General features: G+C 70.5%; 52 protein-coding genes, 1 tRNA gene, 1 pseudogene and 1 riboswitch (2 of these 55 only partly in view). Of the genes and pseudogenes, 23 read left to right on the top strand and 31 right to left on the bottom strand.

The window, feature by feature from the left end; all coding sequences use genetic code 11:
• The 13 genes and pseudogenes from ACFFJB_RS13415 to mtgA form a co-directional block, all read right to left on the bottom strand.
• Positions 1–136, bottom strand: the 5' portion of a protein-coding gene (locus tag ACFFJB_RS13415) for an urease accessory protein UreF (protein ID WP_376832013.1). It extends 581 nt beyond the left edge of the window; only the first 136 of its 717 coding nucleotides appear in the window; it begins with the start codon at positions 134–136; its stop codon lies beyond the left edge, outside the window.
• A 21-nt stretch (positions 137–157) separates the two neighbouring features.
• On the bottom strand, positions 158–823 hold the full coding sequence (locus tag ACFFJB_RS13410) for an urease accessory protein UreE (protein ID WP_376832011.1): 666 nt from the start codon (positions 821–823) through the stop codon (positions 158–160).
• Between the two features lie 105 nt (positions 824–928).
• Positions 929–2,647 (bottom strand): urease subunit alpha, encoded by a 1,719-nt coding sequence (locus tag ACFFJB_RS13405; protein ID WP_376832009.1) that lies wholly within the window; start codon positions 2,645–2,647, stop codon positions 929–931.
• Positions 2,648–2,742: 95 nt separating this feature from the next.
• The gene (locus ACFFJB_RS13400; RefSeq protein WP_376832007.1) at positions 2,743–3,153 is read right to left on the bottom strand and encodes an urease subunit beta; all 411 of its coding nucleotides are present in this window, start codon (positions 3,151–3,153) and stop codon (positions 2,743–2,745) included.
• Between the two features lie 18 nt (positions 3,154–3,171).
• Positions 3,172–3,474, bottom strand: a complete 303-nt coding sequence (locus ACFFJB_RS13395; RefSeq protein ID WP_376832005.1) for an urease subunit gamma — start codon at positions 3,472–3,474, stop codon at positions 3,172–3,174.
• 382 nt (positions 3,475–3,856) lie between these two features.
• Positions 3,857–4,459 carry a recombinase family protein gene (locus ACFFJB_RS13390; RefSeq protein WP_376832003.1) on the bottom strand — a complete coding sequence of 201 codons (603 nt, stop codon included), beginning with the start codon at positions 4,457–4,459 and terminating at the stop codon, positions 3,857–3,859.
• Between the two features lie 1,079 nt (positions 4,460–5,538).
• Complete coding sequence (locus ACFFJB_RS13385; RefSeq protein WP_376832001.1) at positions 5,539–8,730, bottom strand: error-prone DNA polymerase; 3,192 nt, start codon at positions 8,728–8,730, stop codon at positions 5,539–5,541.
• Positions 8,727–10,251 (bottom strand): annotated as a pseudogene (locus tag ACFFJB_RS13380) (Y-family DNA polymerase). The gene ACFFJB_RS13385 and the pseudogene ACFFJB_RS13380 overlap by 4 nt, the downstream one beginning before the upstream one ends.
• Positions 10,166–10,927 carry an ImuA family protein gene (locus ACFFJB_RS13375; RefSeq protein WP_376831998.1) on the bottom strand — a complete coding sequence of 254 codons (762 nt, stop codon included), beginning with the start codon at positions 10,925–10,927 and terminating at the stop codon, positions 10,166–10,168. Before ACFFJB_RS13375 ends, ACFFJB_RS13380 begins: the two are co-directional and overlap by 86 nt.
• Positions 10,928–11,331: 404 nt before the next feature.
• Positions 11,332–11,421, bottom strand: a tRNA-Ser gene (locus ACFFJB_RS13370).
• A 148-nt stretch (positions 11,422–11,569) separates the two neighbouring features.
• Complete coding sequence (locus ACFFJB_RS13365) at positions 11,570–13,273, bottom strand: EAL domain-containing protein (protein WP_376831996.1); 1,704 nt, start codon at positions 13,271–13,273, stop codon at positions 11,570–11,572.
• Between the two features lie 298 nt (positions 13,274–13,571).
• The gene (rpmF, locus tag ACFFJB_RS13360; protein ID WP_376831993.1) at positions 13,572–13,757 is read right to left on the bottom strand and encodes a 50S ribosomal protein L32; all 186 of its coding nucleotides are present in this window, start codon (positions 13,755–13,757) and stop codon (positions 13,572–13,574) included.
• 196 nt (positions 13,758–13,953) lie between these two features.
• On the bottom strand, positions 13,954–14,640 hold the full coding sequence (gene mtgA, locus ACFFJB_RS13355; protein ID WP_376831989.1) for a monofunctional biosynthetic peptidoglycan transglycosylase: 687 nt from the start codon (positions 14,638–14,640) through the stop codon (positions 13,954–13,956).
• A 259-nt stretch (positions 14,641–14,899) separates the two neighbouring features.
• Between mtgA and ACFFJB_RS13350 the strand changes: the two genes are divergently transcribed.
• Entirely contained in the window at positions 14,900–15,826 is a 927-nt protein-coding gene (locus tag ACFFJB_RS13350) for a polyprenyl synthetase family protein (protein WP_376831988.1), read from the top strand.
• Positions 15,827–15,914: 88 nt separating this feature from the next.
• On the opposite strand, the gene ACFFJB_RS13345 is transcribed toward ACFFJB_RS13350, so the two are convergent.
• From ACFFJB_RS13345 to ACFFJB_RS13310, 8 genes are all read right to left on the bottom strand, one after another.
• On the bottom strand, positions 15,915–16,538 hold the full coding sequence (locus ACFFJB_RS13345) for a 2,3-bisphosphoglycerate-dependent phosphoglycerate mutase (protein ID WP_376831986.1): 624 nt from the start codon (positions 16,536–16,538) through the stop codon (positions 15,915–15,917).
• 65 nt (positions 16,539–16,603) lie between these two features.
• Positions 16,604–17,404 (bottom strand): 4-hydroxy-tetrahydrodipicolinate reductase, encoded by an 801-nt coding sequence (gene dapB / locus ACFFJB_RS13340; protein ID WP_376832708.1) that lies wholly within the window; start codon positions 17,402–17,404, stop codon positions 16,604–16,606.
• 75 nt (positions 17,405–17,479) lie between these two features.
• Complete coding sequence (locus ACFFJB_RS13335; RefSeq protein WP_376831984.1) at positions 17,480–17,791, bottom strand: DUF1330 domain-containing protein; 312 nt, start codon at positions 17,789–17,791, stop codon at positions 17,480–17,482.
• A gap of 90 nt (positions 17,792–17,881) precedes the next feature.
• Positions 17,882–18,625: an orotidine-5'-phosphate decarboxylase gene (pyrF, locus tag ACFFJB_RS13330; RefSeq protein ID WP_376832706.1), complete on the bottom strand. Its 744-nt coding sequence runs from the start codon at positions 18,623–18,625 to the stop codon at positions 17,882–17,884.
• A gap of 128 nt (positions 18,626–18,753) precedes the next feature.
• Positions 18,754–19,416, bottom strand: coding sequence for a class I SAM-dependent methyltransferase (locus ACFFJB_RS13325; RefSeq protein ID WP_376831981.1), 663 nt, complete (start codon positions 19,414–19,416; stop codon positions 18,754–18,756).
• 356 nt (positions 19,417–19,772) lie between these two features.
• Positions 19,773–20,900 carry a molecular chaperone DnaJ gene (gene dnaJ / locus ACFFJB_RS13320; protein ID WP_376831979.1) on the bottom strand — a complete coding sequence of 376 codons (1,128 nt, stop codon included), beginning with the start codon at positions 20,898–20,900 and terminating at the stop codon, positions 19,773–19,775.
• A gap of 214 nt (positions 20,901–21,114) precedes the next feature.
• A complete protein-coding gene (dnaK, locus tag ACFFJB_RS13315; RefSeq protein ID WP_376831977.1) occupies positions 21,115–23,013 on the bottom strand; it encodes a molecular chaperone DnaK in 1,899 nt (632 codons plus the stop codon).
• A gap of 429 nt (positions 23,014–23,442) precedes the next feature.
• Entirely contained in the window at positions 23,443–24,114 is a 672-nt protein-coding gene (locus tag ACFFJB_RS13310; RefSeq protein WP_376831975.1) for a DUF2244 domain-containing protein, read from the bottom strand.
• A gap of 24 nt (positions 24,115–24,138) precedes the next feature.
• Between ACFFJB_RS13310 and nth the strand changes: the two genes are divergently transcribed.
• Positions 24,139–24,924, top strand: a complete 786-nt coding sequence (gene nth, locus ACFFJB_RS13305; RefSeq protein ID WP_376831973.1) for an endonuclease III — start codon at positions 24,139–24,141, stop codon at positions 24,922–24,924.
• A 17-nt stretch (positions 24,925–24,941) separates the two neighbouring features.
• Here the strand turns inward: nth and ACFFJB_RS13300 are convergent, their stop codons facing one another.
• Positions 24,942–25,745 (bottom strand): undecaprenyl-diphosphate phosphatase, encoded by an 804-nt coding sequence (locus tag ACFFJB_RS13300; RefSeq protein ID WP_376831971.1) that lies wholly within the window; start codon positions 25,743–25,745, stop codon positions 24,942–24,944.
• Between the two features lie 312 nt (positions 25,746–26,057).
• Between ACFFJB_RS13300 and ACFFJB_RS13295 the strand changes: the two genes are divergently transcribed.
• Genes ACFFJB_RS13295 through ACFFJB_RS13285 form a run of 3 tightly spaced genes read left to right on the top strand, consistent with a single transcriptional unit; the run spans position 26,058 to position 28,917 of the window.
• Entirely contained in the window at positions 26,058–26,786 is a 729-nt protein-coding gene (locus ACFFJB_RS13295) for a glutathione S-transferase family protein (RefSeq protein ID WP_376831969.1), read from the top strand.
• Positions 26,787–26,831: 45 nt separating this feature from the next.
• Complete coding sequence (gene queG / locus ACFFJB_RS13290) at positions 26,832–27,998, top strand: tRNA epoxyqueuosine(34) reductase QueG (RefSeq protein WP_376831967.1); 1,167 nt, start codon at positions 26,832–26,834, stop codon at positions 27,996–27,998.
• Positions 27,999–28,035: 37 nt separating this feature from the next.
• Positions 28,036–28,917 (top strand): NAD-dependent epimerase/dehydratase family protein, encoded by an 882-nt coding sequence (locus ACFFJB_RS13285; protein ID WP_376831965.1) that lies wholly within the window; start codon positions 28,036–28,038, stop codon positions 28,915–28,917.
• Between the two features lie 39 nt (positions 28,918–28,956).
• Here ACFFJB_RS13285 and olsB read toward each other — a convergent pair whose 3' ends face one another.
• Complete coding sequence (gene olsB / locus ACFFJB_RS13280) at positions 28,957–29,940, bottom strand: l-ornithine N(alpha)-acyltransferase (RefSeq protein WP_376831963.1); 984 nt, start codon at positions 29,938–29,940, stop codon at positions 28,957–28,959.
• Positions 29,941–30,187: 247 nt separating this feature from the next.
• Here olsB and ACFFJB_RS13275 point away from each other — a divergent pair, with 247 nt between their 5' ends.
• Positions 30,188–31,327: a CaiB/BaiF CoA transferase family protein gene (locus ACFFJB_RS13275; RefSeq protein ID WP_376831961.1), complete on the top strand. Its 1,140-nt coding sequence runs from the start codon at positions 30,188–30,190 to the stop codon at positions 31,325–31,327.
• Between the two features lie 106 nt (positions 31,328–31,433).
• Here ACFFJB_RS13275 and ACFFJB_RS13270 read toward each other — a convergent pair whose 3' ends face one another.
• Together ACFFJB_RS13270 and ACFFJB_RS13265 are read right to left on the bottom strand one after the other, a co-directional pair.
• Positions 31,434–32,462 (bottom strand): phosphotransferase family protein, encoded by a 1,029-nt coding sequence (locus tag ACFFJB_RS13270; protein WP_376831959.1) that lies wholly within the window; start codon positions 32,460–32,462, stop codon positions 31,434–31,436.
• 128 nt (positions 32,463–32,590) lie between these two features.
• Positions 32,591–33,328, bottom strand: a complete 738-nt coding sequence (locus tag ACFFJB_RS13265; protein ID WP_376831957.1) for an SDR family NAD(P)-dependent oxidoreductase — start codon at positions 33,326–33,328, stop codon at positions 32,591–32,593.
• A 128-nt stretch (positions 33,329–33,456) separates the two neighbouring features.
• Here ACFFJB_RS13265 and ACFFJB_RS13260 point away from each other — a divergent pair, with 128 nt between their 5' ends.
• Positions 33,457–34,122 carry a TetR family transcriptional regulator gene (locus tag ACFFJB_RS13260; protein WP_376831955.1) on the top strand — a complete coding sequence of 222 codons (666 nt, stop codon included), beginning with the start codon at positions 33,457–33,459 and terminating at the stop codon, positions 34,120–34,122.
• A 79-nt stretch (positions 34,123–34,201) separates the two neighbouring features.
• Here the strand turns inward: ACFFJB_RS13260 and ACFFJB_RS13255 are convergent, their stop codons facing one another.
• The gene (locus ACFFJB_RS13255; RefSeq protein WP_376831953.1) at positions 34,202–35,377 is read right to left on the bottom strand and encodes an alpha-hydroxy-acid oxidizing protein; all 1,176 of its coding nucleotides are present in this window, start codon (positions 35,375–35,377) and stop codon (positions 34,202–34,204) included.
• A 175-nt stretch (positions 35,378–35,552) separates the two neighbouring features.
• On the opposite strand from ACFFJB_RS13255, the gene ACFFJB_RS13250 reads away from it, so the two are divergent.
• The 6 genes from ACFFJB_RS13250 (at position 35,553) to ACFFJB_RS13225 (ending at position 40,723) form a co-directional block, all read left to right on the top strand.
• Positions 35,553–35,933: a DUF1636 family protein gene (locus ACFFJB_RS13250; RefSeq protein WP_376831951.1), complete on the top strand. Its 381-nt coding sequence runs from the start codon at positions 35,553–35,555 to the stop codon at positions 35,931–35,933.
• A 208-nt stretch (positions 35,934–36,141) separates the two neighbouring features.
• A complete protein-coding gene (locus ACFFJB_RS13245; protein ID WP_376831949.1) occupies positions 36,142–37,374 on the top strand; it encodes an ABC transporter substrate-binding protein in 1,233 nt (410 codons plus the stop codon).
• A gap of 129 nt (positions 37,375–37,503) precedes the next feature.
• The gene (locus ACFFJB_RS13240) at positions 37,504–38,358 is read left to right on the top strand and encodes a branched-chain amino acid ABC transporter permease (protein ID WP_376831947.1); all 855 of its coding nucleotides are present in this window, start codon (positions 37,504–37,506) and stop codon (positions 38,356–38,358) included.
• 1 nt (position 38,359) lies between these two features.
• Positions 38,360–39,286, top strand: coding sequence for a branched-chain amino acid ABC transporter permease (locus tag ACFFJB_RS13235; RefSeq protein ID WP_376831945.1), 927 nt, complete (start codon positions 38,360–38,362; stop codon positions 39,284–39,286).
• Positions 39,283–40,029: an ABC transporter ATP-binding protein gene (locus ACFFJB_RS13230; RefSeq protein ID WP_376831943.1), complete on the top strand. Its 747-nt coding sequence runs from the start codon at positions 39,283–39,285 to the stop codon at positions 40,027–40,029. The genes ACFFJB_RS13235 and ACFFJB_RS13230 overlap by 4 nt, the downstream gene beginning before the upstream one ends.
• Positions 40,022–40,723, top strand: a complete 702-nt coding sequence (locus tag ACFFJB_RS13225) for an ABC transporter ATP-binding protein (protein WP_376832704.1) — start codon at positions 40,022–40,024, stop codon at positions 40,721–40,723. Before ACFFJB_RS13230 ends, ACFFJB_RS13225 begins: the two co-directional genes overlap by 8 nt.
• Before the next feature lie 122 nt (positions 40,724–40,845).
• On the opposite strand, the gene ACFFJB_RS13220 is transcribed toward ACFFJB_RS13225, so the two are convergent.
• The 5 genes from ACFFJB_RS13220 to ACFFJB_RS13200 are packed head-to-tail and all read right to left on the bottom strand — an operon-like array spanning position 40,846 to position 45,446.
• The gene (locus ACFFJB_RS13220) at positions 40,846–41,826 is read right to left on the bottom strand and encodes a branched-chain amino acid ABC transporter permease (RefSeq protein WP_376831941.1); all 981 of its coding nucleotides are present in this window, start codon (positions 41,824–41,826) and stop codon (positions 40,846–40,848) included.
• Between the two features lie 3 nt (positions 41,827–41,829).
• Entirely contained in the window at positions 41,830–42,714 is an 885-nt protein-coding gene (locus ACFFJB_RS13215; protein WP_376831939.1) for a branched-chain amino acid ABC transporter permease, read from the bottom strand.
• Positions 42,715–42,726: 12 nt separating this feature from the next.
• Positions 42,727–43,431 carry an ABC transporter ATP-binding protein gene (locus ACFFJB_RS13210; protein ID WP_376831937.1) on the bottom strand — a complete coding sequence of 235 codons (705 nt, stop codon included), beginning with the start codon at positions 43,429–43,431 and terminating at the stop codon, positions 42,727–42,729.
• A complete protein-coding gene (locus ACFFJB_RS13205; protein WP_376831935.1) occupies positions 43,424–44,230 on the bottom strand; it encodes an ABC transporter ATP-binding protein in 807 nt (268 codons plus the stop codon). Before ACFFJB_RS13205 ends, ACFFJB_RS13210 begins: the two co-directional genes overlap by 8 nt.
• Position 44,231: 1 nt before the next feature.
• Positions 44,232–45,446, bottom strand: coding sequence for an ABC transporter substrate-binding protein (locus tag ACFFJB_RS13200; protein ID WP_376831933.1), 1,215 nt, complete (start codon positions 45,444–45,446; stop codon positions 44,232–44,234).
• Between the two features lie 581 nt (positions 45,447–46,027).
• On the opposite strand from ACFFJB_RS13200, the gene ACFFJB_RS13195 reads away from it, so the two are divergent.
• The 10 genes from ACFFJB_RS13195 to gshB all read left to right on the top strand — a co-directional run.
• Positions 46,028–47,353, top strand: coding sequence for a hypothetical protein (locus ACFFJB_RS13195; RefSeq protein ID WP_376831931.1), 1,326 nt, complete (start codon positions 46,028–46,030; stop codon positions 47,351–47,353).
• 102 nt (positions 47,354–47,455) lie between these two features.
• Positions 47,456–47,533, top strand: a riboswitch (SAM riboswitch).
• A gap of 153 nt (positions 47,534–47,686) precedes the next feature.
• On the top strand, positions 47,687–48,874 hold the full coding sequence (locus ACFFJB_RS13190; protein WP_376831929.1) for an O-succinylhomoserine sulfhydrylase: 1,188 nt from the start codon (positions 47,687–47,689) through the stop codon (positions 48,872–48,874).
• Between the two features lie 298 nt (positions 48,875–49,172).
• Positions 49,173–49,409: an Lrp/AsnC ligand binding domain-containing protein gene (locus ACFFJB_RS13185; protein WP_376831927.1), complete on the top strand. Its 237-nt coding sequence runs from the start codon at positions 49,173–49,175 to the stop codon at positions 49,407–49,409.
• A gap of 85 nt (positions 49,410–49,494) precedes the next feature.
• On the top strand, positions 49,495–50,697 hold the full coding sequence (locus ACFFJB_RS13180) for a glycosyltransferase family 4 protein (RefSeq protein WP_376831925.1): 1,203 nt from the start codon (positions 49,495–49,497) through the stop codon (positions 50,695–50,697).
• A complete protein-coding gene (locus ACFFJB_RS13175; RefSeq protein WP_376831923.1) occupies positions 50,694–51,407 on the top strand; it encodes a class I SAM-dependent methyltransferase in 714 nt (237 codons plus the stop codon). The genes ACFFJB_RS13180 and ACFFJB_RS13175 overlap by 4 nt, the downstream gene beginning before the upstream one ends.
• A 131-nt stretch (positions 51,408–51,538) precedes the next feature.
• Positions 51,539–52,105, top strand: coding sequence for a Fur family transcriptional regulator (locus ACFFJB_RS13170; protein ID WP_376831921.1), 567 nt, complete (start codon positions 51,539–51,541; stop codon positions 52,103–52,105).
• 113 nt (positions 52,106–52,218) lie between these two features.
• Positions 52,219–53,418 carry a radical SAM family heme chaperone HemW gene (gene hemW, locus ACFFJB_RS13165; RefSeq protein WP_376831919.1) on the top strand — a complete coding sequence of 400 codons (1,200 nt, stop codon included), beginning with the start codon at positions 52,219–52,221 and terminating at the stop codon, positions 53,416–53,418.
• Positions 53,419–53,555: 137 nt separating this feature from the next.
• On the top strand, positions 53,556–54,503 hold the full coding sequence (rsmI, locus tag ACFFJB_RS13160) for a 16S rRNA (cytidine(1402)-2'-O)-methyltransferase (RefSeq protein ID WP_376831917.1): 948 nt from the start codon (positions 53,556–53,558) through the stop codon (positions 54,501–54,503).
• A 3-nt stretch (positions 54,504–54,506) separates the two neighbouring features.
• The gene (locus ACFFJB_RS13155; protein WP_376831915.1) at positions 54,507–54,938 is read left to right on the top strand and encodes a YraN family protein; all 432 of its coding nucleotides are present in this window, start codon (positions 54,507–54,509) and stop codon (positions 54,936–54,938) included.
• Between the two features lie 111 nt (positions 54,939–55,049).
• Positions 55,050–55,463: the 5' end (the start) of a glutathione synthase gene (gene gshB, locus ACFFJB_RS13150; RefSeq protein ID WP_376831913.1), read on the top strand. Its footprint extends 528 nt past the window's final position; the window shows 414 of its 942 coding nt (coding positions 1–414); the start codon lies at positions 55,050–55,052; the stop codon falls past the right edge of the window.

Genomic DNA, 55,463 nt, shown 5'->3' with positions numbered 1-55,463 from the left:
CCCCGGTCTGGATGGCCGACTCCAGCCCGTTGGAGAAGGCGAAGGAGCCGACCGGCAGCGCCGAATCCGAAAACTGCAACAGCCGCGCCAGCCGCGTCATGTCGCAGCCGCCGCCCGCTCCGTCCCGCGTGGTCATGCCGCCGCCTCCCTGGGGTCGCTAGCGTCCGTGACCATGACCAGGGGGCTGGTCGTGGCCGTGATGACCATGGCCATGGACGTGATCGTGGCCGTGGCCGCGATCATGATGTTGCTGGTGGTGATGGTGGCCGTGGCCGCCGTGATGGTGGTGACCGGTCTCGCCGCCGCCGAACAGCAGCCGCGCCTCGGACGGCTCCAGCAGCGCCAGGATTTCCTCCCCGGGCGCGAAGCGGGTTTTCGTATGGGCGAAAGCGTGGGTGCGCATCACCGAATCCGCCACCTTGCGGTCGACGGAGACCGGCACGTAGACCGTGGAGCCGCGGATCACCGCCGGCCAGTGCTGGTTGCCGAGGCCGTGGCCCAGCTCGAAAGCGGCGCGCAGGATCTCCGCCGGCGCCAGCCGCTCCAGCCCCTCCAGCTCGATGACCATCACCTCCTTCAGCGGCACGCGCGCCACCACCATCAGCTTCGCCGCCTCATCGGCGTGGAGCACGTCGCCGTCGTGAAGGCGCCCGGAGCGCGGCAGGGCGATGGCCAGCTCCACGCCGCCCTGGCTGGTCTTGCGCAGCCGGTTGCGCGAGGCCTCCCACTGCTCCACCACAAGGTGGTCCACACGCCAGTCGCGGGCCCGTTCGCGCCACGGCGGGTCGCTGACATGACCAAGTCTGTTTTCAACGAGGATCATGGATGCTCCAGAGTGAGACAGACCGCCTGCGGCGACGCAGCGCGGCGGATGCCGTGGGGAGGCGCCGTTTTCCTCCGGCAGCGCGACGAAAGCGGTCCGGTCGCGTCAGCTGAAGAAATACAGCTGGTTCAGCGGCAGGGTCGTCGCCGGCTCGATGGTCGCATGCTCGCCGTCGACGGTGACGGCGAAGGTCTCGGGGTTGACCTCGATGGCCGGCATGGCGTGGTTGCGCACCATCGACTCCTTGGTGATGGTGCGCGTGCCGCGGACCGGCATGACCAGCGACTGCAGCCCGTAGCGGTCGGCGACGCCGTCCTCACAGGCCGCGAGCGAGGTGAAGGTGACGCGGGTCCTGGCCAGCGCCGGGGCCATGGCGCCGAACATGGGCCGGTAGATCACCGGCTGGGGCGTCGGCAGCGAGGCGTTGGGATCGCCCATCACCGACCAGGCGATCATGCCGCCCTTGATGACCATCTTCGGCTTGACGCCGAAGAATTCCGGCCGCCACAGCACCAGGTCCGCCATCTTGCCCACTTCCACCGAGCCGATGACGTGACTGACGCCCTGGGCGATGGCCGGATTGATGGTGACCTTGGAGACGAAGCGCAGCACGCGCTCGTTGTCATTGCCGGACACGTCGCCCGGATAGGCGCCGCGGCGCTCCTTCATCAGGTGCGCGGTCTGGATGGCGCGCAGCCAGTTCTCGCCGGCGCGGCCCATGGCCTGGCTGTCGCTGGAGAGAATGGAGATGGCGCCGAGATCGTGCAGCACGTTTTCGGCGGCGATGGTCTCCGCGCGCACGCGGCTCTCGGCGAAGGCCACGTCCGTGGGGATCTTCGGGCTGAGGTTGTGGCAGATCATCGTCATGTCAAACAGCTCGGCCTGGGAGTTGACGCCGTATGGCAGGGTGGGGTTGGTCGAGCTGGGAATGACGTTGGCGAGACCGGCGACGCGGATGATGTCCGGCGCGTGACCGCCGCCGGCGCCTTCCGTGTGGTAGGTATGGATGGTGCGCCCCTCGAAGGCGGCGATGGTGTTCTCCACGAAGCCGGACTCATTGAGCGTGTCGGTGTGGATGCAGACCTGCACGTCCATTTCGTCGGCGACGGAGAGCGCGGAGCGGATGACGCCCGGGGTGCTGCCCCAGTCCTCGTGGATCTTGAGACCGATGGCGCCGGCGCGGATCTGCTCTACGACGGGCGCGCGCGCCGAGCAGTTGCCCTTGCCGAGCACGCCGGCGTTCACCGGCCAGGCGTCGAAGGCGCGGAGCATCATTTCGATGTTCCACGTTCCGGAAGTGATGGTGGTGCCGTTGGCGCCGTCAGTGGGGCCGACGCCGCCGCCGAACAGCGTGGTGACGCCATTGCTCAGCGCCGCCTCGGCCTGCTGCGGCGAGATGAAATGTACGTGCGCGTCGATGCCGCCGGCGGTGAGGATGAGATGCTCGCCGGAGATGGCGTCGGTCCCCGCGCCGATGGCCAGCCCGGGGGTGACGCCAGGCATGGTGGAGGGATTGCCGGCCTTGCCGATGCCGCAGATCAGGCCGTTCTTGACGCCGACGTCCGCCTTGATGACGCCCAGCACGCCGTCAACGATGGTGACGTTGGTGATGACAAGATCTGGCGCGCCGGCGGCGCTGGTCAGCTCGCTGTCGAAACCCATGCCGTCGCGCAGCGTCTTGCCGCCGCCGTATACGGCCTCCTCGCCATAGACGCGAAGATCTTTCTCGATTTCGATGAACAGGTTGGTGTCGCCGAGGCGAATTCTGTCGCCAGTCGTCGGACCATACAGGTCCGCGTACTGGCGCCGCGAAATCTTTGCCATGCCAGAACTCCAGTACTGCCTGGCGCGCAAACCGGATGCGGAAACTGCGCGCGTCACAGACACACGGCCGGCGACCGGCGGCCCGGCGCCAGTGATCAGGCCCTGTGGCGGAAACCGAAGCGGCGGACCCGCTCCATGCTTTCGGCCAGACGCGGACGGGAGCCGTTGCGCCGTTCGTCGCCCACCCAGCCGTCGACCAGATTGTTGAAGCCAAGCACGCGCCGCTTGCCCTGATAAGGCACCAGTGAGACTTCCATCTCGTCGCCCGGCTCAAAGCGCAGCGCGGTGCTGGCGGGAATGTCGAGGCGCTTGCCGAACGCCTTCTCGCGGTCAAATTCGAGCGCGGAATTGACCTCGAAGAAATGGTAGTGGGAGCCGACCTGGATGGGGCGGTCGCCCGTATTGCGCACCTTGAGCGTGGTCACCGGATAGCCGGCGTTGATCTCGATCTCGCCGGCGGCGAGCACCAGACCGCCGACCGGAACATTTTTCAGGTCATCAGCCATTTTCGCGCCACTCCCGCCTTACCTGATGGGGTTGTGCACCGTGACCAGACGGCTGCCGTCGGTGAAAACCGCCTCCACCTGCACGTAGGGAATCATCTCCGCCACGCCGTCCATGACGTCGTCGCGGGTGATGGCCTTGCCTGCGATCTCCATGACTTCTTCGACGGTCTTGCCTTCACGGGCGGCCTCGAGAGCCGCGACGCTGACCAGCGCGACCGTCTCGGGATGGTTGAGCCTGAGTCCCCTGTCCTTCCGCTTCTGGGCGACCTGCGCGAGCGTGTAGATCAGCAGCTTGTCGATCTCGCGGGGGGTGAAATGCATGAACCGCCTCCTGTCGTGCGCCGTTGCCCGAATTATGGCGAGAATGCGTCAACTTTGACGCTATCATGGAAATCAGGGCGCCCCAAACCGGACAATTATGTATTTATTTCGCGGATCTGATGAATTGCGGCTTCAATTTACGGCAAATGCTCAAAATCGCGGCAAATTGAGACGCGCCCCGGAAAACGGACGGCGCCGCCCTCGCGGGCGGCCGTCAGGAGAAAAGGCGTCATTGAGGGGGGGGCGGCCGCAGGAGGAGCGTGGACGAACGCTGCGGCGCCGGCGGGCGGCGTCTGGCGGGGCGGCCGCCGCGACGGCAAGGGCGTGCAGGCGCGCGGGGCCAGCGCGGCCGTCCGGACGGGAATGGCGGCCCCGCGCCTGGTCAGACGTCCGCGCCGTCGCCGGCGTCGCCTGCGTCGGGCTGCGCCGGGCCGCCGTTCAGGGCGCGCCATAGCGTCGACCTGCTCACCCCGAGGAAGGACGCCACCGAGCCGACGGACGCCCCGCCGCGCGACAGGGCCTCGCGCGCCTGCCGGATCTGTTCGTCCGTCAGTTTCCGGGGCCGGCCAAAATGTTTCCCCTGCCGTTTCGCCGCAAGGACGCCGGCGTTGACGCGTCCGACGATCATGCGCCGCTCGAAGCCGGCGAGGGCGCCGGCGAAATGGAGCACGCACGCGCCTCCCGGCCGGGTCGTGTCAACATCCTCCACGATCGCGCGAAACCCGGCTCCGCGGTCGCCGATCCGCTGGATGATCGCCAGCAGGTCGATCAGCGACCGGCCCAGACAGTCGAAGCTGCAGACGACCAGCACGTCGCCGGGACCGAGCGCGTTCAGCGCAGCCGCAAGGCCAGGGCGGGCCCGGCCCGCGTCGGGAGTCTCCGCATCGGTGACCACGCGGACGCACCCCTCCGCCTCAAGCGCGGCGACCTGGGCGGCGACAGGCAGCGCCCCGGCGCTGGCGAGGCGGGCATAGCCGACCTTCACCAGCCCCTCCCCCCGAAACGGAGAGGGCTCTCGCTACGAAACCTCTTCATGTCAGTCTTTACATGCCGCTGCGTTTGACAAAGAATTTCTCCTGCATTTCCAGGGAACAGGCGCGCCCGGGCAGCGCAATAGCAAGGCCCGCCAGGAAAACCGGAACGGTCCCTGGTTGTGGCGACAGCCAGAACGGCCGCCTGGACATTCGCGGGAGAAATTCGCTGGAAAACCGCCGGCGCGCCGGCGGGAAACGGTCCCGGCCAGGGCCGGCCGGCGCCGTCGCGCAGGAGCGGATCACCAGGGCGCCCTGCAGGCAGAACCGGTCCGGCGCAGCCGGCGCTCCGAATAGCTGCGGGAAAACCGGCGAAGCGCACAAGGAAAAGCCGGAAGACGGCCTCCTCCTTCAACGAACAGCGCGCAGCTTCCGGATCCCGGCTCTTGCCTGCATGCCCACCTCATCAGGTCTTATTATTTTCGAATAACTTGATCTGCATATACAGACCGCGCCGGGATCCACAACCGCTTTCTGCAATACCATCCAAAATGTTCAGGACGCCGTTCCCGGCCCCCGCGGTTACGCGGCGGGCGGCGCGCCCCACCGAATGACCCAGGCCGCTCCCGGGCCTGCGACGCGCTCCGCCGTCCGCGTTGAGGACCGCCAGCGGCGACGCGCGCGCCGTTCGTAAACGGCGTCAAAACCGGCGCCGGTCAGGTCACCTCCCCCCCTGCCCGCGCATGACCGCGCCTCCCGATCCTCACGCGATAACGACACGAACCATCGGCTTCCAAGACGACGACGTCCCCTGCACGCGTTGTGAAGTCTGAAAAATGTTCCAATCCAGGCTCGCCGGCAGGATATTTCCTTTGTGCATCCGGGTCCGTATCGATGACCGCGCCCCGTCCCAAGAGACCGACACTGTGCGGGGGCCTTCGCAGTCGTGCTGGAGCCTAGCCGGACGTGACCTTCGTCCGGCGGCGGTGATGGTCGCGCCCTGTCTCCGGTCCTGGCCGGCGCGCCAGAAAGCGCGATTCACGTCGTAACGTCATCCGGGGAAGGCCCGACGCGCGCTTCCGGACAGGCGGGCTCACCGGAAATCCCGCGATTGCGAATGAATGGCCGGCGGCGCAAAGGCCGCCGGGCCGGCGCCCGGCGCATCAGGCGATGCGGCGGCGGCGGGAGCGTCCGCGTCGCGCAGCGGCAGCATCGCCAGGCTGGCCGAGAGGTCGATGATTTCCCGGGCGATGATGTGCGTCACCTCGCCTTCCCGCTGCAGCCGGCCGCGCGCCTCCACCAGGGTCGTTCCCAGCACCGCGCGGCGAAACCGCGCGAACACCTTCGGCCATACGATGATGTTCGCCACGCCGGTTTCGTCCTCAAGGGTGATGAACATCACGCCATTCGCCGAACCTGGCCGCTGTCGCACCAGCACCAGACCCGCCGTCCGCACCAGCCGCCCGTCGCGGGCCGAAGTCGCCGCAGCGCAGGAGAGGACCCCGCGCCGGCCCAAATCCGCGCGCAAGAACGCGACCGGATGCTGGCGCAGCGTCAGCCCCACATGGCCATAATCGGCCACAACCTCCGCCCCGGCGGGCATGGGCGGCGCATCGCCGGCAGCAAGCGCGCTCTCCTCCAGCCCGGCCGCCGCGAACAGCGGCAGCGGCGCCTCGCGCAGCGCCCGGATCGCCCACAGCGCCTCGCGCCGGGCCAGCCCCAGCGACGGCCGGAACGCGTCCGCCCCGGCCAGGCGCTTCAGCGCCTCCGGCCCCAGACCGGCGCGCCGGCGCAGATCCTCCACCGACGCATAGGGCGTCTCCGCCCGGCAGGCGACGAGCCGCGCCGCGTCGCCATTGGCCAGCCCCTTCACCATGCGCAGGCCAAGGCGCACCGCAAGGCGCCCGCCGCCCCCCGTCGCCGGCTCCAGCGTGCAGTCCCAGCGGCTGGCGTTGACGCACACCGGCCGCACCTCCACCCCATGACGCTGCGCGTCGCGCACGATCTGCGCCGGCGCGTAAAATCCCATGGGCTGGGCGTTGAGCAGCGCCGCGCAGAACACGTCCGGATGCCAGCATTTCACCCACGACGACGCATAGGCCAGCAGGGCGAAGCTGGCGGCGTGACTCTCCGGAAAGCCATAGCTGCCGAAGCCTTCCAGCTGGCGGAAGGTGCGCACGGCGAAATCGCGGTCATAGCCGTTGGCCACCATGCCGCCGATGAGGCGGCCGGCGAATTTCGACACGTCGCCGGCATGTCTGAACGTGGCCATGGCGCGGCGCAGCTGGTCCGCTTCTCCCGGCGTGAAGCCGGCGCATTCAATCGCCACGCGCATGGCCTGTTCCTGGAACAGCGGCACGCCCAGGGTCTTGTGCAGCACCTTGCGCAGTTCTGGCCGCGGATAGTCCACTTTCTCCAGCCCCGCCCGGCGGCGCAGGTAAGGATGCACCATGTCGCCCTGGATGGGGCCGGGGCGCACGATCGCCACCTGTATGACGAGATCGTAGAAGGTGCGCGGCTGCAGGCGCGGCAGCATGGCCATCTGCGCCCGGCTCTCGATCTGGAACACGCCGACCGTATCCGCCCGGCGGATCATGGCGTAGGTGCGCTGGTCTTCCGCCGGAATGGAGGCCAGGTCGAGGCGGAGCCCCCGGTGCGCCGCCAGCAGGTCGAACGCCCGGCGCAGGCAGGAGAGCATGCCCAGCGCCAGCACGTCCACCTTCATGAAACGCAGGGCGTCGATGTCGTCCTTGTCCCACTCGATCACCTGGCGGCCGGCCATGGCGGCCGGCTCCACCGGAACCAGTTCGTCCAGCCGGTCGCGGGTCAGCACGAAGCCGCCGGGATGCTGGCTGAGGTGGCGCGGCGCCCCGGCCAGCTGCGCCGCCAGGTCCAGCGTCAGCCGCAGCCGGCGGTCGGCCAGGTTGAGGCCGGCGCTTTCGGCGTGGGCGACGCCGATCTTCTCCGACCAGCCCCAGCCCTGGCGGGAGAGCGTCCGGATCACGTCCTCCGGCAGGCCCATGGCCTTGCCGACGTCGCGCAACGCCCCCCTGGCGCGATAGCGGATCACCGTGGCGCACAGCGCGGCGTGATCGCGGCCATAGGCGTCGTATACCCACCGGATCACCTCCTCGCGCCGATCGTGCTCGAAATCCACGTCGATGTCGGGCGGCTCGCGCCGCTCCTCGCTGATAAAGCGCTCGAACAGCAGGTCGTTGCGGGCCGGATCGATGGCGGTGATGCCCAGCACGTAGCAGACGGCGGAATTGGCCGCCGAGCCGCGCCCCTGGCAGAGGATGCCGCGCGAGCGCGCATAGCGCACGATGCTGTCCACGGTGAGGAAATAGGGCGCGTAACCAAGACGGGCGATCAGGTCGAGCTCGTGGCGCAGGTCGTCCAGCACCTTCTGCGGCGCGCCCCCGGGGTAGCGACGGCGCACGCCGCGCCACACCAGCTTCTCCAGCGCCTGCTGTGGCGTCAGTTCCGGCCAGGGGCGTTCGTCCGGATACTGGTAGGCCAGCTCGTCGGGCGAGAAGCGGCAGCGGGCGGCGATGGCCAGCGTGCGCTCCAGCGCCTCCGGATAACGGGCGAACAGCCGGCGCATCTCCTCCGGCGGCTTGAGATGGCGGTCGGCGAAGCGCTCGCGGCGGTGGCCCAGCTCCTCAACCGTGACGTTGTGGCGGATGGCGGTGATGACGTCCTGCAGCATCTGCCGTTCCGGCGCGTGGAACAGCACGTCATTGGTGACCACCGTGGCCACCTGCGCCGCCGCGGCGAGCTGCGACAGCCGCCACAGGCGCAGCTGGTCATTGGGCCGGCGGCGCAGCGTCAGGGCCAGATGCGCCCGCTCGCCGAAAATGTCGCGCAGACGGCCCAGCCGCAGCGCGCAGGTTTCGTCCGGCCGGTCCGGAACGAGCGTGGCGACGAAGCCTGCGGCGCTGGCGTCGAGATCCTCCCAGGACAGCAGGCATTTGCCCTTGCCGGCGCGGCGCTTGCCCAGGGTGAGCAGGCGGCACAGCCGCCCGTAGGCGGCGCGGTCCTGGGGATAGACCAGCACGGCGGAGCCGTCGTCGAGATCGAGCCGGCAGCCCACGACCAGCCGCACGCCCGCGGCCTTCGCCGCCTCATGGGCGCGCACCATGCCGGCGAGCGTGTTGCGGTCGGTGACGCCGAGCGCCTCAATGCCCATCCGCGCGGCGGCGGCGAACAGCTCCTCGCAGCTGCTGGCCCCGCGCAGGAAGGAGAAATGGGTGGTGACCTGCAGTTCGGCGTAGCGGGCGCTCATGCGAAAATCCCGTGCAGGAACCAGCGCTGGTCGCCGCTTTCCGGCCGCTCGCCGTCGCCGCAGCGAAACAGCCAGTAACGCCGGCCGTTTTCATCCTCCACGCGGAAATAGTCCCGCACCGCGGTCATCTCCGCCTCGCGCGCCCACCATTCGCCGCGGATGCGCTCCGGCCCGTCGGCGCGGCGCACCCGCCGGCGCACGCCGCGCCAGGAGAACCAGACCGGCGGATGGTCCGGCAGCAGCGCCATGGTCTCCACCGGCTCCGGCCGCGGCAGCAGCCGCGGCGGGCGGGGCCAGTCGCCCTCCCAGGTCGCGCCGGTCTCCGGCGCCAGCGGCGGCGTGGCGGCGAGGGAGCGCTCCGGAACGTCGCTCTGGCGCGGCCGGAAGCGGCGCACGCGGTCCTCGCCGACGCGGCTCGCCAGGGCGTCGATCAGGCCGGCGATGTCTTCCTGCGCCTCGCCGGCGAGCGGCGCCGCCATCTGCCGCGCCGGCAGCGGCTCAACCCAGGAGGCGGCCAGCTCCATGGTCTCAACGCCAAAACCGGGATCGATGCGTTCCAGCTTCAGCTGCAGCAGGCGGAACAGACGGGCGGCGTCGCGGTCCGGCCGGGCGAGGCCGACGCGCAGCGTCTGGCGGGCGCCGTCGACGCGATGCGCCAGCAGGTCCACGTGGCGCGCGCCCAGCTCCCGCGCCGCCAGCCGTTCGCACAGGGCCACAGCCAGCCGCTCCACATGGCGGGCGATGGTCTGCGGAGCGCTGACGGGCTCCGCAAAGCTGCGCCGCGCCGTCACCACCTCGGGGGGGGCGCACCGGCTCGACAGGCTCCGGCGCGCGGCCGAGCGCCTGGTCGAGCCGGCGGCCCGGCTCCGGGCCGAAACGCAGCAGCAGCGCGGCGCGCGGCCGCTCCAGCAGGTCCTGGACGCGCTCCAGCCCCAGCTGGCGCAGGCCGTCGGCCACGTCCGGCGGCAGGCGCAGGGCGGCGACCGGCAGCGGCCGCAGCAGGGCCTCCGCCGCGCCGGGGGGAACCACCAGCATGTCGCGCGCCAGATAGCGGGCGGCGGCGTGGGCGGCGCCCGGCGTGTCGGCCACGGCGGCCCGGGCGCTGAAGCCGGCTGCGGCGAGACGGCGGGTGAGCGCCGCCAGCATGGCCGCCTCGCCGCCATGCAGGTGATCCGTCCCGGTGACGTCCATGACCAGGCCGTCCGGCGGATCGGGCGCGACGACAGGAGAAAAGCGCCGCTGGGCCCAGATGGCCAGCCGCTCCAGCGCCGCGGCGTCGGCGCGCGGATCAGCCGCCATGACGGCGAGGCCGGGAACCAGCGCCTGCGCCTGCGCCACCGGCATGCCGGGGCGCAGGCCGAGCGCCTCCGCGGCCGCGTTCACGGCGACGACGACGCGTCTGGCGCCCTCGCGGCCGGCGAACAGCAGCGGCGTTTCAGGCGACGGCGCCGCGGCGCCAGCCTGTCTGCGCAGACGGTCCGTCGGCCAGCGGGGCAGAAAGAGCGATACGACCCTCTGCATCACAGGCCTCCACTTCAAATGCGGCGCTGTCGCCGGCGCGGCAGCGCGCCAGCTCCAGCAGCCAGCGGGCGCGGCCGAGCCCGGGAACCGGCAGGGGCGCCGAAGGCAGGGCCGTGACCCGCCAGCGGGTGACGCTGGCCGTGGGCTCGCCGAAACCGGCGGCCTCCGACGGGCGGCGCCAGCGGCGGATGACGAGGCAGGTGACCCCGCCCTCCTCCGCCGCCAGCTGCAGACGGCGCGACGCCGTCATCGACAGGCGCGAAACCTCCCCCACCACGCAGGCGGGCCCACGGTGACGCAGCCCCTCCTCCAGGCAGGCGAGCAGGGATTTTTCGTCGCCCGCCTCCACCATTATGAGCCGGTCCGGATGCAGGCCGGCCTGGGCGAGGCCCGGCGCGAACAGGTCGCGACGGGTCACGCACCACAGCGTCCTGCCGCCGGCCCGGGCGGCGATTCCGGCTGCGAACAGGGCGGCGGCGGCCCCGTCCACGGCGCCGTCGCCGCCGCCGGCGATCTCGTGCAGCGCGCCCAGCGGCAGGCCGCCGTCCGGCAGCCGGCGGTCGATCTCCGGCACGCCGAAGGGCAGCACGCGCCGCGTGCGCGCCGCCAGGCGCCCAAGGCGGGCGATGCGCGCGCGCAGCTCCTCAATGACGGGTCTGACGGCGGAAGCCGGCATGGAAAGAACAACCTCCCGGCGTCAGGCGGCTGGCCCTGCCGGCCGCCATATGTTCTCTTTTTGTTCTCACACGAAAACAGAGTCAACCAGTCGCGTCAGGTCATCCCGCCCGTCGCCGCGACGGGCGTCCGCGCCACACGGCCGGCGAAACGCCGGGCGGGCCCGGGACTGGCGCCGGCATGGAGACGCACCTGGCCCGCAGCCGCGCCCAAGCCGCCGTACGGGACGACGGCGCCGGCGCCGCCAGATGCGGACGGCGCCCCGCGCACTGTCACACAGCCAGTGCAAGCGCTCCCGCGCCAGGAGCGCAGGCGCGGACGGAGCGCAGGCGCGGACGGGCCCGCGCCGCGCGCGCGACCGCAGCCGCGCCGGCAACCCTGATCAACATGAGACGGGAAGGGAAATGGCGGAGAGGGAGGGATTTGAACCCCCGATACGGTTGCCCGTATGCCGCATTTCGAGTGCGGTGCATTCAACCACTCTGCCACCTCTCCGCAAACACGAGGCGTAGACCTGTGGTTTGCGCGGTTCCTACACGACGGGCCGGCGCCGATCAAGACCCTGCCGCGACGGCGCCGGCGTTTCGCACAGCCGCGCCCGCGTCACGCCGCCACACGGCCGCGCGCGGAAAAATCATCCGGCTCAGCAAAGGGGCGCCAGCACGGGAACGCCGGTCTCGCGCACGCCTTCCGTCAGGGCGCGGACAATGAAACGGTCCGGCCCCGCCAGGGCGAGGCCGCTCCGGGCCAGCCGGCCGTCGAGACAGACAAGGTCAACCGCCATGGCGGCCAGATCGTCCCGCCCCAGCCAGCCGGCGCCATAGCCGCTGACGGCGATTCCCACGCCAAGCGCCTTGAGCATCGCCAGATGCTGGGCGATCACCCGCGGCTCGGGACGCTCTCCGCCGGCCCCCTCCCCGGTTTCCCCGCCATCGCCGAACGCTTCCTCGTCCACCGCAATGGTCAGGCGCGACGCGACACCCGGATGCGCCGCCAGCCACGCCGCCAGCGCGCCGCGCCACTCCGCGCCGGCGACCGAGCCGGTGGAAACCGTCAGCAGCAGCGCCGCGGAGCGGTCGCGGTCCAGCTCGCGCACCGCCAGCTCCAGCATGCGCGCGTCCAGCAGGCCGGCGAGGCCCGCCCGTCGCGCCGCGGCGGCGAGCACCGCCCGGCCCATGAAGCTGCAGCCGTCGGCGCAGGGCGCGACCGGCGTGGCCGCGTCCAGCCGCAAGCCGGCGCCGCCCGGCTCCACGAGGCCGTGACGGCGCAACCCGACGGCGCGGGCGTTGAGCAGGCGCGCCACGTCCGGCGCAACGGCGGCGACCGCTCCGGGGCGTCGCATCGCCGCCGGCGATGCCGTCGCCAGCGGCTCGCCGGCGGCGGCCGCCTCACGCGCCGCCGCCTCGGCGGTCTCAAGCAGCGCCGGCGCATCCGCCTCACCCGCCTTGGCGGCCACAAGACCAATATGGGCGGAGAACGCCGGGCAGGCCCGCTCCAGCTGGCGCAAAACCGCAAGGGCCGCGTCGCGTCCCTGGTCCGCGTCGCAGCCGTTCAGCAGGAGGGCGAACTGGCCGCAATCCAGCCGCGCCACCACGTCCGTGCGGCGCAGCCGGCGGGTGATGGCCCTCGCCGCAGCCTCCATCACGCCAAGAGCGGACGCGGCGACGTCCGGCCGGCGGGGCAGCAGCAGGCAGGCCGCGACGCACACGCCGCGCCGGCCGCGCGCCTGCTCATGCAGCACGGCTGCGAGGGTGCGCAGCAGGACATCCCGCGCCGGCTCCAGACGGCGGGCGAACACGCCGGCGTCCGCGCCGCGCCCGTCCAGCGGCGAAAGCCGCAACACGCCCTCCGCCCGGGCGGGGCGGCCATCGGCGCCCGCATGCCAGCGGCCGCGCTCCTCCACCACGCACAGGCCGCGCGCGATGCTGGCCACGTAACGGCAATGGAACGGAACGCCGTCTCCGGCGTCCGGGCCCGCGGCGGCGGCGATGGCGGTCGCCCTGTCCGGACCGGAGCCGGCGGCGACGGTCGCGGCCCATTCGGCCCCCGTCGCCAGCTGGCCGCGACGGCCAAGCACGGCGCGGGCGGCCGGCCCCCAGCACAGCCTGTCCGTAGCCAGATCCCATGTCCAGGTGGTCATGTCACAGGCGGCGAGCGCCTGGCGCGCTTCCGGCGCGCGCCCGTCGCCCGGGGCGACCGGCCAGCGCGCCTGCGACGGCGCGGCGCCAGGGCCGGCGGCGTCAGCGCCGCCTGCGACGGCGTCCGGGCGCTCCTGCGCCGCCACGCCCGCCTGCCCGCTCCGCCGCAGCTGAAAGGTTTCGCCCAGTTTGCCAAAAATGCCGCGCATGGCCTGCTTCCGCGCATGACCGCGGCGGCGCGCTCCCGTCACGACGGCGCGCCCCGGAGACGGCGCAGCGCCGTCCGGCGGTCATCAGTTGGTCCCCATGTTGGGAGCCGGTTTGCTAACAGGCGGTAAAATCCGGAAAAAACCGTGCGGCCGTCCCCGCAATCCGCTCTCCCCGCGGCCGGGCCCGCGCGGGCGCGAGGCCGGCGGAAACAAAAGAACCCCGCGCACGCAAGGCGCGGGGTTCTGCAAATCACTGCCCGCCCTCCGGTCCGCGGACCGTCAGGCGACGCCCGCCAGATCAGGCGTCGGAGCGGGGCTTCAGGACCTGGCGACCGCGATACATGCCGGTCTTCAGGTCGATGTGGTGCGGGCGGCGCAGCTCGCCAGAGTCCTTGTCCTCAACGTAGGTCGGAGCGGCGAGGGCATCGGCGGAGCGGCGAAAACCGCGCTTCATCGGCGAAGTCTTGCGTTTTGGAACGGCCATTTCAGTCTCTCGAAGCGTTGCTGTAACGTCGGCCCGAGCGGCGGCGCTACAGCGGCCGCGATCAGAACCCGTTTCATGGGGAATGCGGGCTTATACAGGCTCGGCGCGCCCTTGACCAGCCCTGCGCCCCGCGACGCGCGATTCAATTGCGGCGGTTGCGCCCCGCCGTCAAGCCCCGAAAGGCGGCCAGAATGTCTCACAGACACGGCAGCGCCTGCCGGCGCGCCCGGGCGGCGATGCGCCCGGCCCGCGCCGCCACGTAACGCGACGGGCGGGCGGCGTCGTAACGGTGCGGATTGGGCAGCACCGCGGCCAGACGGGCGGCCTCGGCCATGGTGAGTCTGGCGGCGCTCTTGCCGAAATAATGCTGCGCCGCCGCCTCCGCCCCGAAAACGCCGTCGCCCCATTCGGCCACGTTCAGATACAGCTCCAGCGTGCGCCGCTTGGACCAGACCGCGTCGGCGACCATCGCCAGCGGCACCTCCAGCGCCTTGCGCAGCGGCGAGCGCCCCGGCCACAGCATCAGGTTTTTCACGGTCTGCATGGTGATGGTGGAGGCGCCGCGGGTGGGCAGGCCATCCTCATCCACCTCGCTGAAGGCGGCGCGCATTTCCACCCAGTCGACGCCGTGATGCTGGCAGAAGCGCGAATCTTCCGAGGCCACCACCGCCAGCTGCAGCGAAGGGGCGATGCGGTCCAGCGGCGTCCAGACGCGCGTCACCGGCTGGCCGGAAAGCCAGCGCGCCAGCATCAGCGTGGAAGGCGGCGGGACCACCGCGTACAGCAGCGCCAGCCCCACCGGAACGGCGGCGAGCAGGGCCAGCCCCAGCGACACGCCGCCGGCGAGGCGGCGCACGAAAGGGCGCCGGCGCGGCGCGCTCACGCCCGCCTCCGGAGCATCCGCAGCGGCTGCGGCGGGCGGTCGCGCCGTGCGCCCGTCTGGTTTCCTCCTGCCGGAAGCCACAAGCCGCTCCGCCTCCCTTGCGGCCCCCGCGGCGCGCGGAGGCCGTTCCCCATGACCATAAGCCCGGCCGGGGCGGTTGTCTCGCCCAAAGCGCCGGCCGCCGCCCTCCGGACTTGACCGGTCGCCGTCCCTCCTGCAAGCCCTGCCAGGCGACAGCGCCGGTTACGGAGAAACGGGAATGTCCACCGCCAATGACAGGCGCGACAGCGCCTTCGCGCAACGCCTCGCCGAACGCGCCGCGACCATGGAGACCGTGCTGGCGGACATTCTCGCCGAACGCGCCGGCCAGACCCATCCGCGCCTGCTGGCGGCCATGCGCCATGCGGCGCTGGGCGGCGGCAAGCGGCTGCGCCCGTTCCTGACCATCGAGGCCGCCGTCCTGTGCGGCGCGCAGGCGGAGAGCGCCTGGCTGGCCGGGGCCGCCATCGAGCTGCTGCACTGCTATTCGCTGGTGCACGACGACCTGCCGTGCATGGACGACGACGACCTGCGCCGCGGCCAGCCCACGGCGCACAGGGCCTTCGACGAGGCCACGGCGATTCTGGCCGGCGACGCGCTGCTGACTCTGGCCTTCGAGGTGCTGGCCGATGAACGCGCGCACCCGTCGCCGGCGGCGCGGGCGGCGCTGACGCTGGGCCTCGCCCGGGCCGGCGGCATGGCCGGCATGGTCGGCGGCCAGATGCTGGACCTGGGCGCCGAAGGGCGCTGGGGCGCGGCCTCGCTGGACGTGGACGGCGTGCTGCGCCTGCAGGCGCTGAAAACCGGCGCGCTGCTGCGCTTCTCCGTTGAGGCGGGCGGCGTCGTCGCCGGCGCGGACGCCGCCACCGCGGCGCGCCTTTCCCGCTATGGCGCGGCGGTGGGCGCCGCCTTCCAGATCGCCGACGACATTCTCGACCACGAATCAGACGCCGCCACTCTCGGCAAGCGTACGGGCAAGGACGCGGCGAAGGGCAAAGGCACGCTGGTGTCGCTGCTGGGGCTCGCGGAAGCGCGCGCCTTCTGCGACCGGCTGATCGACGAGGCCACGGCGGCGCTCGACGCCTTCGGCGCCGAAGCGGACGTGCTGCGGGCGGCGGCCCGGTTCGTGGGCGCGCGGCGCAGCTGACGGCGCGCCGCCAGGGCGGCGCGCATGGAAAAGGGCCATGCCAGGCATGGCCCTGGCCGTTTGCAGCCCCGCGCCGGCAGGCGGCGGCTCAGGCGGAGAGGATTTCCTTCGAGGCCACGGTCGTGTCGGCGTTGAGCCGGTAGACCAGCGGCACGCCGGTGGCCAGCTCAAGACCGGTGATGGTCTCGGGGGTGAGGCCGTCCAGCACCATGATGAGGGCGCGCAGCGAATTGCCGTGCGCGGCCACCAGCACGCGCTCGCCGCGCATCACCGCCGGCAGGATCTCGCGGATGTAATAGGGCAGCACGCGGGCGGCGGTGTCCTTCAGGCTCTCGCCGCCGGGCGGCGGCACGTCATAGGAGCGGCGCCAGACGTGCACCTGCTCCTCGCCCCAGCGGGCGCGGGCGTCATCCTTGTTGAGGCCGGAGAGCTCGCCGTAGTCGCGCTCGTTCAGGGCAATGTCGCGGGTGGTGGGGATGTCGGACTGGCCGAGCTGGCCGAGAACCAGCGCCGCGGTGCGCTGGGCGCGGGTGAGGCCGGAGGTGAAGCAGCGGTCAAACTTAAGGCCTTTCGCCTTCAGACGGTCGCCGGCGGCCTTCGCTTCGGAAACGCCGAGTTCGGTCAGGTCCGGGTCCTTCCAGCCGGTGAACAGGTTCTTCAGGTTCCATTCGCTCTGGCCGTGACGGGCGAGAACAAGAAGGCGCTCGGTCATTGCTTGCTCCAGTTGGGCGCGGCCGCCGGGGCCGGCGCCGGCATTACGATCTTATCCGCGACGGGTCAGCCCACGCCCAGGACGTCGGCCATGGAGTAAAGACCCGGCTTCTGGCCCCGCGTCCACAGGGCGGCGCGCACCGCCCCGCGCGAGAAAATGCCGCGGTCCTCGGCGTGGTGGGACAGGATGATGCGCTCCTGGGGGCCGGCGAAGATCACGCTGTGGTCGCCCACCACCGAACCGCCGCGCAGGGTGGCGAAGCCGATGTCGCCGGGCCGGCGCGGGCCGGTGTGACCGTCGCGCGTCCGCACCGAGCGCGCGCCCAGCGCGATCCCGCGTCCCTGGGCGGCCGCCTCGCCCAGCAGAAGCGCCGTGCCGGAAGGCGCGTCCACCTTGTGGCGGTGATGCATCTCCAGCACCTCGATGTCGAAGTCTTCGCCCAGCGCGGCGGCGGCCTGGCGCACCAGCGCCGCCAGCAGGTTGACGCCGAGGCTCATGTTGCCGGAGCGCACGATGACGGTGCGCCGCGCCGCTTCGGCGATCTCGTCCAGCTGCTCGCCGGACATGCCGGTGGTGCCGATGACATGTGCGACGCCGCGCTCCGCCGCCAGTTTCGCCGTGGCGACCGTCGCGGCCGGGGCGGTGAAGTCGATCACCGCGTCGGCGCCGTCCAGGGCGGCGGCCACGTCGTCGCCGACGGCGACGCCGAGCGGCCCCACGCCCGCAAGCACGCCGGCGTCGGCGCCGATGGCCTCCGAGCCCGGCCGGTCAACGGCGGCGGCCAGCGCCGCGCCGGGCGTCTCGCGCACGGTGGCGATGAGCATGCGGCCCATGCGGCCGGCGGCGCCGGCGATTACCAGCTTCATGTCGCTCATGATGCGAATCCCTGAGATCCGGCCGCCGCTCCACGGCTGGCGGCGCCCCTCCTGCGGTGAAGGCGATCAGCCCTCGCCGGGCTGCGGCCCCTCGTAACCGTCGACGATGATCATGTCGGCGATGGCGTGGCCGTCGCGCAGGGCCTTGGCGCGCTGGTACTCGGGGGAGTTCCAGCAGTCTTCGGCCGCCTTCCTGTCGGGAAATTCGATGACGACGTTGCGGGCGCGGGCGGAGCCCTCCATCACCTCACAGGCGCCGCCGCGCACGAGAAAACGGGCGCCGTATTTCGCGAACGCCTCGGCGTTGGCCGCCACATAGGCCTTGTACGCCTCCGGGTCCGTGACGTCGACCCGACCGATCCAGTATGCCTTCGCCATGGTAGCTCCTCCTGCGGGCGGCGGACGCGCCGCCGCCTTCCCCGTGATCAGCTGTCCGGCGGGACCGCGGGGCCCCGCGTCACGCCGCCGTCAGCGCGCCTCCAGCGCCGCGGCGATTTCCGCCACGATGGCCTCGGCGGCGGCGCGCGGGTCCGCGGCCCCGGTGACCGGCCGGCCGACCACCAGATAGTCGGCGCCGTTGCGGATGGCCTGGCCGGGCGTCACCACCCGCTTCTGGTCGCCCACGTCGGCGCCGGCGGGGCGGATGCCGGGCGTGACCAGCAGCATGCCGTCGCCGACGATGGGGCGGATCTCCGCCGTCTCTCCGGCGGAGAGAACGAGGCCGTCGACGCCCGCCTCGCGCGCCTGGCGGGCGCGCAGGGCGACGGTGTCGCGCACGCCGGCGGCGTAGCCCGCCTCCAGCAGCTCGGCGTCGTCATATGAGGTCATGACGGTGACGCCGAGGATCTGCAGCGGGCTGTCGCCACGGCCGCGCGCCGCCGCGCGCATGGTCTGCGGATAGGCGTGCACGGTGAGGAAGCGGCCGCCGAGGCCGGCGATGCGCGCCGTGGCCTTCTCCACCGTGTTGGAGATGTCATGCAGCTTCAGGTCGACGAACACCTGCCTGCCTTCCGCCGCAAGCTCGCCCACCAGCGGCAGGCCGCCGCCATACGCCAGCTCCATCCCGATCTTGTAGAAGGTCACGGCGTCGCCAAGGCGCCGCGTCATGGCGCGGGCGGCGGCGACGTCAGGAACGTCGAGCGCGACAATGAGACGGTCCCGCGCCGGGATCTGCTGGCGGGAGACGGGCGCGGCGGCGGAGCTGGCGGACATCATGGGGCCTCATCGCATGTTCGGCGCGCCGTGCTCAAGGCCTGGCGGACGGCGCGCGGGAAAACGCCGGGAGCCGGCGGCGCCCCGACTGGCCGCGGGGAAGGCGCGCGGCGCGCCGGCGGGCGCCGTCATGACGCGCGGCGGTCGCCCTTGCCGAACAGGCCGGCGCGACGCCGGGGGGAAGCCGGCTCCGCGCCCTGACGCAGGCGATAGGCCCACACCCGCGCCGGCGGCAGGTTCCACCACACGCGGTTTGACGGCTCGGAGGTGTATTCGGCGGATTTCGGCAGCGGCGACACCGGCGAATAGGTGAACTGCACGAAGGGCGCGCCCGGGCGCATGGCGGCGAAGGCGTCGCGCAGCAGCTTCTGCCGCACCGGCAACGGACGGGTGAACAGCGGCAGGCTGGAGACGGTGGCCGCCGCCGGCCCCTGCAGGGCTCCGGCGACCACGGCGGGGAAATTGTAGGCGTCGCCCTGGAGGATGGTGGCGCGCGGAAAACGCCGGGCGAGCAGGCGGCAGAAATCCTCGTTGTACTCCACCAGCACCAGCCGCTCCTCGGGCACGCCGCGGCGCAGGATCGCCTCGGTCACCGGGCCGGTGCCCGGACCGAGCTCAACCACCTGCCCCTCGGCGTCGGGATCGAGATAGCTGGCCATGGTGCGGGCCAGCATCTTGCCGGAGGGCGTCACGGCGCCCGTCACCAGCGGCCGCTCCACCCACGAGCGCAGAAAGCGGGCTTCATCCTCGATGCGGACCGGACCGTTTCCAAAAAGACGGTGGCGGGACACGGCTAGCGGGCTCCGGCCTGAAACAGTCTGGACGAACGCCCGCGGAGGGCGGCGGCGCGCAACACCTGTCCGTAATCATCAGCTGGCATGGATGTCCTTCCATCCGGCGTTCTGGCCGCCTGGCGCGCCAGGCGCCGGCGCCAGACCCGTATCGCGGCCCGGCCCCGCTTCGGCTGCGACCGCCCGCCTGACCCGGCGCCCTGAGGCGGCGACGCCGCTCCTGATGGCGGAGCGCCATTCGCCGCGCCCGGCTCCAGCATCAGCGCCACATCTGGTTACACCGGTTCCGGGTCGCCGCAAAGTCCGCAACGCGCAACATGGCGTTGACGGCCTGGCGACAGCCCGCCGCAGCCGGCTCAGCCGCCAAGCCCTCCGAACAGCTCCCGGACGCGGGAGAGGAACCCGGCGCTCTCGGGATGGGTTTCGCGGGAGGATTCGCGCTCGAACTCCTGCAGCAGCTCGCGCTGGCGTTTGGTGAGGTTTTGCGGGGTCTCCACCACCAGCTGGATGTACAGGTCGCCGACGTTGCGGCTGCGCAGCACCGGCATGCCGCGCCCCTTGAGGCGCAGCTGGCGGCCGGTCTGCGCGCCTTCCGGAATGGTCACTTTCGCCGGCTTGCCGTCCAGGGTGGGCGCCTCAAGCTCGCCGCCGAGCGCCGCCAGCGTCATCGACACCGGAACCCTGCAGAACAGGTCGGCGCCGTCGCGCTGGAAGATCGGATGCGGCTTGATGGAGAGAAAAATGTACAGGTCGCCCGGCGGCCCGCCGTTTTCGCCAGGCTCGCCCTCGCCGGAGAGGCGGATGCGCGTGCCGTCCTCGACGCCGGCGGGGATGTTGACCGACAGCGTGCGCTCCTTCGTGACGCGACCGGCGCCATGACAGCTGGCGCAGGGGTGGTCGATGATCTCCCCGCGACCGCCGCAGGTGGGGCAGGTGCGCTGGATGGCGAAGAAGCCCTGGGCCGAACGCACCTGTCCGGCGCCGCCGCACATGCCGCACACGCGCGGCTGCGTGCCCGGCTTCGCGCCCGTGCCGGAGCAGGTTTCGCACCGCACGGCGGTGGGCACGCGCACCGAGGCGGTCTTGCCGGTGAAGGCCTCCTCGAGGGTGATTTCAAGGTCATACCGCAGGTCGGCGCCGCGACTGCGGCCATGGCGTCCCCGGCTGCGGCCATCTCCGAAGAAATTGTCGAAGATGTCCGTCATGAAGTCGGAGAAATCGGCCCCGAAGCCTGTCGGCCCGCCGCCGCCCCCGCCCTGCTGGAAGGCGGCGTGGCCATAACGGTCATAGGCGGCGCGCTTCTGCGGATCCTTGAGAACGTCGTAGGCCTCGGCGATCTCCTTGAAGCGCGCTTCGGCCTCCCTGTCGCCCGGGTTGCGGTCCGGGTGCCACTTCATCGCAAGCTTGCGGAAGGCGGACTTCAGCTCGCTGTCGGACGCGGTCCGCTCAACCTCAAGGACCTCGTAGTAGCAGCGCTTGGCCATCGGACAAATTCCAGAGCTGATGCCGAAAAACTGGCGCCGCCGTAACGGCGGCGGCCGCGCCTGGCCAGGGACGGAGCGCCCCACGCGCCAAAAGGGCGAATCACGGCCATGGCGGATGAAACGACGCCGGCCGGCCACACGGCGCGCCCTGCGCCGCCGCCCGCCGGCCCGTCAGAAAACGGGGCCGCGGTGACCGCGGCCCCGGCCTGCGGCGTCAGCCGCTCTTCTTGTTGTCATCGACTTCCTGGAAGTCGGCGTCGATGACGTCATCGTCCTTCTTCGCCGAACCGGAGCCGGAGCCGGCGGCCTGCTGGGCCTCATACATGGCCTGGCCGAGCTTCATCGAGGCCTGCATCAGCTCGTTGGTGCGCGCCTCGATGGCCTCGCGGTCCTCGCCTTCCAGCGCCGTCTTCAGGGCGGCGATGGCGCTCTCGATGGCCGCCCTGTCGCCGGCCGGGACCTTGTCGCCGTGCTCCGCCACCGATTTCTCGGTGGAGTTGATCAGAGCCTCGGCCTGGTTCTTCGCCTCGACGAGGGCGCGACGCTTCCGGTCTTCCTCGGCGTGCGCCTCGGCTTCCTTCACCATGCGCTCGATGTCAGCCTCGGAGAGGCCGCCCGACGCCTGGATGCGGATGGCCTGCTCCTTGCCGGTGGCCTTGTCGCGGGCCGAGACGTTGACGATGCCGTTGGCGTCGATGTCGAACGTCACCTCGATCTGCGGGACGCCGCGCGGCGCCGGCGGGATGCCGACCAGATCGAACTGGCCGAGCAGCTTGTTGTCCGCCGCCATTTCGCGCTCGCCCTGGAAGACGCGGATGGTCACCGCGGTCTGGTTGTCCTCGGCGGTCGAGAACACCTGGCTCTTCTTGGTCGGGATCGTGGTGTTGCGCTCGATCAGCCTGGTGAACACGCCGCCTAGGGTCTCAATGCCCAGCGACAGCGGGGTCACGTCAAGCAGCAGCACGTCCTTCACGTCGCCCTGCAGCACGCCGGCCTGGATGGCGGCGCCGATGGCGACCACCTCGTCCGGGTTGACGCCCTTGTGCGGCTCCTTGCCGAAGAACTGCTTCACCACCTCCTGGACCTTGGGCATGCGGGTCATGCCGCCGACCAGCACCACCTCGTCCACCTGGGCCGCCGTCAGACCGGCGTCCTTCAGGGCCTTGCGGCACGGCTCGATGGTGCGCTGGACTAGGTCGTCGACCAGGCTCTCGAACTTGGCGCGCGAGAGCTTCATGGTCAGGTGCTTCGGACCCGACGCGTCCGCGGTGATGTAGGGCAGGTTGATCTCGGTCTGCGAGGCGGACGACAGCTCGATCTTGGCCTTCTCCGCAGCCTCCTTCAGACGCTGCAGCGCCAGCTTGTCCTTGCGCAGGTCAATGCCCTGCTCCTTCTGGAATTCGTCGGCCAGGTACTCGACGAGACGCATGTCGAAGTCTTCGCCGCCGAGGAAGGTGTCGCCGTTGGTCGACTTCACCTCGAACACGCCGTCGCCGATTTCGAGGATCGAGACGTCGAAGGTGCCGCCGCCAAGGTCATACACGGCGATGACGCCGGAGGAGCGCTTGTCGAGGCCATAGGCGAGCGCGGCCGCGGTGGGCTCGTTGATGATGCGCAGCACCTCGAGACCGGCGATCTTGCCGGCGTCCTTGGTGGCCTGGCGCTGGGCGTCGTTGAAGTAAGCCGGAACGGTGATGACCGCCTGGGTGACCGGCTGGCCAAGGAACGCCTCGGCCGTCTCCTTCATCTTCTGCAGGGTGAAGGCGGAGATCTGCGACGGCGAATATTCCTTGCCGTCGGCCTGGACCCACGCGTCTCCGTTCCTGGCGCGGACGATCTTGTAAGGAACGAGGCCGATGTCCTTCTGGGTCATCGGGTCATCGTACGACCGGCCGATGAGACGCTTGATGGCGAAGAACGTCCGCTCCGGATTGGTGACCGCCTGGCGCTTGGCCGGCTGGCCGACGAGGCGTTCGCCATCGTCAGTGAACGCGACGATCGACGGCGTGGTGCGCGCGCCTTCGGCGTTCTCGATAACTTTCGGCGTCGAGCCGTCCATGACGGCGACGCAGGAATTGGTGGTGCCGAGGTCGATACCGATGACCTTACCCATGACTGATCCCTCACTTTCCAAGCAGACCGCCAGGCCCCGAAGCGACCTGGCCATGGCCCGGCCCCTCATCCGTTTCGGCATGATGGACCGGAAACCGGACGGTTAACCCGTGCCCGACCGGCTATATAGGAGCGCGCCCCTGCCGCCGCAAGCCAACGCCCGCAAGCCGGAACAGCTCCGGCCGGAGCGCGCCGCGCCCGCCTCCCTCGCCCTGCCGGAGCGCAGCGGCGGAGCCGGGCCGCGACGGGCTCCGCCGCGCGGCGAAAGCAGCGCGCGCCGCCGTCGTGACGCGAGAACCGTGTCTGTCGTCGGGGCTGACTTGGCGGCCGGCGCCGCGTCCTGCAAGGGGCGAAGATGCAATTTGTCGCCGGGACGTCAGCGCGTCGCAGGCCGCCCGTCCTGCCCCGGGCGCGCGGCCCGGAAGCGGGGTCAGGCCGCGGCGCCGGGAAGTTCGCCCCGCCGCGCCGCCGACAGCGCCGCTGACAGCGCCGCTGCGAACGTCTCCCGCTCTTCCGGCGAGAGTTCGGAGGCCACCGGCACCACCTCGCCGCGCGAAGCCAGCGCAAGTCCCATCAGGCCGAAATGCTCGTTGTTGTCCCGCAGCAGCGTCGTCCAGAGCGGGTTGAAGCGCCACAACGTCTCCTCGCCCCGGTGCGAAACCTTGCGCAGCACCAGGCTCACGTTGTTGACGACGACCTCCTCGAACGCGAAGCCGCGCTCATAGCTGAGACGGAAGGCCACATACAGCGCCAGCAGGTCGAGACCGAAGAAACCCGCCACCGGCCAGGCGCCGATCATCACGAACGGCAGGCTGCCGATCACGCTGCAAACCAGCACGAGCGCCATGAACAGGCGGAAACCGCGCGGACCAAGCGAGCGGTGCGGCGTGATGAGGGCGCGAAATTCGCCGTGAAACGGCGCGCCGGCGCCCGCGTGCGGCGCCTGCGCGTTCTGCGGCGGGAGATCGCCGGAACCGCCGCCGGCCCCGGCGGGCGGGCGCGCTTCGTCCTGCGCGCCGGCGTCAACCGGCGTCGCGCGCCCCGCCCCGGGCGAAGCCGCCGGAGGGGGCGACTGGATAAGCATAAGCTGATTGCCTGTCATGACGGCTTTCACCATAACGCCCTCATGACTGTCCGCAAATCTGTCCGCAAGACGCCTGGCGCGCAAAAAACGCCGCAAGCGAAAACGTCCCGGGGGGGGCTGTCCGGAGCGCGCCGGCAGGCGACCGCGCCGCAACCGCTGCCGCCGGAAGCGGTGGCCGAGATATTCGCCCGCTTCCAAGCCGCCAATCCCGAGCCGCAGGGCGAGCTGGAGTATGTGAACGCCTATACGCTGCTGGTGGCGGTGGTGCTTTCGGCCCAGGCGACCGACGCGGGCGTGAACCGGGCGACGCGCCGGCTGTTCGCCGTGGCCGACACGCCGCAGAAAATGCTGGCGCTCGGCGAGGAAGGCCTGCGGGAATACATCAAGACCATCGGCCTGTTCCGCGCCAAGGCGCGCAACGTCATCGCCCTGTCGCAGATCCTGGCCGACCGCTACGGGGGCGAAGTGCCGGCCGACCGCGCGGCGCTGGAGTCGCTGCCCGGCGTCGGCCGCAAGACGGCCAATGTGGTGCTGAACATTTTCTTCCGGCAACCGACCATCGCCGTGGACACCCACCTGTTCCGGCTCGCCAACCGGCTGCCGCTGGCCCCCGGCAGGACGCCGCTGGAGGTGGAGCAGGGCCTGCTGAAAGTGGTGCCGGAGCAGTACCTGCTGCACGCCCACCACTGGCTGATCCTGCACGGACGTTACGTCTGCAAGGCGCGCAGGCCGGAATGCTGGCGTTGCCTGATCGCCGACCTGTGCCGCTACGAACCCAAGACCCCGGCGCCCAATGCGCCGAAGGCGGAGATTCCCTTCGACGCCTGAGCCCGCATCCCGGGGCCTCAGCCGAACACGATCAGCGCGGCGAGGCCGGCGGCGCCGACCACAAGGCGCCAGTAGGCGAACAGCGCGAAGCCGTGGCGCGACACGTAGTCCAGCAGGCTGCGCACCACGAACAGGCCTGAGGCGAAAGCCAGGACGAAGCCGATGGCGATCAGCCCGCCGTCATGAAAGGTGAGGTTCCTGTAGTTCCTGGCGAGGTCCCATGCGAAGGCGCCGGCCATGGTCGGCATGGCCAGCCAGAAGGAGAACTCCGCCGCCGCCCGCTTGCTCGCCCCCAGCAGCATGGCGCTGACGATGGTGGCGCCCGAGCGCGACACGCCCGGGATCATGGCGAGGCACTGCGCGACGCCGATGGCCAGATACATTTTCAGCGGAAAGGCCTCGGCGTCGTCATGGCGGACCTGGAGCTTCACGCTGTCCACCGCCAGCAGCACGAAACCGCCGAGGATCAGCGACACGCACACCACCCACGGGTTGAACAGCACGCCCTTGATGAAGCCGTGCAGCAGCGCGCCGATCACCGCCGCGGGCAGGAAGCCGATGAGCACGCCGGCGACGAAACGCCTCGTCTCCGGCCGCGAGCCCAGCGTGCGCAGCAGATAGACGATGCGGCCGAAGTAGACTGACACGATCGCCAGGATCGCGCCGAGCTGCACCAGCACCTCGAAGGCGTGGCCGGGCGATTCAAAGCCGAGAAAATGCCCGAGCAGCAGCATGTGGCCGGTCGAAGATACAGGCAGAAATTCGGTCAGCCCCTCGACCAGGCCGAGCACGGCGGCCTTCAGCGCCTCAAGCATGTCCATTTGCTGTCGCTCCACTCGCAGGGCGCCGGATGGTCGCCACATTCCGCAGCGATATCCTTCAGGCGCGTCGCCGCACCGCCGCCCGAAGCGGGGCCGGCGCGCCGCGCCCCATGACGGGCGAACCTGTCAGCATCAGGGCAGGTAAGCCCGCAGCGATAAATGGACTGTTAACGGCTTTCCGCCGCGGCGCGCCGCCGGGACGGGCCTTCCGGGCTCCGGTTATTGTCCTGATCCGGCGCCGTGGGTATACGGAAGGCCCTCCCCGTCACATCCAGGTCCGTCCGTCGCAAGACGGCCGGTGAAAGCCCCCTGATGGCCATCCTGCACCATCACGCCTTCTGCCCGCACTCCCGCTATGTCCGCCTTCTTCTCGGCGAATACGGCTACGAGCCGACGCTGCGCGAGGTGCGGCCCTGGGAGCGCAGGCAGTCGTTCCTCATCCTGAATCCGGCCGGCGAAACGCCGGTGCTGGAGGTCAGCGGCCCGCTGCATCCGGACGGCGAAGCGGCCGGAGACGCAAGGCTGACGCTCGCCGGCGCCCAGGTCATCAGCGAATATCTCGACGAACTTCTCGGCGAGCGGCGTCCGGAGCAGCGGCTGATGCCGGCCGGTCTCGCCGCCCGGGCGGAGACGCGGCGACTGACCTGCTGGTTCAACGAGAAGTTCTTCGACGAGGTCACCTCCTACCTCTGCACCGAAAAGATCTACAAGCGCTTCATGGCCAGCGAGCTGGGGGGCGGGCCGCCGGACATGAACGGGGTGCGCGCGGCGCGCAACAACGTGCGCTATCATCTGCGCTACATCGGCTTCCTGCTGCGCAACCGCCCGTTCCTGGCCGGGGAGCGGCTGACCACCGCGGACCTCGCCGCGGCGGCGCACCTCTCCTGCGTCGACTATCTCGGCGACGTGCCGTGGAGCGAGGATGAGGCGGCCGCCGCATGGTACGCCCGCATCAAGGCGCGGCCGTCGTTCCGCACGCTGCTGCAGGATCTGGTGCCCGGCATGGCGCCGGCCCCCGGATACGCGCGGCTGGAGCCCTGACCGGAACGACGGGGGCAGGCCCCGGACCCGCATGGAGGCCCGGACATGGCTGACCACAGGGCGCGCCCCGCCGGCGGCGCGCGGCTCGCCGGCGAGGCGCTGAAACAGGCGGTGATCGCCCGCGCGCTGGCGGAAGGGTTCGACGTGGCCGGCGTCGCCCCGGCGACCGCCCTGCCGGAAACCGGCGAACGGCTGCGCGCGTGGCTTGCGGCCGGATATCACGGCGACATGGCGTGGATGGCCGAGGGCGTGGAGCGTCGCGCCAGCCCCACCGGCATGTGGCCCGGGGCGCGTTCCGCCCTGGTGCTCGGCCTCAACTACGCCCCCGACTCCGACCCGCTGGCGATGCTGCAGGCGCGCGACCGGGGCGTGATTTCTGTTTACGCCAGCCGCCGCGACTATCACGACGTCATCAAGGGCCGGCTCAAGCAGGTGGCCGGCTTCCTCGCCTCCCGCGCCGGGGCGCAGGTGAAGGTGTTCGTCGACACCGCCCCGCTGATGGAGAAGCCGCTGGCGGAGCTGGCCGGGCTGGGCTGGCAGGGCAAGCACACGGCGCTGCTGTCGCGGACGTTCGGCGCCTGGCTGTTTCTGGGCGTCATCCTCACGGACGCCGACCTGCCGCCGGATGCGCCGGGGCGCCAGCGCTGCGGCTCCTGCCGTGCCTGCCTCGACGCCTGCCCCACCGACGCCTTTCCCGCGCCGTTCCAGCTGGATGCGCGCCGCTGCATCGCCTATCTCACCATCGAGCACGCCGGCCCCATTCCGCACGCCCTGCGCGCGGCCATGGGCAACCGCATTTTCGGCTGCGACGACTGTCTCGCCGTGTGCCCGTGGAACAAGTTCGCTCGGGCCAGCCGCGACGCGAAGCTGGCGCTCAACCCGCTGCATGAGGCGCCGCCGCTGGCGGAGCTGCTGGCGCTGGACGACGCCGCCTTCCGGGCCCGTTTCGCCGGCACGCCGGTGAAGCGCGCGGGGCGGGCGCGCTTCCTGCGCAACGTGCTGGTCGCCGCCGGCAATTCCGGCGACCGCGCCCTGGCGCCGCAGGCGGCGGCGCTGCTGGCCGATCCGGCGCCGCTGGTGCGCGGCGCGGCGGTGTGGGCGCTGGCGCGGCTGGACCGGAGCGCGCTCGCCGCCCGCGCCGCGACCGGCCGCGCGGCGGAAACCGATCCGGACGTGCTCGCCGAATGGCGCATGGCGCTGGACGGCATGTGACGGCCGGCGCGCAGCCGGCGCGGGAGGAGACGCGGACATGGCGGAACTGCTGGTGATCGGACTGGGTTACAGCGCCTCGGCTTTCGTGGCGCGCCATGGCGCGGACTACCGCCGCATCGTCGCGACGAAGCGCGCGCCGGACGGATCCGCGCCGGACGGCGTGGAGACCGTCGCCTTCGACGCGGAGGCCCCGACGGCGGAGGCGCTGGCCGCCGTCACGGCGGCGCTGCAGTCCGCGACACACCTGCTGGTTTCGGCCCAGCCGCTGGCGGCGGGCGATCCGGCGCTGCTGCACTTTCGCGCCGCCATCGCCACTGCGCCGCGGCTGCGGTCCATCGTCTACTACTCCACCGTCGGCGTGTACGGCGACCACGGCGGCGCGGTGGTGGACGAAACGGCGGAGCTGCGGCCGGACAGCGCGCGCGCCCGCCGGCGCGTCGCGGCCGAGCAGGCGTGGCTGGCGCTGGGGCGGGAAAGCGGCAAGGCGGCGCATGTCCTGCGCCTCGCCGGCATCTATGGCCCGAGCCGCAACCAGCTGGTGAAGCTGCGCGACGGCGCGGCGCAGCGCATCATCCGCGACGGCCACGTCTTCAACCGCATCCATGTGGAGGACGTCGCCCAGGCCACCGCCGCAGCCTTCCGCCGCGCGGCGACGGAGCAGCGCGTCTGGAACGTGGCCGACGACGCGCCCTGCGGCCCGTGGCTGCCGGTGGCGTACGCCGCGGCGCTGCTTGGCGTCGCGCCCCCGCCGGAGATCCCATTCGCGCAGGCCGTCATGTCGCCGATGGCCCGCAGCTTCTGGAGCCAGAACAAGCGCGTCTCCAACCGTCGCCTGCGCGAGGAGCTGGGCGTGGCGTTGCTGTACCCGACCTATCGCGAAGGGCTGGCGGCGCTCGCCGCCGCCGGCGAGGGCCGCTGAGCGGCGCCGCGACGTCCGCACGGAGCGCGGACGCGGCCCTCAGGCTTCACGCTGGCCCCGCGCCTCCTCCGGCGGGCTGAAGTGGTTGATGTAACGCTCGCTGATGGCCGACACCGGCAGCAACACCAGCACGTCCGTGGTGCCGAACTGGCGGTCCACCACCGCCTCCTGGCCGAAGCTGGCGCCCAGCCGCAGATAGCCCTTGATGAGGGGGGGCAGCGCGTGCATCGCCCTGCGCGGCTCCACCTGCTCTTTCGGCATGCGGTTCATGGCGACGCCGCGCCCCGGCAGGGCGTTCACCCGCCAGTCTTCCGGCGGGGCGGCGTAGTGGTGGAGGAAGCTCAGCGGCAGGGCGAGCCGCTCCGGATCGACGCCGTCGAAACTGGCGCAGCCGAACATGGCGTCGATGCGGTGGTGGCGGACATAGTTCCAGATGCCTTGCCACAACAGCTCCACCGTGCGCTTGGTCCGGTGCTCCTTGAGCACGCAGGAGCGGCCGAGCTCGAGGAAGCGCAGGCTGCGATGGCGGGCCAGCAGCGGCGCGATGTCGAACTCGCCCGCTGTGTAGAAGCCGTCGTGACGCTCCGCCACCTCCTGCCGCAACAGGCGGTAGGTGCCCACCACCCGGGGGCCGGCGGGGCCGGAATGGTCGAGCACCAGCAGGTGGTCGCAGATGGCGTCGAAGGCGTCCATGTCCCTGCGCGACAGCCGGGCGGCGGGATTGGGCGCAGCCGACATCTCCTCGAAAAACACCCGGTAGCGCAGGCGTTGCGCCTGCTTGATCTCCCGGCGCGTCGTCGCCAGGCGAACCTCCATCGCGCCCATGCGGCCGAGCACCGGAGCGATGCCGCCGAGATCCGCGACGGTGTCTGGAAGGGGGACGTGACCGGGAATCAGCTTCAGGGCCCCATTTCCTGCGCGCCGCGCCGGGTACAGCATCGCTGCGGACAGCAGCGGCGCAAAGCGCATGATCAGCGGATTGCCAGCGGCCCGAAGCTGGTCATTGCGCCTGAAGTCACTCATGGAGTCGCGCCTCTTGTCACGCCCAGGCGCAAGACGCCGCGCCCAGCGGCATGCGCCTGTATCCGGGCACTGTCCTAAACATAGTCCGGGCGCCGGATTGTGACAATCGCGCTGCTTTGTGCATAACCGGGGGCAATATTTGCGAATAGCGGGCGTTTGCGCCCGGCATGGCGCCGGTTTGCGGGCGTAACCAGCCCGGTTTCGCCGCGCCGTCGCGGCGTCCCCAAGGGGTACGGAGACAGGCATCATGGATTCAGCAGCCGCCCAGCGGGATCTGGAGGGCATTCTGGTGGTATCGGTGGAGCAGGCGGTGGCGGCGCCTTACGCCTCATGCCGCCTTGCCGACGCGGGCGCGCGGGTGATCAAGGTCGAGCGCCAGGAAGGCGATTTCGCCCGCCGCTATGACCGCCACGTTCTCGGCCAGAGCAGCTATTTCGTCTGGCTGAACCGCGGCAAGGAATCCATCGCCGTGGACCTGCGCGATCCGCAGGACGTCGCCCTCATCCGCCGCATGGCGCTGCAAGCCGACGTGTTCATCCAGAACGCCGCCCCCGGCGTGCTGGCGAAGCTCGGCCTCGACATGACGGAGCTGCGCGCCGCCAATCCGAAGCTCATCACCTGCTCCATCTCCGGCTATGGCGAGGAAGGGCCGCTGAAAGACCTCAAGGCCTACGACCTGCTCGTGCAGGGCGAAACCGGCCTCGCCGGCATCACCGGAACGCCCGCGGGCGCCGGGCGGGTCGGCGTCTCGGTCTGCGACATCGCCGCCGGCATGACCGCCCACCAGGCGATCCTGCAGGCGCTGGTCGGGCGGGCGCGCACCGGCCGGGGGCGCCATATCGCCGTCTCCCTGTTCCACGCCCTCGCCGACTGGATGAACGTGCCCTACCTGCAGCACGTCATGGGCGGCGTCGAGGTGAAGCGCGTCGGCCTCAATCACCCGACCATCGCGCCCTACGGCGCCTATCCCTGCGCCGGCGGGCGGGATATCCTCATCTCCATCCAGAACGAACGCGAATGGCGCAGGCTGTGCGAGGAGGTGCTGCAGCGCCCCGGTCTCGCCGATGACCCCCGCTTCGTCGACAACACCGCCCGCGTCGCCAACCGGCCGGCGCTGGACGCGGAGATTCGCGCCGTCTTCACCCGCCATTCGCGGGAGGAGATCGCGGAGCGGCTGGAGGCGGCCCGCATCGCCTGGGGCCGCATCAACGGGCTTGACGACCTGGCCGCCCACGCCCAGGCGCGGTTCGTCGCGGTGGAGACGCCGCGCGGCGCCGTCACCCTGCTCGGCCCGGGCGCGCTGCACGACGGCGTGGCCCCCACCGGCGCGCGCGTGCCGGAGGTGAACGAACACGGCGCGGCGCTGCGGGCGGAATTCGCGGCCTGACGGCAGGCGGCTTTCCCGGCCGCAGGCCGGCGCCCATCGCCGGTCGCCGGCGGGGAAGCGCCGCAGTGGCGCGCCTCCCCGCCGGATCAGGCTGGCATGGCCCGGTTCAGCCGATCCAGCGCAGGGCGCGCTCGAACAGGCTCACCGCATGGGCGTGCAGCTTGTCGCCGGTGGCCCTGGGCGCCTTGCCGGCGCAGGCGCGCGCGTGCGTGCCCTCGATGATGATGCCGAGCTTGTAGCAGGCGAGCACGCCGTACCACCTGATGTGGGTGAGGTCGCGGTCGCTGTGCCGGCCGTAGTGCTCCACCAGCTCCGGTATGGTGGGAAAACCCTTCCACGGCCGCACCGCCACGTCCTCCGGGCGGGGCGTGTCGGTTTCGGACCAGGTGGCCATCAGCCAGCCCAGATCGAGCAGCGGGTCGCCGATGGTGGTCAGCTCCCAGTCGATGATGGCGGCAAGCTCCGGGCTGTCGTGGCGGAACATCACGTTGGCGAGATGATAGTCGCCGTGGATGATGCCCGGCCGGAACACCGGCGGAATGTTGCCGGCCAGCCAGCCGGCGACGCGCTCCACGCCCGGCAGGCCGTCTGGCCCCGGCCAGCCCTGGTGCTCGTGATAGCTCTCCAGCTGCGAACGCCAGCGGTCCACCTGGCGCTCCAGGTAATTGTCGACCTTGCCGAAATCCGAGAGGCCCAGGGCCACGTAGTCCACGGCGCCCAGCTTCGCCACCGCCTCGACCATGGAGAGCCCCATGCGATGGCGCGCCGCCTCGGACCCCGCGTGGCAGGGCGGCAGCCCCTGGGTGGCGTTGAAGCCCTCGATGGGCTCCATCAGATAGAAGAAGGCGCCCAGAACGCTGTCGTCCTCACAGGAGGCGATGAAGCGCGGATGCGGCACGTCGGTGTCGGCCAGGGCGGCGAGCATGCGCGCCTCGCGCTGCATGGTCTTGTTGGAATTGCCGCGCAGATGCAGCGGCGGGCGCCGCAACACATAGCCCCGGCCATCGCGGTTAAAGCGCAGCAGAATGTTCTGCGTGCCGCCCGCGAGGCTTTTCACGTCCTCCAGCGGACCCGAGCCCAGTCCCTTCGAGTCCATCCACCGCGCCAGAGCCGCCAGATCAACGCCGTGTTCCACCGCTGCCCTCCCGTTGCTTTCCGGCGACGTCCCGCGACGACGACCGGACCTTTCCGTTAACGGCCGGCGCGCGCCCGCCCCCCCCGCGGAAGCGGCGCGCCGCCGGCCTCAATGCCGGCTTTGCCGGCTCAGTAGAGCGTCAGGCCGCCGTCGACAACCAGGGTCTGGCCGCAGACGTAAGCGGCGTAAGGCGAGGCGAGGAACAGCGCCGCGCCGGCCATGTCTTCGGGCGTGCCCATGCGGCCCACCGGGATCCTCGCCAGCGACGCCTCAAGCCGCTTCGGATTGCGGGTGGTGACATGGGTGAGCTTGGTGTCCACCAGGCCCGGCGCGATGCCGTTGACCCGGATGCCCTCGCCCGCCCAGGCGGCGCCCAGCGTCCTGGTGAGGCTGATGGCGGCGGCCTTGGAGGCGGCGTAGGCCGGGTTGCCGATGTTGGCGCGCTGGCCGGAAATGGAGCTGACGATGATCAGGCTGCCCTTCGACGCCGCCAGGGCGGGGCGGAACCTGCGGGCGCAATCCATGACGCTGTCGATGTTGACGGCCATCACCCGGTCCCAGCCCTCGCGCTCAAACTCGCCGCGCCTGTAGATCACCGTGCCCTGGCACAGCACCACCACGTCGAGGGTGGGGAACGGCACGGGCGCGGCGTTCACCTCATCAGGGTTCGCCACGTCGACCCGGGTGTAGCCGAGGCCGGTCAGGTCAGAGCCTTCCTCCGCCGAATAGTCCGCGACGCTGGCGCGGGTGCCCCACACGTGCACATTGGCGCCATGGGCGCGAAACTGCTGCGCGATGCCGTTGCCGATGCCGCTGGAGCCGCCGGCGACCAGAACGTTGCGCCCGGAAAAATCAAACCCGCCCACGGCCTCTCTCCCTGTCCGTTCTCGCAGGCGCAGGCCCCGCCTCGCATGTTAGCCTTTCGATGGAGGGGACATCCCGCGCCAAATGGTTTATCCAGATGACCTAAACTCTGGCAGGGGGCGGCGTCAAGGTGGACGGGCGGCAGGAAGACGCGGCGCAAAGCGCGCGCGACACCATCAAGCGGGCGGCGTGCGAGCTGTTCGCCCTGCGCGGCGTCGACGGGGTGACGGTGCGGGAGATCGTGGCGGCCTCGGGCCAGAAGAACCACGGGGCGCTGACCTATTATTTCGGCTCCAAGGAAAACCTGGTCAGGGAGATCGTCGCCGACGGCGCGCGCGCCATCAATGACGCGCGCAACCGCATGCTGGACGAACTGGAGCGGGGACCGCAGCCGCCGACCCTGCGCCAGGCCATGCGGGCCCTGGTGCTGCCCTCCTTCGCCCCCGCCGGCGGCCCTTCCGGCAGGCAGGGCAGCTACATGCGCTTCATCACCCTGCTGTCGCTGACGCACCGGCGGCTGTTCATGGCCTCGCTCGCCGGCGACCTGAACAGCGGCTACCTGCGCTGCCTCGACCTGCTGCGCCGGCTGACCCCCGGCATGGACGACAGGCTGCGCAACCGGCGTCTGGTGTTCATCGAGGCCTCGCTGGGGGCGATGCTGTCGCTGCGCGAGGGCGCGCTGGCCGGCGCGCCGCCGCCGGAGCACATGTGGCGCGATCCGCTGGCCCTGGAGGACGTGGTGATGGCCTGCGTCGCCATTCTGACCGCGCCCTCCCCGGCAGAAGCGGACGGCTGACGCGGGGACATCAGGCCAGAGGAGCGCCCGTCGCCGGGCGCCCCCCCGGAACGCCGCGCCGCCGCAAGGCCGGCGAACGTCAGCGGACCCCCGGCGGAACCGCGGGAATGGCCGCGCCGCGCAGATCGGCGATGGTGGGGAAGCCGTTCACCGCCATCAGCAGGTCCGCCTCCGCCAGCATGCAGCGGATGACGTGGACCACGCCCTCGACCCCGCCAATCGCCAGGCCATAGGCGTAGGGCCGGCCGATGCCCACCGCCGCGGCGCCCAGCGCCAGCGCCTTGACGATGTCCGTGCCGCTGCGCACGCCCGAATCAAACAGCACCGGCGTGGAGCCGGCCGCCTTCACCACCGCCGGCAACATGTCGATGGCGGCGACGCCGCCGTTGGCCTGGCGGCCGCCGTGGTTGGAGCAGTAGATGCCGTCGGCGCCGCCGTCGATGGCGCGGCGGGCGTCGTCGGGATGGCAGATGCCCTTGAAGATCAGCGGCAGCTTCGTCAGCGAGCGCAGCCAGGGCAGGTCATCCCAGGTGAGCGGATTGCCGAACAGCCGCCCGAACAGGGCGACGGCGGCGCGCGGATCCTCCTCCACCGGCTTGCCCAGCAGCTTCAGGAACACCGGGTCGGAGAAATAGTTGGCGAGACAGGCGCCGCGCAGCTGCGGGAAATTGGAGGTGGTGAGATCGCGCGGGCGCCAGCCGGTGATCCAGGTGTCGAGGGTGACCACGATGCCCCTGAAACCCGCCGCCTCGGCGCGGGAGACAAGGCTTGCGGCGAGATCGCGATCGGTTGGCGTGTAGAGCTGGAAGAAATTGGGCGTTTCGCCGAACTCCCGGGCCACGCGCTCCATGGGATCCTGCATCAGGGTGGAGGCCACCATGGGCACGCCCGCCTGCGCCGCAGCCCTCGCCGTGGCGATGTCGCCATGGCCGTCCTGGCCGCAGATGCCGATGACGCCCACCGGCGACAGGAACAGCGGCGACGGCAGCTTCATGCCGAACAGCTCCACCGACAGGTCGCGCTTCGCCGCGCCGACGAACATGCGCGGGATGACGCCCCAGTGGTTGAAGGCTTCGGCGTTCAGGCGCTGGGTGCGCTCGTCGCCGCAGCCGCCGGCGACATAGGAGAGCACGCCGGGCGGCATGGCCTTTTCGGCCCGCGCCTCCAGATCGGCGTAGCACATGGGAAATTTCGGGACGTGCCCTTGCAGGCCGCCGAAATAGATCTCGTTCTGGAAGTCTCCGTAATGGGGCATTTCCTCATCCCTGTCATTGTTATGCGACCGCCGGGCGCGCTGGCCGCCGCTGGCTCTGCACGCGGTCACGCTCGCGCGGATCCCGCGCCGATGATAGGGGAGGCCGCCGCGCCCTCAAGCGCCCCGGCGGATGACGCGGCTTGCGCGCCGGCGGAGACTGGCGCAAACGGGGAGCATGAGCGAGACATCACGGTCCGAACCGGGGCGCCGCGCCGTGCTGCGCGTGTGCGTGACCTGCCGGCAGCCCGCCAGAACGCCGCGCGGATATGTGGAGCCCGGCCGGGCGCTGGCGGCGGCGCTGGAAGAGCGGCTCGCCGGCGGCGGCGTGCCGGTGGAGCCCGTGCACTGCTTCGCCATATGCCGCCGGCCGTGCGCCGTCGCCCTGCAGGCCCCCGGCAAGTGGGCCGTGCTCGCCGCCGGCCTGTCGCTGGATGATCTTGACGCCATCGTCGCGGCGGCGCTGACCTATGCGCGCACCCCTGACGGGATCATCCCCTGGGCGGAAACGCCACCGCCGTTTCGCAGGGGCGGCGTGGCGCGCCTGCCGCCCGCCTGAGCCGGCGCCCTTTCCGCGCCGCCTCCCCGGACCCGCCCCCACCCTCCTCAGGCGAACGTCCTGCCGCGTCCGCCGCGTGGCGGCATGCGCCTGACGCTGCGCCGCCTGGCGCGCGCCAGCTTGACAGCTTCAGCCGCCAGGAGGAATGTTTCGGGTATAACATATAACAAAAAACCAGACGCAGTCCTGATTATGGGGAGGACGCATCATGAGGTTTGTCACCCGCCGGGCCGTTGTCTCCACCATTGCGGCAGGAATGCTGGCGACGGGCGCATGGCCAACCGTCGCGACAGCGCAGGAAAGCCGGCCGATCAGGATAGGCGTTCCCACCGCCATCCAGCTTCAGGTCGGCCGCGACACCCAGACCGCCGTGCAGATGGCGATTGACGAGATCAACGCCCAGGGCGGCCTGCTCGGACGCAAGCTCGAAATGGTGGTGGCGGACGAGACCGAGAACCCCGAGCAGGGCATCGCCGCCATCAAGAAGCTCACCGCCGACGAGAAGGCGGACGTGCTGGTCGGCGGCTACACCAGCGGCGTCACGCTTGCGCAGCTGCCGCACATCACCCGCGCCAAAACCATCTACATCGGCGTCGGCGCCGCCTCCCCGGCCATCACCGCCCAGGTTCGGCGCAACTACGACGCCAACAAATACATTTTCCGCGCCTTTCCGATTAACGCCGCCCATCAGGCGCGCGGTCTGGTGGACTTCATCAGCGGCAAGCTGAAAGGCGAGATGGGGCTCAAGAAAATCGCCATCGTCGGCGAGAACGCCAAATGGGTGCAGGATCTGGTGCCGATCCTGAAGAAGGGCGCCACCGACGCCGGAACGGACGTGGTCCTGGCGGAGTTTTTCGACACCTCCACCTCCGACTTCTCGCCGCTGCTGTCCAAGGTGAAAGACGCCGGCGCGGAATATCTGGTCATCATCCTGTCGCACGCCTCTTCCGACATTTTCGTGAAGCAGTGGTACGATTCGCAGGCCCCCTTCCCCATCGGCGGCATCGACGTGAAGGGCCAGGACCAGGACTTTTTCAACCGGGTGAGCGGCAAGGCGCTGACGGAGACCGCGGCGAATTTCGCCGTGCGCGCCGAAATCACGCCGAAGACCATCCCTTTCTGGGACGAGTTCGTGAAGCGGGCGGGCTCCGCCCCGGTTTACACGGGCGTCGGCGCCTATGACGCCGTGCACATCTACGCTGACGCGGTGCGCCGGGCCAACAGCACCGATCCGGAGAAGGTCATCCCGGAGCTGGAGAAAACCAGTTACATCGGCGTGGCCGGCAAGATCGAATTTGACGAAAACCACGACGTGAAGGCGGGGCCCGGCTTCATCAACATTCTGTTCGCCCAGTGGCGCGACGGCGGCGAACGCGTGATCGTGTGGCCGAAGGCGCTCGCCACGGGCGAAATGATCCCGCCGCCCTGGCTGAAGAAGTGACGGCGCCGCCGGAAGGCTGCGGGCGCGCGCCGCCAGCCGCTCCCGCTTCCTTACCCTGACGCCCGGCCTCCGCCCGCAGGCGGCCCCCGCCGCGCCGCCGGGCCCCGCCGCCCACCAGCAGGGATGATCATGCTCCAGATTCTCGTCTACGGCGCGGTCACAAGCGCCATCTACGCCATGCTCGCCGTGGGCTTCACGCTGATCTTCGGCGTCGCCCGCATCCTCAACCTGGCGCATGGCGCGTTTTACGCCCTCGGAGCTTACGCAGCCTACACGCTCACCATCGTCGCCGGCCTGCCGCTGCTGCCGGCCGCCGTGCTCTCGGTGCTGTTCGTCGCCGCCTTCGGCGTGGCCATGGAGCGGTTTCTGGTGCGGCCGCTGCGCCACTCACAGCTCTCGGTGCTGATGATCACGCTGGCGGTGTCGCTGGCGGTGGAGCAGGCGCTGTTCCTGATCTACGGCTCCGAATACCGCAACGTGCCGTCCTTTGTCGCGGACAAGGTCAGCATTTTCGGCGTCGACATTTCCGGCCAGCGCCTGCTGGCCCTGGCCGTCGGCGTCGTGGTGCTCGGCGGCCTGTGGCTGTTCATCCAGCGCACGCGGCTGGGCGCGGCGATCCTGGCCGTGTCACAGGACGCCGAAGCCGCCCGCTACATGGGCATCCCCACCGACCGGATCTTCTCTCTGGTGATGGCGATCTCCGCCGGCACGGCGGCGCTGGCCGGCATCATGGTCGCCCCCTTCCTCACCGTGCAGCCGACGATGGGCCTGCTGCCGATGGTGAAGGCATTCGCCATCGTCATCGTCGGCGGTCTCGGCTCCATCCCCGGCAGCATCGTGGCGGCGCTCATGCTCGGCTATTCGGAGACGATCGTGGCTTATCTCATCTCTACGTCATGGACGGAGCTGGTTTCGCTGGTCGCCGTCGTCGTTACCCTTGTTATCAGGCCGGCTGGCCTGTTTGGCCGCAGGGCGGCGTTCTGACATGGCGGCGAGACCTGTCGACCTGGCCGGAGCCGCCGCCGCCATCGCCGTGCTGGCGCTGACGCCGCTGTGGTTTGACTCCAGCTATCTCACCGGCGTGCTCACCGTGTGCGTCATCTACGCCATCTGGGCGAGCAGCTGGGACTTCATGTCCGGCCTCACCGGCCGTGAGAACTTCGGCCATTCGCTGTTCATCGGCGCGGGCGCCTACACCGCCGGCTTCCTTTCCAGCATCTGGATGGCCAGTCCGTGGCTCAGCCTGCCGCTCTCGGTGGTGGTGGCGGTGGCGTTCGCGCTGTTGGTGGGGTTCCCGACGCTGCGGCTGCGCGGGCCCTATTTCGCCCTGGCGATGCTCTCGGCCGCCGCCATCATGCAGCGGCTGATGCTGATTTTCTGGGAGTACACCGGCGGCGAGGAGGGCATCTACGGCCTTGAGCCGCTGGTCCATGACCCGCTGCACTATTACTGGTTCGTGCTGGCGGTCATGGTGGTCACCGTCGCCATACTGACGCTGGCGGCGCAGTCGAACTGGGGCCTGCTGCTGCGGGCGATCCGCGGCGACGAGGCCGCCTGCCAGGCCTCCGGCATCAACATCACCTTTTACAAGATCGCCTCGCTGGCGGTGAGCGCGGCCTTCGCCGGACTGGGCGGAGCGCTCTACGCCCACTACCAGCTTCAGGTGAGCCCGCCGCTGTTTTCGGTGGTGACCTCCATCACCGTGATCATCATGGTCTATGTGGGCGGCATGGGCACGATCTGGGGGCCGGCGATCGGCGCCATCCTGCTGACGCTGCTTACCGAAATGCTGCGCGGCTTCGGCGAGTACCGGCTGTGGATCTACACCCTGGTGCTGATCTTCATCCTGTTCTTCCTGCCGGGCGGACTGGTGGCTCCCTTGTGGCGACGGCTGACGGGAGGACGGCGATGAGCGCGCCGCTGCTTGAAGTCCGCGACCTGCGCAAACGCTTCGGCGGCCTGGTGGCGGTGAAGGACGTGAGCTTCACCGTCGGCTCCGGCGAGATCGTCGGCATCCTTGGCCCCAACGGCGCCGGCAAGACCACCCTGTTCAACCTCATCACCGGCTTCATTCCGCCGGATTCCGGCGAGGTGATCTTCGACGGGCGCTCCATCCGCGGCCTCGCGCCATGGCGGGTGGTGAACCACGGGCTGGCGCGCACCTTCCAGCTGACCCGTCCGTTCCTCGGCATGACGGTGGTGGAGAACCTGCTGGTGGCGAGCCAGGCGCCCAGGGTGCGCCATCACGCCCATGGCGAAGCGCGCGCCCTGGAGATCCTCGAGCTGGTGGGGCTGCGCGACAAGGCTTACGGGCCGGTGGAGATCCTGCCCTACGGCGACCTGCGGCGGCTGGAGATCGCCCGTGCGCTGGCCACCCAGCCGCGGCTGCTGCTGCTGGACGAGCCTTTCGCCGGCCTCGGCTCCAGCGAGATCGCGCCGCTCTCGGAGCTGATCCGCCGCCTGCACGATGAGGAGGGGCTCACCATTCTCATCATCGAGCACAAGCTGCGCGAGTTCATGGCGCTGACCTCGCGCGTCATCGCGCTCGACTTCGGCGAGGTGATCGGAGTCGGCGCGCCGTCCGACATCGTGCGCAATCCGCGCGTGGTGGAGGCCTATATCGGGCGGAAGGAGGACGCCGGTGACGCTGCTTGAAATCCGCGACCTGCAGGTTCGCTACGGCAAGGCCCTGGCGATCGAGTCCATCTCCCTGACCGTGCAGGCGGGCGAGCTGGTGGGGGTTCTGGGGCCCAACGGCGCCGGCAAGACCACGCTGCTGCGCGCCATCTCCGGAACCCTGCCCTATACGGGCGTCATCCGCTTCGACGGCCAGGACATCGCCGGCGCGCCGGCCCACCGGCTGGTGGCGCGCGGCATCTGCCACTGTCCCGAAGGGCGGCGGCTGTTCCCGGAGCTCTCGGTGCTGAAGAACCTCGAGCTGGGCGCCTATCTGCGACAGGACAGGGATGAGGTGGCGCGCGACCTGGAGATGGTCTACGGCCTGTTTCCGGTGCTGCGCCAGCGTCGCGACCAGCAGGCCAGCACCCTCTCCGGCGGCGAGCAGCAGATGGTAGCCATCGGCCGCGCCCTGATGGGCCGGCCCAGGCTGCTGCTGCTGGACGAGCCCTCCGTCGGCATCGCCCACAAGCTTAAAATGCAGATCTTCGACTCCATCGCCGAGATACGGAACCGCGGCATGGCGATCCTGATCGTGGAGCAGGACGCCGCCTCGACCCTCGCCATCGTCGACCGCGCCTATGTGCTGGAGCACGGCCGCGCCGTGCGCGAAGGCAGCGCGAAGGAGATGCAGGGCGACGACTATATCCGTCAGGTCTATCTCGGCGTGTGATCGCCGGCCAGGCCGGGGGCAGGAGGCGGCCGCCGCTGGCGCTGGCGAAAAGAGCCAGGCAAGGAAAAGGCCCGGATCGCTCCGGGCCTTTGTCACTGGCGGCTCTGGTCGCCGGCGCGGGCTCAGCCGCGCTTGCGATCCATGAAGGCGTTGAACTCGCCGACGATGCCGCGGCGGAACACCAGCACGCAGATCACGAAGATCGTGCCGATCACCACCGGAACCGGCAGCGACGAGGTGGCGAGATAGTTCTCCAGGCTCACCACCAGCACGGCGCCGATGATTGGCCCCATCAGCGTGCCGATGCCGCCGAGCAGGGTCATCAGCACCACCTCGCCGGACATCTGGAAGCCCACGTCGGTCAGCGAGGCCAGCTGGAACACCAGCGCCTTGGTGGCGCCCGCAAGGCCCGCCAGCGTCGCCGAGATGACGAAGGCGCCCAGCTTGTAGCGCGAGACGCGGTAACCGAGCGAAATGGCGCGCTGCTCGTTCTCACGGATGGCCTTGAGGATCGAGCCGAAGGGCGAATGCACCACACGCCACAGGAAGGCGAAGCCGATGAGGAACACCGCCGCGACGAAGTAGTAGATGTTGTAGGGATTGGCGAGGTCGATGAAGCCGAAGAGCTTGCCGCGCGGCACGCCCTGGATGCCGTCCTCGCCGCCGGTGAACGGCGCCTGCAGGCAGAAGAAGTAGAACATCTGCGCCAGCGCCATGGTGATCATGGCGAAATAGATGCCCTGGCGCTTGATGGCCACATAGCCGAACACCAGCCCCATGAGCGCCGCGAAGGCGGTGCCGGTGAGAATGGCGATTTCCGGCGGGAAGCCCCACACCTTGATGGCGTGGGCGCTGATGTAGGCGGCGCCGCCGAAGAAGGCGGCGTGGCCGAAGGAGAGCAGGCCGACATAGCCAAGAAGGAGATTGAACGCCGCCGCGAACAGGGCGAAGCACAACACCTTCATGACGAAGACGGGATAGACGAGGAACGGCGCGACAAGGATCACCAGCAGGCCGATGATGATCAGCGCCACGGTGCGCGATGAGGTCTTGTTCCCGACAGCCACATCCGCAGCGTTCGGTGAGACGGCTTTCGTAGCCATTGTTTATTCCTTCCCGAACAGGCCGGCCGGGCGCAGAAGCAGCACCAGCACCATGATGACGAAGATGACCGTGCTGGAGGCCTCCGGATAGAAGACCTTGGTGAGGCCCTCCACCAGGCCCAGCACGTAGCCGGTCACGACCGCGCCCATGATCGAGCCCATGCCGCCGATCACCACCACCGCGAACACGATGATGACGATGTTCTGGCCCATGAGCGGGCTCACCTGGTACACGGGAGCCGCCAGCACGCCGGCCAGCGCCGCCAGACCCGCGCCGATGGCGTAGGTGAGCGTGAGCAGCCGCGGCACGTTCACGCCGAAGGCCTGGACGAGCGTCGGGTTTTCGGTTGCGGCGCGCAGATAGGCGCCGAACTTGGTCTTCTCGATCAGCAGCCAGGTGGCGAGGCACACCACCATCGACGCCACGATCACGAAGGCGCGGTACTTCGGCAGGATCATGAAACCGAGGTTGTAGGCGCCCTGGAAGGTGGAGGGGATCGAGTAGGGCTGGCCGGACGTGCCGTACCAGTGACGGAACATGCCCTCGATGACGAGGGCCAGGCCGAAGGTCAGCAACAGGCCGTACAGGTGGTCGAGGTTGTAGATGCGGGACAGCAGCAGCTTCTCGATGACCACGCCGACCAGCGCGACGCCGAGCGGCGCCAGCACCAGCGCCGGCCAGAAGCCGATGCCCGCGTAACGGAGCAGGAACCAGGCGAAGAAGGCGCCCAGCATGTACTGCGCGCCGTGCGCGAAGTTGATGACGCGAAGCATGCCGAAAATGACCGCGAGGCCAAGACTCAGCATGGCGTAGAACGAGCCGTTGATGAGGCCGATAAGCAGCTGCCCCATCAGGGCCGGCATTGAGATTCCAAAGACGGTGACCATGCGTGGAGCGCCTTACAGACCGAGAGTTTCGTTGAGGCTTTCCATCCGGCCCTCGAGCTCGTCCGCCCGGAACGAGTCGATCATGTGGCCGTCTTCCATCACGTAGAAGCGGTCGGCCACCTTGCGGGCGAAACGGAAGTTCTGCTCGACCAGGAGGATGGTCATGCCCTTCTTCTTGAGGGCGCGGATGACGTCGCCGATGCGCTGGATGATCACCGGCGCGAGGCCCTCGGTCGGCTCGTCGAGCAGCAGGATGGTGGCGCCGGTGCGCAGGATGCGCGCGATGGCCAGCATCTGCTGCTCGCCGCCGGAAAGCTTGGTTCCCTGGCTGTTGCGGCGCTCCGCGAGGTTGGGGAACAGCTCGTAGATCTCGTCGAGGGTGAAGCCGCCGTCGGCCACCTTCGGCGGCAGCATCAGATTTTCATGCACGCTGAGCGAGGAGAAGATGCCGCGCTCCTCCGGCACGAAGCCAAGACCGGTATAGGCGATCTTGTGCAGCGGCAGCCCCATCAGGTCCCTGCCGTTCAGGCGGATGGAGCCCTGACGCCTGCGCAGCACGCCCATGATCGACTTCAGCGTCGTGGTCTTGCCGGCGCCGTTGCGTCCCAGCAGCGTGACCGTCTCGCCCCGGTAAACCTCAAGGTCGACGCCATGCAGCACATGGCTTTCGCCATACCAGGCCTGGAGGCCTTTCACCTCAAGCAGCGGCTCAGTCATCGTCGGACCCCATGTAGGCTTCACGGACGCGAGGGTCCTGGCTGACGGTCTCGTAATCGCCCTCGGCGAGGATTTCGCCGCGCTGCAGCACGGTGACGGCGTCGCACAGGTCCTCCACCACGTGCAGGTTGTGCTCCACCATCACCACGGTGCGGCCGCGGGCGGCCTCCTTGATCAGCTCGGCGATGTGACCGATGTCCTCGTGGGCCATGCCGGCCATGGGCTCGTCCAGCAGCATCACGTCGGGCTCGAGCGCCAGGGTGGTGGCCAGCTCGAGCGCGCGCTTGCGGCCGTAGGACAGCTCGCCGGCGATGTGACTGACGTAATGCTCGAGCCCCACGGACTTCACCAGCTCGAACGCCCGGTCGTTGAGCACCGAAAGCGCCTTCTCCGACCTCCAGAACTGGGTGGCGAGATGGCCCGGCCGCTGCAGGGCGATGCGCACGTTCTCCAGCACGGACAGGCTGGGGAACACGGCCGAAATCTGGAACGAGCGCACCACGCCCATGCGCGCGATCTCCGCCGGCGGCAGGCCGGTGATGTCGCGGCCGCGATAGGTGATGACGCCGCGGGTCGGCTGCAGGAACTTGGTGAGCAGGTTGAAGCAGGTGGTCTTGCCGGCGCCGTTCGGTCCGATGAGGGCGTGGATGGAGCCCTCCCGGATCGACAGGTTCACGTCCTTGACCGCCACGAAGCCCTTGAACTCCTTGGTCAGCCCCCTCGCCGACAGCACGACGCCGTCGCCCGGGCCGCCGCCAGGGGCGGCGGCGCTGCTGTTGTGTTTTTCCTGTGTCGTCATTTCATTTCGCCAGCGGGCAGCCGCTCTCCTCGACGGTCATGAAAGCCTGATCGCCCGGAATGGTCGCCAGGAGCTTGTAATAATCGAAGGGTTTCTTGCTTTCCGAGGGCTTCTTGACCTCAAAAAGATACATGTCGTGGATCATGCGGCCGTTGGCCAGCACTTTGCCGTTACGGCTGAAGGCGTCTTCAACCGGCATTTCGCGCAGTTTCGCGGCCACGGCGTCGGCGTCGTCGGTGCCGGCCGCCTCAACGGCCTTCAGATACTGGCGCACGGCCGAATAGGTGCCCGCCTGGACCATGTTCGGCATGCGGCCGGTGACCTTCATGTAGCGCTCGCCGAATTCGCGCGCCTTGTCGTCAAGATCCCAGTAATAGCCTTCCGACAGCACCAGGCCGTTGGCGGCCGGCAGGCCGAGACCGTGCACCTCGGCCAGGGTTACGAGCAGCGAGGCCAGCTTCTGGCCGCCCTCGACGATGCCGAACTCCGCCGCGGCCTTGATGGCGTTGGAGGTGTCCATGCCGGCGTTGGCGAGGCCGACGACGTTGGCGCCCGAATTCTGCGCCTGCAGCAGGAAGGAGGAGAAGTCAGTGGTGTTCAGCGGGTGCCGCACCTGGCCGAGCACGCGGCCGCCGCGCGACTTCACGAATTTCGCCGTCTGCTCCTCGAGCGAATGGCCGAAGGCGTAGTCGGCGGTCAGGAAGAACCAGTCCTTGCCGCCATTGTCCACGAGCGCGCCGCCAACGGCCTTGGCCATGGCGTAGGTGTCGAAGGCCCAGTGGAAGCCGTAGGGCGAGCACTGCTTGCCGGTGAGCTCCGCCGTGGCCGCGCCGGTGACGATGTTGATGCGTTTCTTCTCGCGCGTCAGCTGCTGCACGGCGAGGGCCGCCGACGAGGTGGTGAGCTCGACGATGGCGTCCACCTTGTCAGAGTCATACCACTGGCGGGCGATGGCCGAGGCGATGTCCGCCTTGTTCTGGTGGTCCGCGTCAACCAGCTCGACCGGAACGCCGAGCACCTTGCCGCCGAACTCCTCAATGGCGAGACGGGCCGCCGCCACCGAGCCCTTCCCGCCGAAATCCGCGTAAACGCCGGACTGGTCGTTGAGCACGCCGATGCGCACGACGTTGTCCGAAAATTTCCCGGCTGCGGGCTTGTCAGTCGCCTGCGCGAAAGCGCCGCCAGCGACCAGCGCCGACGCCGCCACAGCAGCCATGACGTACCGTCCGGCGCGGGCGCATTTATTGACCAATTCCGCCATATTCGGCCTCCCAAAACGGGCGCAGGCCCGTGTCCAGATCCCGGCAGGATTGACGCAAACGCATACGTCAACACCTTGGCGGGAACGCTAATGACCTTGCTTTCCAGCGACTTGTCAAGGCAGCGCCGCCGAATCGGGCCGCTGCCCCTGGCAATTGTCCAACAGCATGTTGTGAACAGCCCGGCGCCACAATTCGACATTCGGACGGAGGATAATTGGCGCCGCTGATTCGCCTGCGCCCCTGCCAGCGGGCCCCTGCGCGGCGGCGCGACGGCGGCGCGTGGCCGGCGGCCGGCGCATGGGCGCCGCGCCATCGCCCTGAAACGGCCAGGAATGGCGGCTTTATCAGGACACGCGGAAGGCGCGCCGGGCGCTGGCCGGAAACCGGCGGAAAGCCCCTCGCGCATTGCCTGACCGCAACGAATGCTGCCGTCACGTTACCCAGCGACAGCCCTGGGGCGGCGCGATCATCCTGATGTCCGCATGCCGGCCCCGGTTTATCCACCGGGCGCCCGCGACCGGGAAAACGGTGAACCATGGCTGAGGCGAAGAACCGGGACGGAGACACCTCCCGGCCCCAGAATGACAAGGCGACCAACAAGGCGACCGGCGACGGCGGCGCGAAGACCGCCGGCGCCGGACGGCGCGACGCCACGAAGGCGGCCCGCCGTGCGACGAAGGGCGCCGCCGCGGACGCAGCGCCTGCCCTGGATGGCGGCTCCGCCGACGCCGCGCCGTCCCCGGCGAAAGGGCGGAAGTCTGCGGCGGCGAAGCCTTCCGGCGCGAAGCCTGCGGACAGCGGCGCGGACAGGAGCAGGAGCGCGGACAGGAATGAAGCCGGAGCGGCCGCGGCGCCCCCTGTCGCCGGGAGTGGGACGGACGGGAGCGGCCCCGGCGAGGGAACGCCCGCGTCCGCCGCGACGCCCGTCGCCGACGGCGCCGCGCCGACGCCGGTTGTAACCCGCGACCAGCGCGCCGGCGCGCCCTGCCGCCCCGCCGAACCGAAGGCTGACTGGTCGCCCGGACGCAAGGACCGCGAAGCGGCCGGCGCGGCGGCGGTCGGCCCGGGCGGCGGCGCGCTGCGCGCCGCGCTGCTGGGCGCGGCCGGCGGCGTGCTGGCGGCGCTGGCGGTGACGGCGCTGTTCTATCCCGCCCCCCAGGGGAGCGACGACCGCGACGGCAAGGTGGCGACGGCGCTGGAGGAACTGGAGAAGCAGCGGGCGGAGGCCGCCAGCCGCGCCGCCGAACCGGACCGGATCGCCGCCCTTTCGGCGCGTATTGACGCGCTGGAGCAGAAACTGGCCGCCGCCCCGCAACCGGCGGAGGGCGACGACCGGCTGAAAGCCATCGAGCAGAAGCTGGCCGAGCTGGCGAAGCAGCGCGGCGCGCCGGCCGGCCAGCAGGCGGACAGCCGCAGCAACAGCGAGAGCATCGCCGCGATCAACCGCAAGCTGGAGGCGCTGGAGCAGCGGGTTGCGAGCCTGGCGCCGCGCAGCGCGGGCGCTTCCGCGCCAGCGGCGACGTCAGCTCCGGCCGCGTCTCGCGCGCCAGCGCCGGTCCCGCCGCGCCCGCAGCCCTACCCGCGGCCAGGCTACGGTCCGGAGGACGACGGCGTCGCCATGCTGCCGCCGGCGGCGGTTCCGGAGCCGCCGGGCGCCGCGCCCGCCGTTCCGGTGCGCGGCTGGGTGCTGCATAACGTCACTGGCGGCGTCGCCGTGCTGGAGGGGCGCGGCTCCGGCCTCGTCGAGGCGCGGCGGGGGCAGTACGTGCGCGGTCTGGGCCGCATCCTCGGCATCAGCCGTCGCGGCGACCTCTGGGTGGTGACGACGGAAAGCGGGGTGATCACCGCTCCGGTTTACTGACGCGCGGCTGGCGCGACGGGCCGCCGCGCGGCGCCCGGGCGACCTGCGACCGGAACGCCGCGCGACCCTGACTTGACGTCGCCCGGGCGCAGGCGTAAGTCACGGGCGCATCGTGGTGATTTGGCCGGCCGGCTTGCAGCCACGTTAAATAATTCGCTAAAGGGCCGAGGACGCTTTTCAGGACGACCCGGCCCGCCTGGCCGGGTTTTTTCATGTCCGCCCGGGTCGCGGCGTGGGGCGGCGTGCTCCCACCCTGGCTCCGACGGAGCGATGCCGGCGCACGCCGGATCACCGGTTTCCGCCCGCCGGAGACCATGCTGTCGGGAGACGATCGTGACGACAAGCAAGCGCCCCCTTCATCCGGAAACCCGCCTCGTGCACGCGGGATCGCTGCGGTCCCAGTACGGCGAGACGTCGGAAGCCCTGTTCCTCACCCAGGGGCACGTTTACCAGACCGCCGAAGAGTGCGAGGCGCGCTTCAGGGGGGAGAGCGAGGGCTACCTGTACGCGCGCTTCTCCAACCCCACCATCGAGATGTTCGAGCGGCGCATGGCCGCGCTGGAGGGGGCGGAGGCCGCCCGCGCCACCGCCTCCGGCATGGCCGCCGTCACCGCCGCCATCCTCGCCCAGGTGAGGGCCGGCGACCATGTGGTGGCGGCGAAGGCGCTGTTCGGCTCCTCGCGCTGGCTGACCGACGAGCTGTTGCCCCGCTTCGGCGTGGAGACCACGCTGGTGGACGGCGAGGACCTCGACCAGTGGCGCGCCGCCGTGCGGCCCAACACCAGAACCGCCCTCATCGAGAGCCCGGCCAATCCCACGCTTGGCATCGTCGACATCGCCGCCGTGGCCGACATCGTCCATTCGGTGGGCGGCACGCTGGTCGTCGACAACGTGTTCGCGACGCCGCTGTGGCAGAGCCCGCTGGAGCTGGGCGCAGACTGCGTCGTCTACTCCACCACCAAACACATTGACGGTCAGGGGCGCTGTCTTGGCGGCGTGATCCTGGGGTCGGAGGCCTTCATCCAGGCGCATGTTTTCAACTTCCTGCGCCAGACTGGCCCGGCCATGTCGCCGTTCAACGCCTGGGTGATGCTGAAAGGGCTGGAGACGCTGGCGGTGCGCGTGCGCCAGCAGACCGCCAACGCCGCGGCCGTGGCCGACGCGCTCGCCAGCCACCCCATGGTGACGCGCCTGATCTATCCGGGCCGCCCGGACCATCCGCAGGCGGAGCTGATCCGGCGGCAGATGCGCGGCGGCTCCAACCTGATCGCGCTGGAGGTGAAGGGCGGCAAGGCGGGCGCGTTCCGCTTCATGAACGCCCTGCAGGTGGTGAAGATCTCCAACAATCTCGGCGACGCCAAGAGCCTGATCACCCATCCGGCCACCACCACCCACCAGCGCTTCGACGACGCCGCGCGCGCCGCCATGGGCGTGACCGACGGGCTGCTGCGCCTCTCGGTGGGGCTTGAGCACCACGAAGACCTCATCGCCGACCTGCACGCGGCGCTGGACCAGATCTGAGGCCGCGAGGCGACGGGACGGAACGGCGCGCCTTCCGCTTCCGGACGGCGCGGCTTCTTTCAGCCCGGGCCGCATGCTAACAACGCCACGGGCGTCGCCGGCGCCGGCGGCCACATGTGCGCCGCGCGCCGGCGGCATTGGCGGGGAGGCGTCAGGACCGTCCGGCGCGCGCCCCCGTTTTTCCGGCAACGCGCATCCTGCGGCGAAGGCGAGAGGCCTTTTCCGCAGCCTGCGTCAGGGACGCGCCGGCCCCGCCCGGCGGGCGGGGGCGCGCCCCGGCAACCAGCGAGCGGCAGGCATGCAGACCTTCTTCGTGCAGATCAAATGCAAACTCGGCCAGACATACAACGTGGCCAGCGCCCTGGCTGACCGCGAGATCGCCTCCGAGATCTATTCCATCGCCGGCGACTTCGACATTATCGCCAAGTTCCACGTGGACCGCGACGTCGACATCGGCCATTTCGTCGCCGAGCAGGTGCAGCCCATTCCGGGCATCGCCGACACGCGCACGCTGATCACCTTCAAGGCGTTCTGAGCCCCCCGCTCCCGCTGCTCCGGCGCCCGGCGTCAGGCCCGGGGCCGGCCGCGGACGGAGAAGACAGAAAGCAGAGACGACAGAATTGCCCGCATCTCCTTCCGCCAGCGCTCCCGGCCCGGCTTCCGCGACCGGCGGCGCGCGCGCGCCGACCCTCGCCTTTCTGGTGACCGAAGACTGGTTTTTCTGCTCGCACTTCCTGCCGATGGCGCGGGCGGCGCGGGAGATGGGGCTTGAGGTGGCGGTCATCACCCGCGTGCGCGACCACCGCGCGACGATTGAGGCGACCGGCGCGCGCGTGATCCCGCTGGAGGCCGAGCGGCGCAGCCTCAACCCCGTCGCCGTCGCCGCCAATGTGGCGCGGCTCGCGGCCATACTGCGCGAGGTCCGCCCCGACATCCTGCACATGATCGCGCTGCGTTCGATCCTCGTGGGCGGCGTGGCGGCGCGGCTGGCGGGGGTGTCGCGCCGGGTGTACGCGCTCACCGGCCTTGGCTTTCTCGGCGCGCGCCGCGACGCGCTGGGCCGCGGCGCAGCCAGCCTCATCCGCGCCCTGGTGCGCGGTCCGCTGGAGAACGCCGCTACCTGCTATCTGCTGGAGAACCCCGACGACGCCGCCGACCTCGGCCTCACCGCGGACGATCCGCGCGTGGTGATCGTCGGCGGCGCCGGCGTCGATCCCGACGTTTTCACGCCGGCGCCGCAGCCGGAAGAGCCGACGTTGCGCGTGGCGGTGGTGGCGCGCATGCTGTGGTCCAAGGGCGTTGACCTCGCCGTGGAGGCGGTGCTCCGCGCGCGCGCGCGCGGAGCAGACGTGACGCTTTCGCTGTACGGCGCGCCGGACCCGTCCAATCCGCGCGCGATTCCTGAAGCCACGCTCCGGGCGTGGGGCGAGACGCCCGGGATCAGCTGGCGCGGCCGCACCAGCGACATACCGGGCGTGTGGCGCGACCATCATGTGGCGCTGCTGCCGTCACGCGGCGGCGAGGGCCTGCCGCGCACGCTGCTGGAGGCGGCCGCCTGCGGCCGGGCCATCGTCACCACCGACGTGCCGGGATGCCGGCTGTTCGTGCGCGACGGCGTCGACGGCTTCGTGGTCCCGCCAGACGACGCGGCCGCCCTCGCCGAGCGGCTCCAGCGGCTGGCCGCCGACCGCGCGCTCACCCTCGCCTGCGGCGCCAACGCCCGCGAACGCCTGCTTTCAGGCTTTACCGAACGGCATGTCATGGACCGGGTGAAAGCCATGTACGCCGCGCTGCTGGCGAGGAACGGGGGAGACAGGAGATGAGCGACGCGACGTCTGCTCCCGTCAGGATCGACGACCACGACGCCTTCATCCGCGCGCACACGGCGCCGGCCGCCGTTCCGCATGCGCCGGAAATCACCCTCTATCTGGCCACCGAGGCCACCGACCTGTGGCGCAAGACCGAGGAAGAGCTGGGCGAGATCGGCCTGCCGCCGCCGTTCTGGGCCTTCGCCTGGGCTGGGGGGCAGGCGCTCGCCCGCCATATCCTCGACAATCCGCAGCTGGTGGCCGGCAAGCGCGTGCTCGATTTCGCCTCCGGCTCCGGCATCGTCGGCATCGCCGCCGCCCGCGCCGGCGCGGCCGAGGTCGAGGCGGTGGACATTGATCCGTTTTCCCTCAGCGCCATCCGCCTCAACGCCGCGCTTAACGGCGTCTCGCTGCGGACCAGCGGCCGCAACCTGCTGGGCGAACAGAAAGACGGCGCATGGACCGACGCCAGCTGGGTCGATGACGGCTGGGACGTGATCCTTGCCGGCGACATCTGCTACGAGCGCGACCTCGCCGCGCGAGTGATCGCCTGGCTGGAGGCGCTCGCCGGCCGCGGCGCCGAGGTGCTGATCGGCGATCCCGGCCGCTCCTACCTGCCGAAGGAGCGCCTCGTCCAGGCGGCGACATATGAGGTGCCGGTCACGCGGGAGCTGGAGGACAGCGAGATCAAGCGCACCTGCGTGTGGCGGCTGCGACGGGACTGAGGCGCGCCGCCCGCCCGGTCATGGCCGCGCCGGCGCGATGATGTTATGTTGTCGCCTGTCGCGCGGGCGGGGGGATCGCCGCAACGGCGCGCGGCGCGGCGACGGGCGCTCCGCCCGGCGGACGGAAAACCATGGGCAAAGGGCACTCTCGCGGCGCAACGCACGATCATGATCATGCGGCCGCCCACCATCACAGCCACGGCCACGCCGGTCATGCAGACGGCTGCGCCCATGCGACGGAGCGGGCGCTGCAGGCGCCGGCCGCCCTCGCCCGGGCCGAGCGGCTGTGCCGCGAGCGCGGCGTGCGGCTCACCGACCTGCGCCGCTCGGTGCTGGAGGCGCTGTACGAAACCCACCGGCCGCTCGGCGCCTATGACCTTGCGGAGGCGCTCGCCGCCCGTACGGGGCGGCGCGTGGCGCCGATCACCGTATACCGGGTGCTGGAGTTCCTCACCGAACAGGGCTTCGTGCACCGGCTGGTGACGCGCAACGCCTTCATCGCCTGTCCGCATGACCATTGCGACGGCGAAGTCACCATGTTTCTCATCTGTACCCGCTGCGGCGGCGTGGACGAGGTGGAGTCCTCCGGCATCAACGCCGCCATCGGCGACGCCCTCCAGCGCTCGGGTTTCCGGCCCTCCGCCAAGATCGTCGAGATCGATGGAACCTGCGCCCATTGCCAGCTCGCCGCCACGTAAGCCCGCCCTGGTCCCGGATGGTCCGGAGCAGGGCGCTCCCCAGGCGGCGCAGCGCTCCCGGAACCAGCGGTCCCGACGGCGCGCCGCGCCACAGCCACAGGATACGGCCCCTCATGCTCACCCGGACTGACATCGCCCCGACGGCCGCGGCCGCAGCGGGGCGTCCGCCTTTCGACGCCGGATTCGGCGTCTACGTGCACTGGCCGTTCTGCGCCTCGAAATGCCCCTATTGCGACTTCAACAGCCATGTGCGGCGCGCGCCGGTGGACGAGGCGCGCTTTCTGGCCGCCTTTCGCGCGGAGCTCGCCCACCGGGCGGCGATCACCCCGGAGCGGACCGTCACCAGCATTTTCTTTGGCGGCGGCACGCCGTCGCTGATGCAGGGACGCACGGTGGCGGCGATCATCGACGCCATCGCCGCCCTGTGGCCGGTGGCCCCGGACGCCGAGATCACGCTGGAGGCCAACCCCACCAGCGTCGAGGCCGGCCGCTTCCGCGACTACCGCGCCGCCGGCGTCAACCGCGTGTCGCTGGGCGTGCAGGCGCTCAATGATCCGGACCTGAAGCGGCTGGGACGCCTGCACGGCACCGCCGAGGCGCTGGCTGCGGTGCGCGTGGCGGCGGACATTTTCGACCGTTACTCCTTCGACCTGATCTACGCCCGGCCGGACCAGACGCCGCAGGCATGGCGCGCCGAACTGGAGCAGGCCATCTCCCACGCCGTGGAGCACCTGTCGCTGTACCAGCTGACCATCGAGCCGGGCACCTGGTTCGACCGGCTCCACCAGGCCGGCAGGCTGAAGACGCCGGACGAGGATCTGGCGCGGGCGCTGTGGGACGTGACCCAGGAGACCTGCGCCCGCCGCGGCCTGCCCGCCTATGAGGTCTCCAACCACGCCCGTCCGGGGGCGGAGAGCCGGCATAACCTCCTGTACTGGCGCTATGGCGAATACGCCGGCGTCGGGCCCGGGGCGCACGGCCGCCAGGTGGGGCCGCAGGGGCGCCTCGCCACCGCCACCGAACTGGCGCCGGAAACCTGGCTGGACATGGTGGAGCGGCAGGGTCACGGGCTGAGCGAATGCGAACTGCTCGGCGCCGACGCCCAGGGCGACGAATTTCTGGTGATGGGGCTGCGGCTGAAGGAGGGAATTCTGCTCTCCCGTTTCGCCATGCTCGCCGGGCGCCTGCCGGACCAGGAGCGCATCCGCCAGCTGGCCGACGAAGGACTGGTCCGCCTCGACGGAGATCGCCTCGCCGTCACGGACAGGGGCTTTCCCCTGCTCAACGCCGTGATCAGCCATCTGGCGGCCTGAGCGGAAATTTTCTGTCCCGCCCGGAAGACAGGCAGGGGACTGCCCGCCGCAGGGGCCGGGCAGAGGACGATGTTCTCCCCCCGCCGTGATATGCTCCCCGCCGCGAACGCATCTCACGCCAGCCGCGCGGAACCAGGATGAGCGACACCGGAAAAAACCGACCCAGAGGCCGGATCATGCGCGAGGACGCGCCGGCCCGCTTCACGGCCTTCGGCCTCGCCGCGGAGGCGGAGCCCGTCGCGCCGGGGCTGCACATCGTCGCCACGCCGATCGGCAACCTGAAGGACATCACCTTCCGCGCCCTGTCCACGCTGGCGGCAGCCGACGCCATCATCGCCGAGGACACGCGCGTCACCCGCGTGCTGCTGGCGCACTACGGCATCACCACGCCGCTGCTGAACTATCACGAGCACAACGCCGCCCAGATGCGCCCGAAGATCATGAAGCGGCTCGCCGAAGGCCAGGCGCTGGCGCTGGTGTCCGACGCCGGCACGCCGCTGGTGTCGGACCCCGGCCACAAGCTGGTGGATGAGGCGCTGGCGCGAGGATTCCGGGTGACGGCGGCGCCGGGCCCCTCAGCGGTGCTCACCGGCCTGGTGCTGTCGGGCCTGCCCATGGACGCCTTCTTTTTCGGCGGCTTCCTGCCCACAAAATCAGCAGCGCGCAAACACCGGCTGCTCGAGCTGGCGGCGACGCCTGGAACCCTCGTGTTCTTCGAATCGCCGCAGCGCGTCGCCGACATGCTGGCGGACGCCGCCGAAGTGCTCGGCGACCGCCCCGCGGCGGTCGGCCGCGAACTCACCAAAATGTTCGAGGAGGTGCGGCGCGGTCCGCTGGGCGAGCTGGCGGCGCGCTACGCCGCCGAGGGGCCGCCGAAAGGCGAGATCGTCGTCATCATCGGCGGTCCGGACCGCGCCAGGGTCGCGGCCGAGGCCAGCGCCACCGTGGACGACCGGCTGCGGGCGCTGCTGGGCGCCCATTCCCTTAAGGAAGCGGTGGCGCTGGTGACGGCGCAGACCGGGCTGCCCCGCAAGGAAGTCTACGCGCGGGCGCTGTTGCTGGCCCGCGACCAGGACGGGGAATGAACCATGGCGCCGCTGGTCCGTCGCTCCGCTCCCGCAAGACGACGGCCCGGCGACAGCGCCGCGCGCGGCCTGCGCGCCGAAACCGTCGCCGCCTGGCTGCTGCGACTGAAAGGTTACCGCATCCTGGCGCGCCGCTATCGCGCCGGCGCTGGCGAAATCGACCTCATCGCCCGGCGCGGCGCGGTCATCGCGCTGGTGGAGGTGAAGACGCGCCGGCGCATGGACGACGCCTTCGCCGCCATTTCCGCCGGCAAGCGGCGGCGCATCGCCAGCGCCGCCGCGGTATGGCTGGCCCGCAACCCCCGCTTCGCCGGGCATACGCTGCGGCTGGACGCCGTGTTCGTCGGCGATCTCTCGTGGCGGGCGCTGCGCGCCGGAGCGGTTCGCCTCCCCGTCCATGTGGCGGACGTCGCGCCGCTGGCGCTGTATGCCTGAGGCGGGCGACGCACCCGGCCATTGCGCCGGCCGGGGCGGAGCCATAACCTGCGGAACGCCCGCGGGCGACGCCTGGCGCGGGCTCCACCAAAGCAGCGGAACGAGGCCGAAATGGTCCTGAATGTTGCGGTCCAGATGGACCCGATCGAGCGCATCAACATCGCCGGCGATTCAACCTTCGCCATGCTGCTGGAAGCGCAGGCCCGCGGCCACCGGCTGTTCTATTACACGCCCGACCTGCTCTCCATGCGCGACGGCGTGGTGAGCGCGCCCATGCGCGCCCTTCAGGTGCGCGACGTCGCCGGAGACCATTTCACCCTCGGCGAGCCGGAGCGCATTCCGCTCGGGCAGATGGACGTGGTGCTGATGCGCCAGGACCCGCCCTTTGACCTCGCCTACATCACCGCCACCCACCTGCTGGAGCGCGTCCATCCGAAGGTGCTGGTGGTCAATGACCCGGCCGAGGTGCGCAACGCGCCGGAAAAGATCTTCGTCACCCGCTTCACCCATCTGATGCCTCCCACG

It is taken from the genome of Camelimonas abortus, from assembly GCF_042432745.1.
GTDB classification, from domain to species: domain Bacteria; phylum Pseudomonadota; class Alphaproteobacteria; order Rhizobiales; family Beijerinckiaceae; genus Camelimonas; species Camelimonas abortus.
This window is presented reverse-complemented; position numbering and strand designations above follow the sequence as displayed.

What these genes read in the sequence shown, in the direction of transcription:
- ACFFJB_RS13185 (WP_376831927.1), top strand. Translation starts at nt 49,173, where the DNA reads ATGCAGACCTTCTTCGTGCAGATCAAATGCAAACTCGGCCAGACATAC.
- ACFFJB_RS13335 (WP_376831984.1), bottom strand. Translation starts at nt 17,791, where the DNA reads ATGGCGAAGGCATACTGGATCGGTCGGGTCGACGTCACGGACCCGGAG.
- rsmI (WP_376831917.1), top strand. Translation starts at nt 53,556, where the DNA reads ATGAGCGACACCGGAAAAAACCGACCCAGAGGCCGGATCATGCGCGAG.
- ACFFJB_RS13255 (WP_376831953.1), bottom strand. Translation starts at nt 35,377, where the DNA reads ATGCCCCATTACGGAGACTTCCAGAACGAGATCTATTTCGGCGGCCTG.
- queG (WP_376831967.1), top strand. Translation starts at nt 26,832, where the DNA reads ATGGCTGACCACAGGGCGCGCCCCGCCGGCGGCGCGCGGCTCGCCGGC.
- ACFFJB_RS13210 (WP_376831937.1), bottom strand. Translation starts at nt 43,431, where the DNA reads ATGACTGAGCCGCTGCTTGAGGTGAAAGGCCTCCAGGCCTGGTATGGC.
- ACFFJB_RS13400 (WP_376832007.1), bottom strand. Translation starts at nt 3,153, where the DNA reads ATGGCTGATGACCTGAAAAATGTTCCGGTCGGCGGTCTGGTGCTCGCC.
- dapB (WP_376832708.1), bottom strand. Translation starts at nt 17,404, where the DNA reads ATGAAGCTGGTAATCGCCGGCGCCGCCGGCCGCATGGGCCGCATGCTC.
- pyrF (WP_376832706.1), bottom strand. Translation starts at nt 18,625, where the DNA reads ATGTCCGCCAGCTCCGCCGCCGCGCCCGTCTCCCGCCAGCAGATCCCG.
- ACFFJB_RS13175 (WP_376831923.1), top strand. Translation starts at nt 50,694, where the DNA reads ATGAGCGACGCGACGTCTGCTCCCGTCAGGATCGACGACCACGACGCC.
- olsB (WP_376831963.1), bottom strand. Translation starts at nt 29,940, where the DNA reads ATGAGTGACTTCAGGCGCAATGACCAGCTTCGGGCCGCTGGCAATCCG.
- ACFFJB_RS13245 (WP_376831949.1), top strand. Translation starts at nt 36,142, where the DNA reads ATGAGGTTTGTCACCCGCCGGGCCGTTGTCTCCACCATTGCGGCAGGA.
- dnaK (WP_376831977.1), bottom strand. Translation starts at nt 23,013, where the DNA reads ATGGGTAAGGTCATCGGTATCGACCTCGGCACCACCAATTCCTGCGTC.
- ACFFJB_RS13405 (WP_376832009.1), bottom strand. Translation starts at nt 2,647, where the DNA reads ATGGCAAAGATTTCGCGGCGCCAGTACGCGGACCTGTATGGTCCGACG.
- ACFFJB_RS13395 (WP_376832005.1), bottom strand. Translation starts at nt 3,474, where the DNA reads ATGCATTTCACCCCCCGCGAGATCGACAAGCTGCTGATCTACACGCTC.
- ACFFJB_RS13275 (WP_376831961.1), top strand. Translation starts at nt 30,188, where the DNA reads ATGGATTCAGCAGCCGCCCAGCGGGATCTGGAGGGCATTCTGGTGGTA.
- ACFFJB_RS13350 (WP_376831988.1), top strand. Translation starts at nt 14,900, where the DNA reads ATGTCCACCGCCAATGACAGGCGCGACAGCGCCTTCGCGCAACGCCTC.
- dnaJ (WP_376831979.1), bottom strand. Translation starts at nt 20,900, where the DNA reads ATGGCCAAGCGCTGCTACTACGAGGTCCTTGAGGTTGAGCGGACCGCG.
- ACFFJB_RS13235 (WP_376831945.1), top strand. Translation starts at nt 38,360, where the DNA reads ATGGCGGCGAGACCTGTCGACCTGGCCGGAGCCGCCGCCGCCATCGCC.
- ACFFJB_RS13220 (WP_376831941.1), bottom strand. Translation starts at nt 41,826, where the DNA reads ATGGCTACGAAAGCCGTCTCACCGAACGCTGCGGATGTGGCTGTCGGG.
- ACFFJB_RS13410 (WP_376832011.1), bottom strand. Translation starts at nt 823, where the DNA reads ATGATCCTCGTTGAAAACAGACTTGGTCATGTCAGCGACCCGCCGTGG.
- ACFFJB_RS13195 (WP_376831931.1), top strand. Translation starts at nt 46,028, where the DNA reads ATGGCTGAGGCGAAGAACCGGGACGGAGACACCTCCCGGCCCCAGAAT.
- hemW (WP_376831919.1), top strand. Translation starts at nt 52,219, where the DNA reads ATGCTCACCCGGACTGACATCGCCCCGACGGCCGCGGCCGCAGCGGGG.
- ACFFJB_RS13365 (WP_376831996.1), bottom strand. Translation starts at nt 13,273, where the DNA reads ATGCGCGGCATTTTTGGCAAACTGGGCGAAACCTTTCAGCTGCGGCGG.
- ACFFJB_RS13385 (WP_376832001.1), bottom strand. Translation starts at nt 8,730, where the DNA reads ATGAGCGCCCGCTACGCCGAACTGCAGGTCACCACCCATTTCTCCTTC.
- ACFFJB_RS13345 (WP_376831986.1), bottom strand. Translation starts at nt 16,538, where the DNA reads ATGACCGAGCGCCTTCTTGTTCTCGCCCGTCACGGCCAGAGCGAATGG.
- ACFFJB_RS13300 (WP_376831971.1), bottom strand. Translation starts at nt 25,745, where the DNA reads ATGGACATGCTTGAGGCGCTGAAGGCCGCCGTGCTCGGCCTGGTCGAG.
- ACFFJB_RS13240 (WP_376831947.1), top strand. Translation starts at nt 37,504, where the DNA reads ATGCTCCAGATTCTCGTCTACGGCGCGGTCACAAGCGCCATCTACGCC.
- ACFFJB_RS13200 (WP_376831933.1), bottom strand. Translation starts at nt 45,446, where the DNA reads ATGGCTGCTGTGGCGGCGTCGGCGCTGGTCGCTGGCGGCGCTTTCGCG.
- ACFFJB_RS13295 (WP_376831969.1), top strand. Translation starts at nt 26,058, where the DNA reads ATGGCCATCCTGCACCATCACGCCTTCTGCCCGCACTCCCGCTATGTC.
- ACFFJB_RS13285 (WP_376831965.1), top strand. Translation starts at nt 28,036, where the DNA reads ATGGCGGAACTGCTGGTGATCGGACTGGGTTACAGCGCCTCGGCTTTC.
- ACFFJB_RS13310 (WP_376831975.1), bottom strand. Translation starts at nt 24,114, where the DNA reads ATGACAGGCAATCAGCTTATGCTTATCCAGTCGCCCCCTCCGGCGGCT.
- ACFFJB_RS13250 (WP_376831951.1), top strand. Translation starts at nt 35,553, where the DNA reads ATGAGCGAGACATCACGGTCCGAACCGGGGCGCCGCGCCGTGCTGCGC.
- ACFFJB_RS13375 (WP_376831998.1), bottom strand. Translation starts at nt 10,927, where the DNA reads ATGCCGGCTTCCGCCGTCAGACCCGTCATTGAGGAGCTGCGCGCGCGC.
- ACFFJB_RS13230 (WP_376831943.1), top strand. Translation starts at nt 39,283, where the DNA reads ATGAGCGCGCCGCTGCTTGAAGTCCGCGACCTGCGCAAACGCTTCGGC.
- ACFFJB_RS13205 (WP_376831935.1), bottom strand. Translation starts at nt 44,230, where the DNA reads ATGACGACACAGGAAAAACACAACAGCAGCGCCGCCGCCCCTGGCGGC.
- ACFFJB_RS13215 (WP_376831939.1), bottom strand. Translation starts at nt 42,714, where the DNA reads ATGGTCACCGTCTTTGGAATCTCAATGCCGGCCCTGATGGGGCAGCTG.
- ACFFJB_RS13155 (WP_376831915.1), top strand. Translation starts at nt 54,507, where the DNA reads ATGGCGCCGCTGGTCCGTCGCTCCGCTCCCGCAAGACGACGGCCCGGC.
- nth (WP_376831973.1), top strand. Translation starts at nt 24,139, where the DNA reads ATGACTGTCCGCAAATCTGTCCGCAAGACGCCTGGCGCGCAAAAAACG.
- ACFFJB_RS13170 (WP_376831921.1), top strand. Translation starts at nt 51,539, where the DNA reads ATGGGCAAAGGGCACTCTCGCGGCGCAACGCACGATCATGATCATGCG.
- rpmF (WP_376831993.1), bottom strand. Translation starts at nt 13,757, where the DNA reads ATGGCCGTTCCAAAACGCAAGACTTCGCCGATGAAGCGCGGTTTTCGC.